The organism is uncultured Veillonella sp. (assembly GCF_963543145.1).
Lineage (GTDB): Bacteria > Bacillota > Negativicutes > Veillonellales > Veillonellaceae > Veillonella.
In genome coordinates this window covers 1-41597 of record NZ_CAUTZP010000016.1, presented here as the reverse complement: position 1 = coordinate 41597, position 41597 = coordinate 1, and the positions used below count along the sequence as shown (strand labels likewise).

General features: G+C 40.2%; 37 protein-coding genes and 1 tRNA gene. 30 read left to right on the top strand and 8 right to left on the bottom strand.

All coding sequences use genetic code 11. The features are described from left to right. The first annotated feature begins 10 nt into the window (after positions 1-10). The 5 genes from scpA (at position 11) to RWZ05_RS07495 (ending at position 5588) form a co-directional block, all read left to right on the top strand. The gene (gene scpA / locus RWZ05_RS07515; RefSeq protein ID WP_314643359.1) at positions 11-2200 is read left to right on the top strand and encodes a methylmalonyl-CoA mutase; all 2190 of its coding nucleotides are present in this window, start codon (positions 11-13) and stop codon (positions 2198-2200) included. Further along, positions 2193-3446: a methylmalonyl Co-A mutase-associated GTPase MeaB gene (meaB, locus tag RWZ05_RS07510; protein WP_314643357.1), complete on the top strand. Its 1254-nt coding sequence runs from the start codon at positions 2193-2195 to the stop codon at positions 3444-3446. Before scpA ends, meaB begins: the two co-directional genes overlap by 8 nt. Positions 3447-3731: 285 nt before the next feature. Further along, entirely contained in the window at positions 3732-4337 is a 606-nt protein-coding gene (locus RWZ05_RS07505) for a MotA/TolQ/ExbB proton channel family protein (protein ID WP_314643355.1), read from the top strand. Further along, the gene (locus RWZ05_RS07500; protein ID WP_009352440.1) at positions 4334-4738 is read left to right on the top strand and encodes a biopolymer transporter ExbD; all 405 of its coding nucleotides are present in this window, start codon (positions 4334-4336) and stop codon (positions 4736-4738) included. The genes RWZ05_RS07505 and RWZ05_RS07500 overlap by 4 nt, the downstream gene beginning before the upstream one ends. Before the next feature lie 4 nt (positions 4739-4742). Then, positions 4743-5588 (top strand): hypothetical protein, encoded by an 846-nt coding sequence (locus RWZ05_RS07495; protein ID WP_314643353.1) that lies wholly within the window; start codon positions 4743-4745, stop codon positions 5586-5588. A gap of 108 nt (positions 5589-5696) precedes the next feature. On the opposite strand, the gene RWZ05_RS07490 is transcribed toward RWZ05_RS07495, so the two are convergent. After that, complete coding sequence (locus RWZ05_RS07490; RefSeq protein ID WP_314643350.1) at positions 5697-6107, bottom strand: CAAX protease; 411 nt, start codon at positions 6105-6107, stop codon at positions 5697-5699. Positions 6108-6439: 332 nt separating this feature from the next. Here RWZ05_RS07490 and purB point away from each other — a divergent pair, with 332 nt between their 5' ends. The 11 genes from purB to RWZ05_RS07435 all read left to right on the top strand — a co-directional run bounded on the left by purB (position 6440) and on the right by RWZ05_RS07435 (position 19735). Further along, positions 6440-7735: an adenylosuccinate lyase gene (gene purB, locus RWZ05_RS07485; protein WP_314643348.1), complete on the top strand. Its 1296-nt coding sequence runs from the start codon at positions 6440-6442 to the stop codon at positions 7733-7735. 210 nt (positions 7736-7945) lie between these two features. Further along, a complete protein-coding gene (locus tag RWZ05_RS07480) occupies positions 7946-9094 on the top strand; it encodes an MFS transporter (protein WP_314643346.1) in 1149 nt (382 codons plus the stop codon). Positions 9095-9320: 226 nt separating this feature from the next. Beyond that, on the top strand, positions 9321-9593 hold the full coding sequence (locus tag RWZ05_RS07475) for a helix-turn-helix domain-containing protein (protein WP_004698285.1): 273 nt from the start codon (positions 9321-9323) through the stop codon (positions 9591-9593). A gap of 74 nt (positions 9594-9667) precedes the next feature. Beyond that, on the top strand, positions 9668-10951 hold the full coding sequence (locus RWZ05_RS07470) for an adenylosuccinate synthase (RefSeq protein ID WP_314643345.1): 1284 nt from the start codon (positions 9668-9670) through the stop codon (positions 10949-10951). 540 nt (positions 10952-11491) lie between these two features. Continuing rightward, complete coding sequence (locus tag RWZ05_RS07465; protein ID WP_314643342.1) at positions 11492-11836, top strand: metalloregulator ArsR/SmtB family transcription factor; 345 nt, start codon at positions 11492-11494, stop codon at positions 11834-11836. A 2-nt stretch (positions 11837-11838) separates the two neighbouring features. Further along, a complete protein-coding gene (gene dinB / locus RWZ05_RS07460; protein WP_314643339.1) occupies positions 11839-13281 on the top strand; it encodes a DNA polymerase IV in 1443 nt (480 codons plus the stop codon). 122 nt (positions 13282-13403) lie between these two features. Next, complete coding sequence (locus tag RWZ05_RS07455) at positions 13404-13688, top strand: hypothetical protein (protein ID WP_314643337.1); 285 nt, start codon at positions 13404-13406, stop codon at positions 13686-13688. A gap of 285 nt (positions 13689-13973) precedes the next feature. Next, entirely contained in the window at positions 13974-15437 is a 1464-nt protein-coding gene (locus tag RWZ05_RS07450; RefSeq protein WP_314643334.1) for a catalase, read from the top strand. A 207-nt stretch (positions 15438-15644) separates the two neighbouring features. Further along, positions 15645-16550 carry a 5'-nucleotidase, lipoprotein e(P4) family gene (locus RWZ05_RS07445; protein ID WP_314643331.1) on the top strand — a complete coding sequence of 302 codons (906 nt, stop codon included), beginning with the start codon at positions 15645-15647 and terminating at the stop codon, positions 16548-16550. Positions 16551-16677: 127 nt separating this feature from the next. Then, positions 16678-16754, top strand: a tRNA-Arg gene (locus RWZ05_RS07440). A gap of 314 nt (positions 16755-17068) precedes the next feature. Further along, a complete protein-coding gene (locus tag RWZ05_RS07435; RefSeq protein WP_314643330.1) occupies positions 17069-19735 on the top strand; it encodes a YadA-like family protein in 2667 nt (888 codons plus the stop codon). 924 nt (positions 19736-20659) lie between these two features. Here RWZ05_RS07435 and RWZ05_RS07430 read toward each other — a convergent pair. After that, positions 20660-20968, bottom strand: coding sequence for a carboxymuconolactone decarboxylase family protein (locus RWZ05_RS07430; protein ID WP_314643328.1), 309 nt, complete (start codon positions 20966-20968; stop codon positions 20660-20662). 134 nt (positions 20969-21102) lie between these two features. On the opposite strand from RWZ05_RS07430, the gene RWZ05_RS07425 reads away from it, so the two are divergent. From RWZ05_RS07425 to RWZ05_RS07395, 7 genes are all read left to right on the top strand, one after another. Next, positions 21103-21465 (top strand): MerR family transcriptional regulator, encoded by a 363-nt coding sequence (locus tag RWZ05_RS07425; RefSeq protein ID WP_314643326.1) that lies wholly within the window; start codon positions 21103-21105, stop codon positions 21463-21465. A gap of 125 nt (positions 21466-21590) precedes the next feature. Further along, complete coding sequence (locus RWZ05_RS07420; RefSeq protein ID WP_314643324.1) at positions 21591-21935, top strand: zinc ribbon domain-containing protein YjdM; 345 nt, start codon at positions 21591-21593, stop codon at positions 21933-21935. Between the two features lie 98 nt (positions 21936-22033). Further along, positions 22034-22429 carry a hypothetical protein gene (locus RWZ05_RS07415; protein ID WP_314643322.1) on the top strand — a complete coding sequence of 132 codons (396 nt, stop codon included), beginning with the start codon at positions 22034-22036 and terminating at the stop codon, positions 22427-22429. Between the two features lie 10 nt (positions 22430-22439). Further along, on the top strand, positions 22440-22958 hold the full coding sequence (locus RWZ05_RS07410; RefSeq protein ID WP_314643321.1) for a phosphatidylglycerophosphatase A: 519 nt from the start codon (positions 22440-22442) through the stop codon (positions 22956-22958). A 94-nt stretch (positions 22959-23052) separates the two neighbouring features. Further along, a complete protein-coding gene (locus tag RWZ05_RS07405; RefSeq protein ID WP_314643320.1) occupies positions 23053-23592 on the top strand; it encodes an isochorismatase family cysteine hydrolase in 540 nt (179 codons plus the stop codon). A 328-nt stretch (positions 23593-23920) separates the two neighbouring features. Next, positions 23921-24550 carry a superoxide dismutase gene (locus tag RWZ05_RS07400; protein WP_314643318.1) on the top strand — a complete coding sequence of 210 codons (630 nt, stop codon included), beginning with the start codon at positions 23921-23923 and terminating at the stop codon, positions 24548-24550. A 455-nt stretch (positions 24551-25005) separates the two neighbouring features. Next, complete coding sequence (locus RWZ05_RS07395; protein ID WP_314643316.1) at positions 25006-26562, top strand: DUF438 domain-containing protein; 1557 nt, start codon at positions 25006-25008, stop codon at positions 26560-26562. Positions 26563-26718: 156 nt separating this feature from the next. Here the strand turns inward: RWZ05_RS07395 and RWZ05_RS07390 are convergent, their stop codons facing one another. Continuing rightward, complete coding sequence (locus RWZ05_RS07390) at positions 26719-27912, bottom strand: aminotransferase class I/II-fold pyridoxal phosphate-dependent enzyme (RefSeq protein WP_314643314.1); 1194 nt, start codon at positions 27910-27912, stop codon at positions 26719-26721. A gap of 386 nt (positions 27913-28298) precedes the next feature. Between RWZ05_RS07390 and RWZ05_RS07385 the strand changes: the two genes are divergently transcribed. Next, positions 28299-29651, top strand: a complete 1353-nt coding sequence (locus RWZ05_RS07385) for an NAD(P)-dependent oxidoreductase (RefSeq protein ID WP_314643312.1) — start codon at positions 28299-28301, stop codon at positions 29649-29651. 489 nt (positions 29652-30140) lie between these two features. Next, positions 30141-30416, top strand: coding sequence for a helix-turn-helix domain-containing protein (locus tag RWZ05_RS07380; protein ID WP_314643309.1), 276 nt, complete (start codon positions 30141-30143; stop codon positions 30414-30416). Here RWZ05_RS07380 and RWZ05_RS07375 read toward each other — a convergent pair. Next, complete coding sequence (locus tag RWZ05_RS07375) at positions 30394-31071, bottom strand: lactate utilization protein (RefSeq protein ID WP_314643307.1); 678 nt, start codon at positions 31069-31071, stop codon at positions 30394-30396. The two genes, RWZ05_RS07380 and RWZ05_RS07375, sit on opposite strands and share 23 nt — an antisense overlap. A 358-nt stretch (positions 31072-31429) precedes the next feature. Here RWZ05_RS07375 and pta point away from each other — a divergent pair, with 358 nt between their 5' ends. Then, positions 31430-32428: a phosphate acetyltransferase gene (pta, locus tag RWZ05_RS07370; protein ID WP_314643304.1), complete on the top strand. Its 999-nt coding sequence runs from the start codon at positions 31430-31432 to the stop codon at positions 32426-32428. Between the two features lie 309 nt (positions 32429-32737). Here the strand turns inward: pta and ygiD are convergent, their stop codons facing one another. Then, positions 32738-33520: a 4,5-DOPA dioxygenase extradiol gene (gene ygiD, locus RWZ05_RS07365; RefSeq protein WP_314643301.1), complete on the bottom strand. Its 783-nt coding sequence runs from the start codon at positions 33518-33520 to the stop codon at positions 32738-32740. 17 nt (positions 33521-33537) lie between these two features. Next, the gene (locus tag RWZ05_RS07360) at positions 33538-34167 is read right to left on the bottom strand and encodes an NAD(P)H-binding protein (protein WP_314643298.1); all 630 of its coding nucleotides are present in this window, start codon (positions 34165-34167) and stop codon (positions 33538-33540) included. A gap of 388 nt (positions 34168-34555) precedes the next feature. Between RWZ05_RS07360 and RWZ05_RS07355 the strand changes: the two genes are divergently transcribed. The 4 genes from RWZ05_RS07355 to RWZ05_RS07340 all read left to right on the top strand — a co-directional run bounded on the left by RWZ05_RS07355 (position 34556) and on the right by RWZ05_RS07340 (position 38450). Continuing rightward, on the top strand, positions 34556-34912 hold the full coding sequence (locus RWZ05_RS07355; RefSeq protein WP_314643296.1) for a helix-turn-helix domain-containing protein: 357 nt from the start codon (positions 34556-34558) through the stop codon (positions 34910-34912). Between the two features lie 186 nt (positions 34913-35098). Continuing rightward, positions 35099-35800 (top strand): MBL fold metallo-hydrolase, encoded by a 702-nt coding sequence (locus tag RWZ05_RS07350; RefSeq protein ID WP_314643293.1) that lies wholly within the window; start codon positions 35099-35101, stop codon positions 35798-35800. A 104-nt stretch (positions 35801-35904) separates the two neighbouring features. Beyond that, positions 35905-37140 carry a DUF445 family protein gene (locus RWZ05_RS07345; RefSeq protein ID WP_314643290.1) on the top strand — a complete coding sequence of 412 codons (1236 nt, stop codon included), beginning with the start codon at positions 35905-35907 and terminating at the stop codon, positions 37138-37140. Further along, a complete protein-coding gene (locus RWZ05_RS07340) occupies positions 37137-38450 on the top strand; it encodes a DUF445 domain-containing protein (protein ID WP_314643289.1) in 1314 nt (437 codons plus the stop codon). The genes RWZ05_RS07345 and RWZ05_RS07340 overlap by 4 nt, the downstream gene beginning before the upstream one ends. Before the next feature lie 166 nt (positions 38451-38616). Here the strand turns inward: RWZ05_RS07340 and RWZ05_RS07335 are convergent, their stop codons facing one another. After that, positions 38617-40032: an ATP-binding protein gene (locus RWZ05_RS07335; RefSeq protein WP_314643287.1), complete on the bottom strand. Its 1416-nt coding sequence runs from the start codon at positions 40030-40032 to the stop codon at positions 38617-38619. Further along, positions 40010-40684, bottom strand: a complete 675-nt coding sequence (locus RWZ05_RS07330) for a response regulator transcription factor (RefSeq protein ID WP_004698139.1) — start codon at positions 40682-40684, stop codon at positions 40010-40012. The genes RWZ05_RS07335 and RWZ05_RS07330 overlap by 23 nt, the downstream gene beginning before the upstream one ends. Positions 40685-41597 lie beyond the last annotated feature (913 nt).

Sequence of the window (41597 nt, the reverse complement as noted above, 5' to 3'; positions counted from 1 at the left end):
ATGTGAGCTCATGTTTAAAAATCCAGACTTCTCCTCTCTTGGCTTGGGATCTCAGTCACCGACATCTCGCGATGCATGGCTTGCGGAACTTCAAAAAGAAACAGGAAAAAGCTTTGAAGATTTGTATAATACAACAATGGAGCAAATCCAAGTAAAACCTCTCTATACAGAGATGGATTATGAAGGGATGACACACCTTGACTATATGGCTGGTGTACCTCCATTCTTGCGTGGACCTTATTCCACAATGTACGTTACTCGTCCTTGGACAGTACGTCAGTACGCTGGTTTCTCCACTGCAGAAGAATCCAATGCGTTCTATCGTCGTAACTTGGCAGCGGGCCAAAAAGGTTTGTCTATCGCCTTTGACCTTGCTACTCACCGTGGTTATGACTCTGACCATGCTCGCGTAGTGGGCGACGTTGGTAAAGCAGGCGTTGCGGTAGACTCCATCCTGGACATGGAAATTCTATTCTCTGGTATTCCTCTTGACCAAATGTCCGTATCTATGACAATGAACGGCGCCGTATTGCCTGTTATGGCGTTCTACATCCTAGCAGGTGAAGAACAAGGCGTTGATAAAAAGGTTATGGCTGGTACAATCCAAAATGATATCTTGAAAGAATTCATGGTACGTAATACCTATATTTACCCTCCAGCTACGTCCATGCGTATCATCGGGGATATCTTTGCCTATACATCCCAGTACATGCCTAAGTTCAACAGTATCTCCATTTCTGGCTACCATATGCAAGAAGCGGGCGCTACTGCGGACATCGAATTAGGTTACACATTGGCTGACGGTCTCGAATACATCCGTACCGGTGTAAATGCAGGTCTTCACGTTGACCAATTCGCACCACGCTTATCTTTCTTCTGGGCTATCGGTAAAAACTACTTTATGGAAGTGGCAAAAATGCGTGCAGCTCGTATGTTGTGGGCTAAGATTATTAAGAGCTTCGGCTCTGAAAATCCTAAATCTATGGCACTTCGTACACATAGCCAAACATCTGGTTGGTCTTTGACTGAACAAGATCCATTTAATAACGTGGCTCGTACATGTATGGAAGCGATGGGCGCTGCGTTAGGTCATACTCAATCTCTACATACAAATGCGCTCGATGAAGCCATTGCATTGCCTACGGACTTCTCTGCTCGTATTGCTCGTAATACTCAACTTTACATTCAAGATGAAACTAAAGTATGTAAGGTTATCGACCCATGGGGCGGTTCCTACTATGTAGAAGCATTGACTGATGAATTGATTCGCCGCGCTTGGGGCCATATTCAAGAAATCGAATCCCTTGGTGGTATGGCGAAAGCGATTGACACAGGTCTTCCTAAGATGCGTATCGAAGAAGCTGCGGCTCGTCGCCAAGCTCGTATCGACTCTGGTCGTGAAGCAATCATCGGTATCAACAAATACCGTCTAGATAAAGAGGATCCATTGGATATCCTCGACGTAGATAATACGGCTGTACGGGAAGCGCAAATTCGTCGTCTCGAACAATTGCGTGCTAACCGTGACGAAGATAAGGTTCAATCCTGTCTCGAAGCGATTACAAATGCTACAGAGTCTGGGGAAGGCAACTTGCTTGCCCTTGCTCTTGAAGCCGCTCGTGCTCGTGCATCTTTAGGTGAAATTTCCTTTGCCGTTGAAAAAGTTTGTGGCCGTCATAAAGCGGTTATCCGCTCTATTTCTGGTGTATACTCTAGCGAATATGAAGATGACGATGTAATCAAGGAAGTTCGCCAAATGGCGGATGATTTCGAAGAACTTGAAGGTCGTCGCCCTCGTATCATGATTGCGAAGATGGGTCAAGACGGTCATGACCGCGGTGCCAAAGTTATCGCTACATCCTTCGCGGATATGGGCTTTGACGTAGATATCGGACCATTGTTCCAAACTCCAGAAGAAACAGCACAAGATGCGGTGGATAATGATGTTCACATCGTCGGCTTCAGTTCTCTTGCGGCAGGTCACAAAACATTGTTACCTCAACTTGTAGAAGAACTCAACAAGCGAGGTCGTGGAGATATTTTAGTTGCCATCGGCGGCGTAATCCCTGCTCAGGACTATGAGTTCCTACGCGAACATGGTGCAGTGGCTATCTTTGGGCCTGGTACAGTTTTGCCAGTAGCGGCGAAAAAATTACTAGAAACCTTGACTAGCCACGTTCAAGACGAAGACAATGACTGATAATAAACGGGCTACTCCGAATGAATTGCGCAATACACAGGATGCTACTTTTACCACTGGTGAAGGTAAGGCGCCAGAATTAGGTGTAAAAAACGCAAACGCCGAGGGTAGTACGTATCGTCCGGACTGGGTGCCAGAAGATGCTAAGAAAGATGATACCTTTGCGTGTCACGTGATGAAAGGCGTCAAGGAAATGCACGATGGCCTCTTGTCTAGTTCCGCTCATTTGGCTCCGGCGGTACGTCCCGTACAGCGGCGCAAGAAGTTAACTGTCGCTGATTATGTACGCGGTATCGAGCAGGGAGACCGCGTTATACTTTCACGGGCTATCACATTAGTAGAAAGTAATAATAAGGAACACTTTAAATTAGCTCAACAAGTATTACAAGCTATATTGCCTCGTACGGGCAAGGCTTTGCGCATCGGTATTACTGGTGTGCCTGGGGCCGGTAAAAGTACATTTATTGAAGCCTTTGGTAACATGCTCATTGAAGCTGGTTACAAGGTGGCCGTACTCGCTGTAGACCCTACAAGCCAAGTCACAAAAGGCAGTATTTTGGGCGATAAAACGCGGATGGAAACGTTGACGAAACATCCTGAAGCCTATATCCGTCCATCGCCGGCTGGTGGTACACTAGGCGGTGTGGCTCGTAAAAGTAGAGAAACGATGCTACTTTGTGAGGCTGCTGGGTATGATATTATCCTCGTCGAAACCGTTGGTGTAGGGCAAAGTGAAGTTACTGTGCGCTCCATGGTAGACTTCTTTATGCTCATCGTCTTAACTGGTGCAGGCGATGAATTGCAAGGCATCAAAAAAGGGGTTATGGAACTTGCTGATGCTATTGTGGTCAATAAGGCTGATGGGGACAATCTCAAACGTGCCCTCATTGCTCGTAGCGACTATGATCGAATGCTACATTACATTCGTCCCGCTACGGAAAAATGGAAGACCCAAGCTTACACATGTTCAGCCGTTACGAAGGATGGTCTCGACGAATTGTGGGATGTTATCCAAGAATTCGGTGAACAAGGCAAAGAAAATGGCGTATTCTTAAAACGCCGTCAAGAACAATCCCTCCGTTGGGTGCGCGATATGATTGACGAACACTTGCACAACCTATTCTTTAATAATGTAGTCATTCAAGGTCGCATGGGCGAGGTCGAGGCTGCAGTCTTAGACGGTGAAATGAGTGAATCGCAAGCCGTAGAAGAATTAATTGGCGTTTTCGACAAGTCCATTAAATAAGTAGATAGCTACATACCTATTTGATAAGCGGGCATAACGTATCTATTAAGACACTCCGATTAGCTATCATACTGATTTAGATATATACGTTATATCTATAAAAGGCATAGTATCAAATGTGCTATTGGCCAAGTGCCGTAGTACATGGATACTATGCTTTTTTATATAATTTTAATCCTTAGTTTATGTGGATTTTACGCCGCATATCTTGTTTTTTGATACGGTAAAACGTGGTATAATTAACCCTAATGGAGCCTAAAGGGTAGAAGGCTTTTGGAGGTTAGTATGAGTAGTATAGCGCATTTATTTGTAGCTGGTGGGTTTGTTATGTATCCACTAGTGATTTTTTTGCTTTTCGCTTTGATGATTGGTATTGAGCGTATCGTGTTATATCGCAAGTTTACTAAGGATTTGCGTCGTTTTAATAAGGTGTTAGAGAAGAATCAATCTTGGGTTATGTTACCAAGTGTTCTGGAACGCGACACAGAGGAACTTGGTTCTTTATTTGCTCGCGCTATGCGCAGTGCAAAGAACTATAATGGTCTAGAAAATCGATTGCAAGACGTAGTATCTTACGCGGATGAGCGTTTAAAACGCGGTCTTAGTTGGCTCAGCATGATTGTAACGATGGCGCCCCTATTAGGGCTATTGGGTACAGTGCTCGGTATGATTCGCGCTTTCGCTGTAGTAGGCGGCGATATTGGGGCACCTACAATCATTACAGGCGGTGTATCTGAAGCCTTAGTGGCAACGGCTACAGGCTTGACGGTAGCCATTATTGCTCTTGGCTTTCACAGTTACTGTGCGGCAAAGGTAAACGATTCTATTACTACATTAGAGTATGCGTGCGGCAATATCCTCGATGCGTACAACGAGGAACATGATATATGAGACGGCGCACATTAGGGGTTAAAAAAGAACCGACTATTATGATTATCCCCATGATCGATATCGTATTCTTCTTATTGGTATTTTTCATGGTTGGCACGTTGTACATGAATACAGAGCAACAAATACCACTAAATTTGCCATCTGCATCGACATCTACAGCAAAATCTATTGAGCCTATTACGATTACGCTCACCACAACGCATACGCTATATATTGACAATCAGGAAATTTCTTCCGACCGCTTGGCCGAAGAGGTACAATCCATCGTGAAACAAGCACCTCGACAAGCTTTTGTAATCCGCGCCTCTAAAGACGTGTATTACAGCGAGGTAATCGCCCTATTGGACATGCTCAAGGTGAACGGCGCTAAATATATTAGTGTCGCAACGGAACGGAAGTGATTCTATGTTTGAATCGCATTATTTGAAACCCTTTATTGTGTCCTTGGGAATCACAATTGTCCTCATCTCTGGGATGGGGCTTTCCTTGCGAGGCATGGCCGGAACTGGAGCTGCTCATGACCCGGCTGAAATTAGCTTTAATTTGCCTGACGATGGTGAAAGCGATACAGGGATTGAAACTGTTGAAACTGAACCGAAACCAGTGGAACAGCCTATGGAAACACCTCAAGATGTAACTCCACAAGGGGCAGCGCCTAAGGTGAATCCCTCGGTGGATGAGCGCAAGCAAGAGAATGAACGCACTAAAGAGTTAAGTGAAAGTACAACAGCATCTAATGTGCGCCGAGAATGGGTCGTTCCAAAGGCCATTGAATCGGAAACAAATAGCAGTGAACAAGCGGTAGTTACGCACGGTGCAGATTCTAAGGATGAAAAATCCTCTAAGAATAGTAAAGCGCCTATCGGTAAAGAGGTAACATCGGATCCGAATGCAACTGGAAATGGATTGCCTGAATCTAGTGACTTATCCTTCTTGTCTGATTTAGCATTGAGTCTATTGACCCCAGGGCAACAAGCGCTTTTACAAAAACCAGATATTAATCCTCATGAGTATTTGCGAACCGTACAAGAACAGGGGAGAGCATCTGTCGTAACAGGCAAGGTGGTAGTACGAGTTAACTTTGATGTTAACGGTAATGTTATCGTTGGCGAACATACACCACTGATTGTGGACGATGTACCAGACGCTGTACGAAACGAAGCACTGCGCATTATTAAAAGCAGTGGCTCCATCGTTAACCGACGAGGTGAACCTGTGTACTTAGCGGTTCCCGTTATTCTAGGACAATAAAGAGGCATATCTCATACAAATGTATGTAAGATATGCCTCTTTTAATGTTGTATTATTAGTTATTTGTAGCGTGTTATATATTGCTTCTAGCTTATTAGTTGTATAGTATTAGTCTTGATTTGTGAGCATTCCTTTTGTAGAGTTAAAGACTGCTAAGTATACGATAGCTCCGCCAATGAATAAGGTAACCTGCATAGGTGTACTGAATTGACCGGCGCGCCACAAAGCAAAGGCGTAGAAGAACATGGTGATGAGCATGATGAGGTACGCAATAATGACGCGTACGTTCGTGTGGACTGCCAATGATGTGGTGATGCGGGCCCGGTTCATCATGACATAAATCAAAGATACTAGGATATTTGCCGCAAATATGGAGAAGATAAAGTTATAATCAAGCTCCCCAAAGAGTACTACGGCCAAGCCAATAAAGCTAAGTCCAAAGAATAAGCGTAATATAGTACCTGCTGTATTAGATTCGTTGCGCTGTGCGCGGCGCTCTTTTCTATTTAAATTTGCCATGAAAGCCTCCCAGTAATGATATACAAGACCATGTATATTTCAGATAGTTCTAGTATATCATTTTATGCGGGTAAATACATAGAGACAGCATTAATATAAGTAAATTCTGATAGTTACTGTATCTGTTATAAATAATTGATTACCAATAAATAGGAAATCACCAACAAATACGAAATTACCAATAAATAGGAAATCACCGATAAACACGAACGATTAGTAAATTTAATATAATTATCATTCGGAAATTTATCGGTCTTTCGTTGAATGGAGCTTTCACATATGGTACAATTATTATATCAAAAATCTAGCTTTTATCATGCAAAGGAGACATCATGATACCACGTTATACACGAGAAGAAATGGGCCATATTTGGAGTGAGCGCAACGAGTTCGACACAATGTTATTGGTGGAGATCCTCGCATCTGAGGCGCAAGCTGAGTTAGGTGTTATCCCTAAAGAAGCGGCAAAAACAATTCGCGAAAAAGCCGATTTCGACGTTGAGCGCATTCATGAAATCGAAAAAGAAACAAATCACGATATCATTTCCTTCGTTACAGCCGTAGGCGAATACGTAGGTCCTGAAGCGGCTAAATATATCCATCTTGGCCTTACATCTACAGACGTTAAAGATACAGCACTTGGTTACATGATGAAACAAGCGTGTGACATCTTGATTGAAGACTTGAAACGCTTGCACGAAGTATTGCGTCGCCGCGCAGCTGAATTCAAGTACACACCTATGATTGGTCGTACCCACGGCATCCACGGCGAACCAACTACATTTGGCTTGAAATTGGCTTTATGGATGGCTGAAGTAGAACGCGATATCGAACGCATGGAGCATGCTCGTAAAAGCGTAGCTGTTGGTAAATTATCTGGCGCAGTTGGTACATACTCAAACATCGATCCATTTGTAGAACAATATGTATGTGAAAAATTAGATCTTGAACCTGTAAAAATCGCGACACAAGTCGTACAACGTGACCGTCACGCTGAATTGTTGTCCACTATCGCTGTTGTAGGCGGTACATTGGATAAAATTGCGTTGGAAATCCGTCATTTACAACGTACTGAAGTGCGCGAAGCAGAAGAATATTTCAGTCCTAAACAAAAGGGGTCCTCTGCAATGCCACATAAACGCAATCCTATTACATGTGAAAGAATCTGTGGTATGGCACGCTTGCTTCGTGGCTATGCTCAATCTGCTTACGAAGACCAAGCTTTGTGGCATGAACGCGATATTTCCCACAGCTCTGTGGAACGCGTCATCTTGCCAGATGCAACAATCGCGTTGAACTATATGCTTCATTTAACAATCCGTACTATTGATAAATTGTTAGTATATCCTGAAACAATGCTTAAAAACCTTAACCTAACAGGGGGCCTTGTATTTAGCCAAACAATTTTGACTCACCTTGTAGACAAAGGTGCAGTGCGTGACGAAGCATACCGTTGGGTTCAAAAATATGCTATGGAACGCTGGCTTGAAGGCAAAGATTTCGCTACAGGTCTTAAATCTGATGAAAATATCAAGAAATACATGACTGCTGAAGAAATCGATGCATGCTTCGATCCACATAAATTATTAAAACATGTAGATACAATCATGGCTCGCTTTGGCCTATAATTGTAGGGTGCTTCCCATATAACATATGAAAGACTAGGGTAGGTATAGACCAACAAGCCTATGGCATATGCATTAGGTGTTGGCTAGACCTACTCTTTTTATTTTGAAAGTAACTTGTTCTTTACATTGTTTTACAGACTATCAGGTGCTAGTCTCCTAGGGTGCATCTCTATATCTTAGGGAAAATTAGTTATCTTATTAGGAGGTTATATGAAACGTATGATACGAAAGTACGGACCGCCTATTTTTCATTGCATTAATGATTTCGGTCAAGGTTCGTTGGCCGCATTGATTCCATTCTTCATTGCTAATTTTGGCCTTAATTACTATCAATCGGCGACCATTATATTCTGTAACACCGTTGTTGCCTCTATTGCGCAGCCTGCGTTGGGCTATGTGGCCGACCGGTGGCGTGTACCTTGGTTCATTCCCGTAGGTTTTACGGTGACTCTCGTGTCTATTAGTGCTATGGCACTAGCTACGAGCTATGAAACGATTCTAGCTTTGTCTCTTTTGGCGGGCGTAGGGGCAGCACTATTCCATCCTGAGGCGGCGCTCCTTGTGAATCGTACACAATCTCATGAAATCGGCAACGCCATGGGCCGCTTTGCCGTGGGCGGTAGTGCGGGCTTTGCATTGGGTCCTCTCATCGCAGGTGGTGTCTACGTCTTTGGCGCTCATTTCCTTTGGGTGTTCACCGCTATTGCTTTGCTCGGTATATTGCTATATCTCTATGCCTTTACGGGCGAGGTTGATACGGCTAATGCTGGTGAAAGTAAAAGCTCTGCTGCATCTACTAATACGGGGACCAATGATTGGGCGAGCTTTGGTAAGCTATTCTTTGTCATCGCTTCACGATCTATATTGTTCTCCGTGTTATCGATCTTTATTCCTATCCTGTACATTACCGTTATTAACGGTGAAGCCAGCGCCTCTAGCTTGGCTCTAACCATGTACTTTGCAATGGGCGCAGTCCTAACCTATATGGGTGGGGCTTTGTCTGATAAATTAGGCTTCCTTAAAACGGTGCGGTTAGGTAATCTTATCTTCTTGCCATCCCTTTTAGTTTTTATCTTTGTACCAAATATATGGGGCTTTTTCGGTGCTATGATACCAATGGCCTTTGGCGTGTTTTCCCAATATGGACCAATCACCGTATTAGGTCAAAAATACCTCGCTAAAAACGCTGGCTTTGCATCCGGTGTAACATTAGGACTTGGTATTACCTTAGGCGGCCTTGTAGCGCCTTATATCGGACACTTGGCAGATATTTACGACGTACAAACCGCTTTGATGACGTTGATACCTGTAGGACTTATGGGGCTCCTAATGAGCCTATGGCTTAAGGAACCAAAATAGAATATTTTGATTAGATAAAATGTCAATATATGGGAGGTGACCATTGGTCACCTCCTATTTGTTTACTTTAATCAACCAGTTATCTATATTTATTATAGTAAGGTTTTGACTTTGTAGACCTCAAAATCTTTACTTAATTATATGTTTTAACATATAATTAAGTAAAGATTTCTTCTAATATTAACTGTTAAATATAAAAATGATTATATTGAGAGGTATACATAATATGGAAACGTTAGATCAATATTTAGAGAAACAATTAAAGAATCCGAAGTTTAAAAAAGAGTGGGATGCGTTAGATGATGAGTATCAAATTATACAGAATATTGTTGAGGCGCGATTAGCAGCACATATGACTCAAATGCAATTATCTGAGTTAACCGGTATTACACAATCCGATATTAGTAAAATTGAAAATGGAAATGGAAATCCATCTTTGAAAACATTGCAGAAAATAGCTCGTGCTTTTGGAAAGAAACTAAAGATTGAATTTGTATAAATACTTTCACAGAGTCCGAACATTGTTGTATAATGTTAGTGAATTATTTAGACTTTCACATGGAGGATATAGATATGGCAACAAGTATGGTTATCGGCACTCAATGGGGTGACGAAGGTAAAGGTAAGATCGTTGACTGGATCGCAGAACGTGCAGACGTTGTAGTGCGCAGTCAAGGTGGTAATAACGCAGGTCATACTGTTGTAGTAGATGACAAAGCATTTGCCCTTCGCTTATTACCAAGTGGTATCTTGTACGATAACAAGCAAAATATCGTTGGTACTGGTGTTGTAATCGACCCTAAAGTATTGTTGCAAGAAATTGAAGGCCTTGAAAAACAAGGTAAATCTGCAAAAACCCTTCACATTTCTGATCGTGCGCATGTTATTATGCCATATCATATCGCTCTTGATATGGCCGAAGAAGCATCCAAAGGGGACGCTAAAATCGGTACAACTAAAAATGGTATCGGTCCTTGCTATGCTGATAAAATTAATCGCATTGGCATCCGTATCTGCGATTTATATGATTTGGAAACATTCAAACAAAAATTAGCATACAATGTAGAATTCAAAAACAAAATGCTTACTAAGGTATACGATGCTGAACCTGTTAACTATGATGAAATCTTAGCGGATTACATCAAATATGCTGAAGCATTGAAACCATATGTAACAGATACTAATATTGCTGTTCTTAAAGCAGTTCAAGAGGATAAGAAGGTATTGTTCGAAGGTGCGCAAGCTACTATGCTTGACCTTGATCATGGTACATATCCATTCGTAACCTCCTCTCATCCAATTGCTGGTGGTGCTTCCACAGGAGCTGGCATTGGGCCTAACTACTTGAAAAATATCTTCGGCGTAGTAAAAGCGTATGCAACACGCGTTGGTGCAGGCCCATTCCCTACAGAGCTTCTTGATGAAACAGGGGATAACCTTCGCAAACTTGGTCATGAGTTCGGTACTGTAACTGGTCGCCCTCGCCGTTGCGGTTGGTTAGACCTTATGGTTGTAAAATACGCTGCAGGTCTTAACAGCTTGGATTACCTCGCTATCACACGTTTAGATATTCTTGATACCTTCAAAGAATTGAAAATCTGCGTAGGTTATAAATTGAATGGCAAAGACGTAGAAGGCTTCCCAGCTAATTTGAAAGATCTTGAAGCATGCGAAGCAGTATACGAAACATTGCCAGGTTGGGAAACTGATATCTCTGGTATCCGTAAATACGAAGATCTTCCTGAAAATGCTCGCAAATATGTAGAACGCATTGCAGAAGTAACAGGTGTACCTTTGGGTATCGTATCTGTTGGCCCTAACCGTAGCCAAACTATCGACTTAGTAAACGTATTCTAAGTTATTCTAATTTGATATAATACAAATGATTGCGTTCGATAGTGTCGATATAGCAGTATAATTTTTAAAATGGTACTGCTATGCAATCGATTTATAGAATTATACAGATAAGGCTCCTCTAAGAGGAGCCTTTTGTAATGAAAATCTTTAGGCTACAAAAAAAGTATAATACATCTAATCCTTTCGGTTGCTAATGTGGTGCGGTATATCGAAGTATGCTATAAGGTTATCGAAAATGTGTATATCGAAAATTCTATAGAAAAATATTGCATAAAATCTTTATATATACAATTTGATGTATAACCAAATAAATCTATGTTATAAAAATTTATTTAAAATATTCACAATATACAAACTGTGACTTGCTTAAATAAGTTTATAATGTGGTAAAAATTACTCATCTATATAAATTTTGTATTCATAATAAATTATTAAGATACAAATATAAAGAAAAAAATAGATTTACATTAAGAAATAGTATATAATAGAGTCAAGGAATTAGATTGACATTTTTTGATACAGATTTGAGGAGTTAAAGATATGGTTGAAGTTTCTTATGAACGTTTAGCTACGATTTTCAAGGCATTAAGCGATGAAACAAGATTACGCATCATCGATATGTTGTCTTGTAATGAATTATGTGCAGCTGATATTTTAGCTAGCTTCAATTTGTCCCAATCTACGTTGAGCTACCATATGAAAATCTTAATTGATGCAGGTGTAGTTAACTCTCAACGTAATGGCTTATGGACTCGTTATTCCATTAATGAAGCTACATTTGGCGATATTTTAGATATCATCCCTCAATTATATAAATCTAAGGATGAGTGTATTTGCGCGCAAATTAAATACTGCCGTATTTCTGAGCACGAAAAAGAAGCGTAACAATGAGACGATGGATTATGCATGTTGATATGGATGCATTTTTCGCGTCCATCGAACAACTGGATCATCCAGAATATAAAGGCCACCCCGTCATCGTGGGTGGTCTTTCTTCGCGTGGCGTTGTTGCTACCTGTTCCTATGAGGCGCGCAAATTTGGCGTTCATTCCGCTATGCCTATCTCGAGGGCTAAGAAACTCTGCCCAGATGGTATCTATGTGTATCCGCGGATGGACCGTTATAAAGAGGTATCCCATCAGATCTTTTCTATCATGAAGGAATTTACTCCTTATATTGAGCCTTTATCTATCGATGAAGCATTCCTTGAGGTGAGCGGTATGTCTACCATGTACAGTGGCCCTAAAGCCCTTGGCCACGCTATTAAAGACCGTGTATTTGAGGAAACGGGACTCATCATCTCTGCAGGTTTAGCGCCGAACAAATTCCTTGCCAAATTGGCGTCCGATTTAGATAAGCCAGATGGCCTTGTGGTCATACCTTATGGCCGTGAAAAAGAAATCTTAGCTCCATTGCCGATTAAACGCATTTGGGGTGTAGGGCCTCGTACGGAGAAAATCTTGAAAACAGGGGGCTTTCACTTGATACGTCATATTCAAGCCTTGCCTGATGAAAGCAGTTTAATTCCACTCGTGGGTAATCAGGCGCGCCGTATATGGGAACTGGCGAATGGCATTGACGATAGACCGGTGGAAACGGATCGCAAAATACAATCTATCGGAGCGGAGGAAACCTACGAAGAAGATTTAACAGATGGCAGTGCCATTGAACTAGAGTTTAGATACTTTGCGAACCGTCTGTCTAAACGGCTCCGAAAGCGCAATCTCTTAGGATACACTGTATCCATCAAGGTGCGCTATGATGATTTCACCACCATATCTCGTCAAAAGCGGTTAGATACGCCATCAGACCATGAGCATGTGTTCTTTGAAACTGCATTGCTCTTATGGAACAAGCTTATGCAGGACAAGACGAGTAATCAGCCTAAAGGTACAAAGAAAGATGTGGAAGCACTAGGGGCAACTACAAGGGTAAAGTCTACTAATTTTAAATATAGTAGTTTTAACAATAGTAGTTTTAATAGTAGCAGTTTCAACAATAGCAGTTCTAAGGTGACTACATTTATGGATCCCCCAGGGCCTATACGACTCTTAGGGCTTACCGTGAGTGGCCTCGACGAAGAGGTACCGATGCAGGATAGCCTTTTTGAATCTCCTCATAATGAAACGGAAAATAAGCTAGCTGGTGTATTGGATTCCTTAGAGTCTAAGTTCGGTGAGACTGCTGTTATGAGTGGGGCGCTGTGGCAACGCTTTCACGGAGACAATGGAAGGCGTCGAAAACGATCAGAACTCAAGTCTGCAGTCGATGCTAGTGGAGATGCACCGTCTAATACGGCAGATGATAAATCCCCCGATGAGGACGCATAAACTACTGAAAGAAGGAACCTAAAAAATTGTGATGAACTCATATTGAATACTTTCGCTAATATAATTATTCATGTTACAATATGGGTGTAGTGTTAATAAATTACCGCAAGAGAGGTATAGATATGAGTTTATTTCGTGTAGCCATCCATTATGGCATCAACAGCAACGGTTTCTTGTCCTATGACACAGAAACAAGAACAGTGTCCGTAGAATTACCTGAACAAGAGTGGGCTGACAAGGTTATGGCTTACTTGAATGAGGAACATGCCATCGAGCATGCTACAGGTCTTGATACATATGAACGATTAAATGTAAAACCATTAGAATCTTTGGACAACTTAAAATTAGCTTTAACACGCATGTGGGAAGCTATCGACGTACAAGTCGACTGGAGCCGTCCAGCATAAATTGAATGAAAACACCTTGTGACCTACAAATAGTAGGGAGAAGGTGTTTTTTTGTTTGCCTTCTCATTTGATCTGTGTAAATGATACAGTGTATACAATATTTAGTTAGTTTTAAGATTGTTAAAGTTATAAATGTGTGTTATACTAAATAAGATATAATGGATAATGATTAGTTATTGATAATTATCTTCCAATAATCGTTATTTTCATTAAGGTAAGATGAAGTATTGAATTATGTAAAGGCAATCATTATTAATTTTATTTTTCTAAGTAGGAGTATATAACATGAGTGATGAAAAAAAACTAACAACAGCCTTTGGTGCTCCTGTACCGGATAATCGCAATTCTGAAACAGCAGGCAAACGCGGTCCTGTATTGATGCAAGATGTTTGGTTGATGGAGAAATTAGGCCATTTTGCCCGTGAAGTAATTCCTGAACGCCGCATGCATGCTAAAGGCTCTGGTGCGTTTGGTACTTTCACAGTAACGAATGATATTACTAAATATACGAAAGCAAAAATTTTCTCTGAAGTAGGCAAGCAAACACCATTATTTGTACGTTTCTCCACAGTTGCTGGCGAACGTGGTGCGGCTGATGCAGAGCGCGATATTCGTGGTTTTGCTGTAAAATTCTATACAGAAGAAGGTAACTGGGACCTCGTAGGTAATAACACACCTGTATTCTTTATCCGCGATCCATTGCAATTCCCTGATTTGAATCGCGCTGTAAAACGCAATCCGAAAACAAACCTTCGCGATGCGACAGCAAACTGGGACTTCTGGTCTAGCTTGCCAGAGGCGATTCACCAAGTAACAATCGTTATGAGTGACCGTGGTATTCCTAAATCCTACCGCACAATGCATGGTTTCGGCAGTCATACATACAGTCTCATCAACGAAAACGATGAACGCGTATGGGTTAAATTCCACTGGGTTTGCCAACAACCGATAGAAAACCTCTCCAATGCTGAGGCTGCTGAGCTTGTAGCTAATGACCGTGAAAGCCATCAACGTGATCTCTTTGATGCTATCGAACGCGGTGATTTCCCTAAATGGAAATTATGCATCCAAGTGATGACAGAAGAACAAGCTAATAATATGCCATACAATCCATTTGACTTAACAAAAGTATGGTACCACGATGAATTCCCATTGATTGAAGTAGGTGTAATGGAGCTTAATCGCAATCCAGAAAACTACTTCCAAGATGTAGAACAAGCTGCATTCGCACCTTCTACAATCATTCCTGGCATATCTTTCTCTCCTGACAGAATGTTGCAAGGTCGTTTGTTCTCCTATGCCGATGCACAACGTTATCGTCTAGGTGCTAACTACCATCAAATTCCTGTTAATGCCCCTAAATGCCCTGTAAACAGCTATCATCGTGATGGCCAAGGCCGTGTAGATGGTAACCATGGCTCCACTATTGGCTATGCACCTAATAGCTTTGGTGAATGGGCTGAACAACCTCAATTCAAAAATCCTGGCCTAGACATATCTGGTGCAGCATACCAATACGACTTCTATGAAGACGATTCTGACTTCTACACACAACCAGGTAAGTTGTTCCGCCTCATGAGCCCTGAACAACAACAAATCCTGTTCGAAAACACAGCAGCAGCTATGGATGGCGTACCTGATTTCATTAAAGAACGCCATGCAAAACATTGCTACCAATGCGATCCAGCTTATGGAGAAGGCCTTGCTAAAGCTTTGGGTATGAATATCGACTTTAGCGATGTAAAATAAGTAAAATATCCTATAAACTAACATAACTAAACCTCTCTAAAGGGCCTTTGCTCATCACATCTAGATTGAGAAGTATCAAAGATGTGTGGCAAGGGTCCTTTTGTTGTGTTACTAATATACAAATTAAAAAAGGTTTTTTGTATAACTATGTAGAATTACATTGTGTATTGTATTTTTACAGAGAGCAAATGTGGTTAGGAGGCAATTATGAAACGTAGTAGTTTGGCATGGTATGTAGCGGTGGCCTGCCTTAGTGGTAGCCTTTGCGTGGGTCCTGTAGTACAGGCGGATTCTCCGATGACGGCAAAAGTAAGTAACGTAGTTCCTACTACTGTTACAACTCAGGTGCAACCGGCTCAGGCTGAGCAGACAGCACTTAAGGAAAAACAGCAGTACCAAGCTGACACAGAGACGATGGGGCTGTTATGGATGCGAACCTCTGCTGAGTACAGAGCACTGGCCTATCAGGGCTATAATGTGGCGCTGAATATTGTTAAAATGGCGGTTATAGATCCATCTCATCAGAGAAAGCCATTAGCTATCGTTCTTGATGCAGATGAAACAGTAGTAGACAATACAAAACTGATGGGTGAAAGCATCGCTAATGGCAATGGTCGATTCGATGCTCCTTGGTGGCGAGCAGCAGTCCATACAGGCGAATCTCGTGCTATGCCAGGTGCCGTTGAGTTCTTAAATGAAGTACATAAACAAGGGGTAGAAATTTTCTACGTATCAAACCGTTACGCCCCAGTAAACCTTGACGTAACGATACAGAACTTTAAAGAATTAGGCTTCCCATCCGTTGATAAAGACCATGTACTACTGTTCGAAAAAGACTCTGATAAACAACCTCGATTTGATATGATTGCTAAAAAATATGCTGTCGTTCTATATATGGGCGATAACGCTGGTGATTTCCCAATCGGCACAAAAGGCAAGACACTAGCTGAAAGAAATAGCATCATTGATGCTCATAAAGAAGACTTTGGTACTACCTTTGTGGTATTCCCAAACCCTGCTTATGGATCCTGGGTAAGTGTATTAGCTAAAGGCTACCAAAACCTAAGCCCAGAAGAACAAAAACAAGTAAATAACCAATACCTACAACAATAAGTTCGTAGGGGATGACTATCATAATGAGTCAATAAATAATGATGACTGCGCGGGTTAATAACGAAACTCTAAGCCATAAAGACGTCTTGCGTATACTTTATTAAAAACGATATAATAAAGTATACATGCGTCTATAGCTCAGTAGGATAGAGCAGCAGTTTCCTAAACTGCGTGTCACTGGTTCGATTCCGGTTAGGCGCACCAGTATAAATGCAATAGGCATAAGGCTTTTGAGGGCCTTATGCCTTTTTTGTGGTTATAAAAACATTGGTATTATGCCTGTAAAAAGCAGGTTGTTAGCATTATGTTTAGTGTTTTGTATGTCTATAAAGGACGCTAATACTTAATAGGGAATTCTTGCAATTTGTAAGTGGTCGAATTATAATATAAAGGTAATATTCATATTTTATTCATGTTGAAGCATGAATGGAGAGGTACAATACGATTCAGGTTAGATTAGATAACTCTGAATTTTTTTTGAGTGTATTATTTGTGTTGTCTTAAAAGGGGTAAAACACATGAAAAAAGAATTACTGTTAACAGCTATGATCATTGGGAGCGTAACCACCACAGGGTTTGCAGCATCCAATTTAGATATTAGCGCTACAACTGCTGCACCGCTAAGCATGCAGAATTCTATTGCTTATGGCGGGAATAATAAAATTGAGAACGGTGTTGGATCTCCTGTAGAAAACATATTGCTAGGTGGCGATAAGAATACCATTCGATCTTCTGCTTCTAATAGTATCACTTCTGGTATTAATAATACTGTATCTGGGCCTGGTAGTATCGTAGCAGGCTGGTATAATCAATCCTCTGCTACTCACAGCTTGGTAGTAGGTACTAGCAATACTGTTGGTGGTACTAATAATGTCGTAGGCGGCTTTGGCCATACTAATAATGACAATGCGATTAATTCCTTATTAGTTGGTACGCGCAACAGTATTGATGGACAGAACTCTGTAGCTTTGGGCATGAATAATACCATTAAAGGCAATAATGCTTTAGTAGGCGGTACTGGTGCAAAGGTTCAAGGTAATAATGCTATCGCTTTTGGTGACAGTGCTAAAGCAACATACGATGATGCGTATGCGATTGGTCGTAAAGCAGAAGCAACTGCTCAAAATACAGTTGCTATTGGTAATAATGCAAAGGCTAATAACGCAATGGGAACTGCGATTGGCTATAATGCAAAGGCAAAAAATGACTATGCTACCGCAGTAGGTTATATGAATACTGCATCTGGTAATCAAAGTTCTGCTTTGGGATATGAAAATGAAGCAGCTGGTCATAACGCATCTGCATTAGGTTCTAACAATACTACTAGTGCTGATTATAGTAATGCTATTGGTTATAAAAATACGGCTTCAAATTCACAAGCTACAGCAGTTGGTGTTCAAAATACAGCTTCTGGTGATTCAGCTTTTGCAGCTGGCACCTTATCTAGTGCAACTAAAAAAGACTCCGTAGCTATTGGTCATACTGCTAATGCAACTGGTGAATACACTGTGGCTATTGGTTCTAATGCAAGTGCAGCTAATTATGACTCTATCGCAATTGGTAAAAATGCAAATGCATCCAAGGCTGGTACAGTTGTGATTGGCAGAAATGCTACTAGTAACTCTGAACTATCCCTTGCAGTAGGCACTGATACAGAATCTGTTTGGGGTGGTACAGCCGTTGGTGTATTAGCTAAAGCGACTGGCACTCAATCCACTGCTTTAGGTAATGGAGCTAACGCAACAAGCGTGTATGCTACTGCCGTAGGTGTAGGTGCTAAAGCGACTGGTATTTCCGCTACAGCTGTTGGTATTTCTAAAGCAACAGGAAACCATTCTATTGCGGTAGGTTATGCAGCAGAATCTGCTGGAAAACAATCTATTGCTGTTGGGGCTAATGCAACAGCTACCCTTGATAATTCTGTAGCTCTTGGTAACAATGCAAAAACAAATGATGTAGTTGGTACAACTTCTATTGCAATTAATGGCGAAACACATACTTTTGCTGGCGATACTCCAGTGGGTACTGTATCTGTTGGTGATACTGGTAAAGAAAGAACTATTACCAACGTAGCAGCTGGTCGCATCGATGCAACTTCTACCGATGCTATTAATGGTTCCCAATTAAATGCGGTTATTAATTCTTTGAACTTCCCTACCGTAGTTGATGGTGATAACACAACAGTGTCTGAATCTGTTAATATTAATGGCGGCAAAGAATTTAAAGTTGATGTTAATAAAAATTTAACAAATATGAACTCTGCTGTATTTAAAGATGATTCTACCAATAGTAGTCACTTTAACCCAATAGTATATACCCCTACAACATCAGTTTTGGATAAAAGAGGCGAAACCAAAATTGATGGCTCTGTAATTCAATTACATGGGTTAAAAGAAAAGACCGGCGGCTATGACCAATTAACAACCTTAACTGGTTCTAATTTAACCTTTGTTAGAGAAGGTGATTATCAAGCAAAATTTAATATTGATGGTATGGATATTGTACAAAAAGATAGAGGTGCCCTTTTAACATATGGTAGATTAATGGTCAACGGTTATGAAGATGACGATGATACTAAAACATATCGTGAATTAGAGTTCTCTACAACAAAAGTAGATGTTGGTGGTCAACAAATTCATGGTGTTACTGCTGGTACAGAAGACACTGATGCTATCAATGTATCTCAATTGAAAGAAGTTAAACAGCTTACTGTCGATAATAAAAAAGCTATCGAAAATCATGAGGGTCGTATCGGTGATTTAGAAAATAAAGTTATTGACGTTGGTCATGATACTTTGAATCAAGCTAATAACTACACTGACTCTCAAGTAGCTAAGGTGGGTGCAGCTTCTGCAGCACTAGCTGGCTTGCATCCATTAGATTTCGATAAACATGACAAATGGTCTTATTCAGTTGGCTTTGGTAACTATAAAAATGCTAGTGCCGCGGCCTTAGGCGCGTTCTATCGTCCTAATAAAAACACAATGTTTAATGCTGCCACTACTGTTGGTAACGGCCGTAATACAATCAGCTTAGGTGCTAATTTCAAATTTGGTAAAAGCTCTGAAGAGGTAACTACTGAAGAGGCTACACAACTTAAGAAAGATATGAAAGACTTATCTGAAAAATATAATGAATTAGCCCAAAAATATAATGAATTGGCAGCTAAATTAGAATCTAAATAATACAATCGGGGCTGTAACAAAACAGCCCCTTAAATTTAAAAGCTCTGAGTTGATTATAGAAATCAACTCGGAGCTTTTGTATTTCTAAGCAAAAAGGACCCCGAAGGGCCCTTTTCATTGGTATAATTAAATTATGAAGAAAAACCATACCAATGAACCTAATTATACCAAACTAGTCATGCCCCGCCAACTAGTTTTACCATTGGATTATGGCATTCTGATAAAAGAGACAGCCCCTTTCTAATATTAAATATGAGTATAGTACTTTTATGATAGGTGTTCTTTTTTGATATGAAAGTACCGGGCTTTTATTATAAGTTATTCTTAATAATGATATAATTAAGATACATATTAAGACACATATTAAAGCATATATTGAGACACATATTAAAGCATATATTAAGATGCATATTAAGTCATATATTAAGATACGTATTGCATACAAGTAGCAGTATATAGTGGAGAGTATATATGAGTTTTTCCAATTGGATTCAAGAAAAATTATTCGACAATTACGAAGAATGGCGTATGAAGAGCCCCGATTATAATCGGAATGGTTAAGCCGTTATGAGCGTTATTATTAGCATGATTCTTTATGCTATCTTGCGTAAACGACTTGGATCGTAAATTGACAGTCTCTAGAATTCAGACTATACTATAAGTACAAAAGAGCCAGTTGACGTGTTCTAGGCGTTAGGCTCATCAAAGAATGTTGGATTTGATAAACCTAACGTGTCTAAGTATTGCAGTACTTAGTTTCAAACGTTAGGTTTATCTTATTATATAATCAAATAATTGATTATTTCTTAAGAATTAACACTACGAGGGTAGCGAATAAAAGGGAGACTCCATCAAGAGTCTCCCTTTGTTAGTTATAAATAGACTAATATTTATTAATAGATTTTTATTGCTGTCGTTCCTTAATTACAGTATGTTTCGTTCTTCAAAGACCGCTTTCACTGTAAACAGTGCATTCAGTACGCGTGGAAATCCCGCATAGGGGATGCAGTGCGTACAGACCTCTACGATTTGCTCGGGCGCGATACCGACGTTGAGTGCCGCATTGGTGTGTACTTTCAGCTGTGCCTCGCAACCGCCTAGCGTTAAAAGGGATGCGAGCGTAATCAGTTCCCGTTCCTTGAAATCCAGGTTGGGGCGCGTGTAGATGTCGCCGAACAGCTCGACCAATAAATCGGCTATGGCCGGTGAAATCTTTTGAATTGTGTTATACACCTCCTCGCCGTGCAGCCATCAATTTGTTTCAATGTGTTCATACCGATGTTAAAACGTGTTTCTTTCATAATTATTACCTCCGTCTAGACGTATGATATATGCTCGAGTATACTTGAGGTCAAGGTGGTGAAAGCATGAAAATCGGTGAATTTTCAAAATTGGTAGGGCTGTCTATTTCTACATTGCGATATTATGAGGATCAAGGGTTCCTTCACATCGAGCGACAGAACGGCATTCGCAATTACCATGCGGAAGATGTGGGTTTTGTGCAGTTTATTAAACGCTTGAAAGACATGGGAATGCCGCTTGCGAATATCAAGCGATATGCGGATTTAAGGTATGCCGGATCTCATACGGCCCGTGAAAGAATGACACTGTTGCAAGAACACTATCGATTTATTGAGGCCGAAATTAAACGATTGGAAGGCTATAAGAATAATCTAGAAGATAAGTTAGAGTTGTATGAAACTTTGATAAAGAAAAATGAGATTGATTAGTTTTTTTGTAGATATTATATAGTCCTTCTATCAATATGGATCTAATGGTTATCATATCAATATAGAGCTTGGTTTCTAAGGTGTGGTATAATACTTTCATTATGTAGTGAGAAAAGGAGATTTAAATGGCAAATTTACCTAACTGCCCTAAATGCGGCGACGAGTATACATACGAAGATGGTCATAATTTTGTGTGCCCTATGTGTGGCCATGAATGGACAGAGGCTGACGCACAAGCTGCAGCTGAAGCAGGTATTATCCGCGATGCGAATGGCAACGAACTAGCTGATGGCGATACAGTTGTTGTAGTAAAAGACCTCAAAGTAAAAGGTGCGGGCATCTTGAAACAAGGTACGCGCGTAAAAAATATTCGTCTCATTAGTGATGCTAGTGATGGACACGATATCGATTGTAAAATCGATAGCTTTGGTGCGATGGCATTGAAATCTGAAATGGTTAAGAAAATCTAATCCAAGGAATCCCTACTGGTCAATAACAGTAGGGATTTTTTCGTGGTATAATCAACGTATACTACGTTAGTGTAAGAGTATTTAGGCGAGAGGAAACTATGTTAAAGCGTGTTGTGTTAATAGCCTTATTGGCGTCTGCGATGGGAACTGTTAGCTCTTTAGCGGCTGATTTAAAGCCTACAGATAAGCGTATGTATGAATTACAGCAACAAATCTCTTATAATGTTATCATCCCTAGTGAAGCTTTCAAAACGAGTGCAGACGGCACATTGATTGTGCCAGTGGAGATTAAAACCGACGATAAAGGGAATATTGTGGCTGTTGAAGCAGGGCCAAATAATTGGAAATTAGATCGTGAAGCATATCCAATTTTTGAAGAGGCTGCAAAAGAGGCGGCTTGGAATACAAAGAGTGTTGATACTGATGAAGAACTAGTTGTAACGATTCCCGTTAGTATTGTTATGCTATCTGGTGATAAGTCTAAGAAAAAATAAAGGAGCACTTATGGAATCCACAAAAGATTTAGAGAAATATACGTACGACCTGTTGGCGGAACGTGGCGTGACGCTGGAGGATATTGCGGAGCTCGTATTGTATGTGCAAAAACCATATATTCCAAATCTGAGTATAGAAGAATGCCGTGAGCATGTAGCGTCGGTGCTTTCAAAACGAGAGGTACACAATGCGATTATTACGGGCATCGAGCTCGACAAGTTGACGGAGCAGAATAAACTGTCTCAGCCGTTACAACGCATTGTGGCTAATGATGAAAGCCTCTATGGCATCGATGAAATTTTAGCCTTCTCCATTGTTAACCTGTACGGCTCCATTGGCTTTACGAACTATGGCTATTTAGATAAGGTGAAGCCAGGTATTATTAAGAAGCTAGATAGTAAAGAGGACGGTCACTGTAATACATTCCTCGATGATTTAGTGGGTGCCGTGGCGGCCGCAGCAGCAGGCAAACTAGCTCATAATGAACCAGATCGAGTGCGCCATGCGTTGGCTGAGGGAAAAGAATAAATGACGGCTATTGATGTTATCTAGAATTAAGAGTATAACTAGTAGTGTAGTGCATAATTAATGTATTCTTTGTAGATTATATACAGGAGGAACTATGCAAAAGGTTCTGGTTGTTATCGATATGCAAAATGATTTTGTTGATGGTGCCCTTGGTTCAACCCAAGCGCAGTTGATTGTAGATAATGTGCGCAAGAAAATTGAAAGCTTTGATGGGCCCATTATTTTCACTCGCGACACGCATGGTATAGATTATCTTGAGTGCCAAGAGGGGAAAATGTTACCGGTGCCGCACTGTGTGAAAAACACAGAGGGCTGGCATATTGTGAACGGTTTGATCGAGGCCGCAGAAGGTCGCCCTATTATGAGTCCTGTATCATTTATCGACAAACCTAACTTTGGGTCCTTTGAACTACTATCTCGTTTAGAAGGTATGAACTCGGTAAATCCAATTGAGTCTATTACACTTGTTGGCTTATGTACAGATATTTGCGTTGTTTCTAATGCGATTATATTGAAAGCCGGCTTACCAGAAATTCCTGTTTACATAGATTCCAGCTGCTGTGCAGGCGTTACAGAAGAATCTCATCAAGCGGCGTTAACAACGATGAAAATGTGTCAGTGTATCATTGACTGATCAAGCTTGTTGTAGCTCTATTAGTTTGAAAGACAAGTGTGTATAACGAGCATTTAGTATGGACGCACATTTTGTATGGATGTACATTTGGTATGGATGCATTCAAATTGTATAATGATTAAGGAATTTAAAGGCTATAGGTAATCCTATGGCCTTTTCTGTTGTTCTTTTATATTGACGATTTTCTATATAGAGTGTACAATAAATAAAGAATGATAATTTCTATCAATAAAATATAAATAACGATGCAGGTGCATCGAAACGCTTTCACAAGAACGATACGTACTGATACACATCGTTCCATGCCCTAAATTTAAGGAGGACTATTATGAAACCTTTCGAACTCGCACCATTACCATACGCTTACGATTATCTTGAGCCTGTTATCGACGCAGAAACAATGAAATTGCATCATGACAAGCATCATCAAGCATATGTTAATAATTTAAACGCGGCTATCGCGAAATATCCTGATCTTGCTTATGGTTGTGTAGATTGCATCCTCGGCGATATCGCTAACGTACCAGAGGACATCCGTCAGGCGGTTATCAACAATGGTGGCGGTCACAAGAACCACACTATGTTCTGGGAAATCATGACAAAACCAGATACTTCCAAATTGCAAGGCCCTTTGAAAGAGGCTATCGACGCTGAACTTGGCGGTTATGATGCTTTTGTTGAAAGCTTCTCTGCTGCGGCAGCAACACGCTTTGGCTCTGGTTGGGCTTGGCTTGTAGTAAACCAAGACGGTAATCTTGAAGTCACATCCTCTGCGAACCAAGATAATCCTCTATTAGAAGGTAAAAAAGCAATTCTTTGTTTAGACGTTTGGGAACATGCATATTACTTGCACTACCAAAACCGTCGCCCAGACTATATTAAGGAATTCTTCCGAGTTATTAACTGGGACAAAGTTTCTGAAAACTACGAAAAAGCATTGAAACCCCATCATGATTAAGTGATATACTTGGCAGAAACAGAAACAGAAACAGAGGCAGAAACAGAAACAGAAACAGAAACAGAAAACTGATTTATATATAACGGATAGTTGGTTAATCTCCTCACATTGAGGGGGATGTATCATCTATCCGTTATTTTTATGTCTAGTTACGTAGTTGCTGTATTGAACAAACTCTATTATCTATCTGTTATTTTTATGTTCAGTCACTCAGTCGCTTTATAAAACTAAACAACCTTCATCATCTTGAGATGTCCCTATGTGTTTTATAGAAATTTTAGGAATTACTTTCAAAAGTATAGCCATGGATACAGATTTAATAATCGATATTGTTTATTATAGAGTCATAGGTTATGAATATAGACCTATTAAATGATATTAGAACAGCCTTATATACGCATCGTATAGGCTTATAATTAGTATATGATAGAAATTTTTGACACGAGGGGATCAAAATGGAAAAGAAATTAGATTTGTCCAAATCCGTATATGATTTGGTAACAGAATATCCTGAAGTAACTGAGATTATGAAAAGTTTAGGGTTCAGTGAAATCACTAATAAAGTGATGTTGAATTCTGTTGGTAAAATCATGACTATCCCGAAAGGGGCTAAGATGAAAGGCGTATCTATGATAGATATTGTAGGTGCTTTTATGAAAGCTGGTTTTACCTTGGAAGGTGAAATGCCAAACCTACACGGTGATGAAGCAGCATCTGCTGAGAATACTCCTGTAGAAGCGGCTGCGACTCAAGTAGAGGCATCTAACACTACCGAAAACGCAGAAGCTACCGTAGAGGATACTGTACCAGATAGTGAACGGATAGAGCAATTAAAAGGTTTCTTGAAACGGTTAGGCACAGGTGAAGACCTTGGTGCAGTTCGTGAAGATTTTGCCAGTCAATTCAAACATGTTGAGGCTAGTGAAATCATGAAAGCCGAACAAGGCCTCATGCGCGAAGGCACACCATTAGAAGAGGTACAACAATTATGTGACCTTCACTCTGCATTGTTCCATGGCTCTACCATCCATGAACAGATGGAGGCAGAACATGCTAAGGTTGAGGCTGTATTAGAAGTTCAAGAAAAGAGCAAGAGCGTTGTGACTTTGGTAGAAACGGTAGGTCATCCGTTAAACCAATTAACAGAAGAAAATAAGGCGCTTAATGATCTTATTGAAGAGATTCGCCCTAAGGTAGCAGATAAAACGGCAACTATTGATGATGTAAACCGTGTGCGTCAAGTATCTGTTCACTACGCAAAAAAAGGCGATTTATTATATCCGAAATTAAAGGTAGATTATGCTATCGGTGGTCCATCTATGGTTATGTGGACTGTTGATGGCGATATTCGTGACCAATTAGGAGACTTAGCAAAATCTAGTCAAAGTGTAGATGATTGGTATAGACGTTTTGATGAGCTTCTTACACGTGCTCAAGAAATGATTTATAAAGAACAAAATATTTTGTTCCCAATCTGTGCAGAGAATTTCAGCAAGGAAGATTGGTACCAAATCTACAAAGATACAGCACAATATGAAGAAATCTTTGGTGTTGAACGTATTGCTTGGCCTGAGGCTGATGCGGTATTAGCTACGCAGACTACAAAACCAAGCGGTGATGACAATGCTATCGGTTTAATTGGCGGTACTTTAACTGTGGAACAACTAGATGCTATGCTCAACACAATGCCAATGGAAGTAACCTTCGTTGATCATGAAGATATTAACCGCTATTTCAATGATGGTGAAAAGGTGTTCAAACGCCCTACTACAGCTATCGGCCGCGATGTGTACTCCTGTCATCCACCTAAGGTAGAACCAATTGTGCGCGGTATTATCGATTCCTTCCGAAAAGGCGATCGGGACAATGTGGCTGTATGGCTTGAAAAGCAAGGCCGTCCATTCTATGTAAACTACATGGCAGTTCGTGACCAACATAATAACTATATTGGTACATTAGAACTCGTACAGGATATGCAATTTGCAAAAGATCATTTTGATAGAATTAAATAAGAATCTATAAATGTGATTACCCAAATAGGTAACACAGCTATATATCTAAAAATAGGTAATACGTTTATATATCTAGAAATAGGTAACACGCCTATATAGTTATATGATTCATAAAAAAGAGACTGCTCTAACTCCAAATGCTAGGGCAGTCTATTTTCATGAGCATATATTTTTGATAATTGTATGGGTAGCTATTTTGATATTCTCTAAGCTTGTTGCCAAGTTAAGGCGTACAAAGGTGGCATAGTTTTCGCCTCCAAACCATTCGCCAAAGCTAGGTGCGATGCGGCATTGGTTTTCGAATAGGTCATGCATATCTTCGGCTGTTACATAAGCGCCAAAGTCAATCCATGCTAAATAGGTGCCATCCATAGGGCTGATGCGAATTTGTGGTAATGCCGTACCAAGCTCTCGGCATAGATATTCATAGTTTTCACGAATGACAGCTAGTACATCTGTTAGCCATGTTTCCGCCTTGGGATGAGTATAGGCCGCTGTGATAGCCGTTTCGGCAATAACATCGGAGTCCGTGTGGTACACATGGGCTTTATATGTGTTGAATTGGTTTCGTAGTTTTTCGTTAGGAATGATAATCTCTGCGTGGTGTAAGCTAGCCATATTGAATGACTTGGACAGGGAGGACATAGCAATAATGTTATCCGCATGGTTTCCTTTAGCTACTGTTAGGGCGGATGTAAAGGGTGTTTGCCCTGTAATAAGGTCTTGATGGATTTCGTCACTTATAATAAGCACATCGTGCTGTTTACAAATGCTGAATAATTGGTCCATTTCTGCTTCAGTCCATACGTGGCCTACAGGGTTGTGTGGATTGCAGTGAATGAATAATTTGATATCGTGTTTAATGATAGCCGCTTCAAAGGCCGCGTAATCAACAGCATAGCGGTTATCTTCGGTGCGCTTCATAGGGACTGCAATGATAGAGCGCTTCGCATCGCTGGCACTCGCATCAAAGGCGCCGTATACGGGCGTGAGGACCGCGATGGCATCATTTGTTTTTGTGAAAGCCCCTATGCACCACATAATGCCTGTAATGACATTCGGAGCGCTAGTGAGCCAGTCTTTAGAAAGTATACAGTTATGGCGCCGCTTATACCAATCTATGACTGCTTCAAGATACTTGGGATTTGTCATGGTATATCCTAAAGGGTTAGCTTTCACATAGTTACAAATGGCATCTTGGATGCACTGAGGGGGCATAAAATCCATATCGGCTACCCATAAAGGCAATAAGTCGGTGCGATTAAATTTTAAGTGCTCTCCGTCCCATTTGCGGGAATGGGAACCGCGACGATCGATATAGTATTTTTTTGTAAAGTCTATTGTGTTCATAGTGAACCTCTATAAATGTATATTAATGTGGTGAGAATCAATCACTCTATCTATTATCAGTATACATACTTAGATGTATATGTAAATATACACTTAGAAAATGGTGTTACAGCATCTTTCTTTTCTATGCAATCCTTGCATGAATAGGGGTTATATCCGTATACAAAAGGTGGTATATTTGCTTGACTGTTGGGACTTTCACAATTTAGAATATACTATAGAATAGTGTGTGTCTGACCAGTGACCACACGTCTATCGAATGGTTACAAAAGATAAATCTTAGCAGCATGTGGCGGCATCCTTATGTGAGAGGGTTCATCGGAATGCTTAGGTGCATGCAACGCTGTATAAGTATAGTACTGGATCCTTGTTAGGAGGCATGTGCCATGAGTAACGAATTAAAACCACTACATTTTGATGCGGATTATACGATGGAGGAAGCGCTCGCCGAGGCGAAACGTTGTCTCAACTGTCCGAAACCATTGTGCCGTATGGGTTGCCCTATTGAAAACGAAATTCCTCGTTTCATCCAAGCCATCGCACACGGTAACTTTGGTTTAGCCAACGATATTTTGGCGGAACGCACAAATTTACCATCCATCTGTGGTCGCGTTTGCCCACGTGAAAATCAATGTGAAGGCAACTGTATTATGAATAAGGCGAAAAAACCGCCTATTAACATCGGTAAATTGGAACGCTTTGCTGCTGATTTTGAAAGCATCAATGAACTTCGTAAACCTAAGAAGATTAAACAAGATCTTGGTAAGGTTGCCGTTGTAGGTTCTGGTCCTGCAGGCTTGTCCGTAGCCGGTGATATCGCTAAACTTGGTTACGATGTAACTGTATTTGAAGGTCAATCTGAACCAGGTGGCGTACTATTATTCGGTATTCCTGAATTCCGTTTGTCTAAATCTGTTGTACGTCGTGAAATCGCTCGTCTTGAAGGTTTAGGCGTTAAATTCGTATGTAATACATTTATCGGTCAAGATAAAACATTGGACGAACTCTTCGCAGAAGGGTTTGATTCTATCTTTATTGGTACTGGTACACATATTCCTCAAGAAGTGCGCATGGAAAATGATGAAGTGCCTGGTGTATTCCAAGCAATGTACTTGTTAACAAATGTACAATTGGTAGAAAATGGCGAGCTTGATGAAGCTCAAATCCCTGTTAAAAAAGGAGATCGCGTAATTATCATTGGCGGTGGTAACGTAGCGATGGATGCGGCTCGTACATGTGTGCGTTTAGGCTGTGAATCTGTTACTGTAGCATATCGTCGTAGCCAAGAACAAATGCCAGCATTATTGTCTGAATATGAAGAAGCTCGCGCTGAAGGCGTTCAATTCCAATGGTTCGCTTCTCCTGTAGGTGTAGAAGGTAAAGATAAAGTAGAGGGCTTCAAATATGAAGTAATGGCTCTTAACGAAGATGGCGCAGGCATCCACGGTACTGGTAAATTCCAAGTTATGCCTGTAGACAAGATCATCATCGCTGCTGGGCACAAACCAAATGCTCGTCTCATCGGTGAAGGTAATAACCTAAAAGTAGATGAAAAAGGCTACATCATTACATCTGAAGATCCATATGGCATGACTAACCGTAAAGGCGTATTTGCAGGTGGTGACGTAGTGCATAAACCAGCGACTGTAGTACTCGCTATGCGAGAAGCTAAGAAAGCTGTTGATGGCATGGTTAAGTACATGGAAATCAAAAAAGCACAAGAAAGCATTAATCAATAATCTTATAGAGATAATTAAGGGGACTATACCTGGTATAGCCCTCTTTTTACTATAAGGATTAGATTGTTATATTATTTTAGTAGTGTTTTATTATTGTTTTCCATTTAAGGTCGAAGTGGATGAGAAATTTATATATACCCATTACGATATAGGCTAATACAGGATGATATTAGAATTCAAATTTGTGTTTCCTGTATGGATAATGTATAGAAATCACAATAAATCCTTATAAGACCTGAGTTTATTGAGTACGAGACCTGTATTTTTAGCCTTTATTCTTACTATATATGCTAATATTCCACGAATTGATGAAATCGGACATAATTTAATAAACATAGAAAAAAAGCCTTAACAGAACTAATAAGAGCATTGGTTTCTGTTAAGGCTTTTGTGTTATTGCTTTTCAACTGCTACTAGTCAGGGCCCGCAGTTAATCGTTATAGTTAGGTCATAAGTATGTGTTGAGTGTGAAAGTAGATAGAGGTTGCTATGAATCCTATCGTTTGCTGTCGAGATTTACAAGTTCGACAAGAAGTTCACAAACTCGGTGTGTTGATTTTGCTTTGGCGTAGACAATTGGGCATGACACAGTATCAATTAGCAGATAAATCAGGGCTAGCTCAATCTTATATAAGTGATCTTGAAAGTGGTGCTATAGACCCTAGATGGTCTACGATTTATAGAGTCGTCAATGGCCTAGGGCAGTTAAGTGTGCAAGACTTTCTCAATGGCCCACAAGCTATTAGAAGCCTAAAGCTTCATTGATAATGATGACCTCCATAGTTTGCATGTTGCGCATCTTTTTATAGTAAATCGTTAAGGCATTACAGATGCGGTCTGAAGAACCACAATCATAACATTGTTGCTCTAATGTAGCGCAAGGGTTGAGCGTGCTCTTCTTGTTGAGTTTGCTATTGAGCGGCGCCGCTACGTTTCGGGCACGATAAATAGCGGAAGCTAAATCTGGGGTAATCTTGTTAATACCCAATACAAAGAATACCTCTTGGGAGCCAAATAAGGAGGCTGCTACACGATTGCCTGTGCCGTCGATATTCACCATCTCTCCCGTTTGTGAAAGGGCGTTTACAGAGGTGAGAAATACATCGCGTCCCATGGTGCGTAATGCCGTATCGCGGAAGCTTTCACCGGGAAGGGGGCGCTGAATATCTGTTATGTACTCGTTGACCTCAGATAAAGCATCGTGAACGTTGAGTTCCGATAAGGTGTGGGAATCACCAATGGCGACAGATTTGTTTTGGATGCGATTTTTTAGATACGTAACGGCTTCGGTACCTGTTTCAAAATAATGAACTACAAATTTATTTCGCTCTAAGGCTTTAATTGTTTTCTCTATGTCTATAGGCGTTACGTTATTTTCTGGATGTATAACGGCGTTGATCGTTGTTTCTGTATTCGCCATGATTCCTCCTAAATGGGGATGAAAGTAGTATCCTCTTGATAATTAGTGTAGCAATGTCTTGGTATTATTGTAGCCTTTTAATATAGCTAAGCCAATACTTTATCATAGTATCATTCACATGATGCTCTTTTAAAAGTTGGAATAGAATCCAAATTAGTCATAAAAAAGTGTCAAAGTTGGAATAGCTTCCAAGTTGATAGGTAAAAATTGGAGAAGTGGGAATGAATTCCAACTTTCACTAAAAGGAGTAAACTTGGAATGATAGGCTAAGAAATAAATTTTACTTTAACCAATAGGTTGAATTTGCTATAATAATAGTATTGATATGGCATAAGCCAATGTTAAGGAGGCAAAAATCGTGGATTTAATTCAAAAATTAAAAGATCAAGTAAAACCATTAGGTAAAAAAATCGTGTTGCCAGAATACAAAGATGAACGTGTATTGATAGCAACTGAAATCATTTTGAAAGAAGGTTTCGTAACACCTGTTCTTGTTGGTAACCCTACTGAAATCGCTGCGGCTGCTAAAGCTGCTGGTGTATCTGTAGAAGGTGCTGAAATCATCAATCCAGCTAACTACGATCGTTACCAAGAAATGGTTGATACATTCGTAGAATTGCGCGCTAAAAAAGGTATGACTCCTGAAAAAGCTGACGCAACTTTGAAAGGTGACTGCTTATTCTTCGGCGCTATGCTTGTTCGTCTTGGCATAGTAGACGGCATGGTTGCTGGTTCTGCAACCCCAACTGCATCTGTATTACGCGCTGCATTACAAGTTGTAGGTACTAAACCAGGCCTTAAAACTGTATCTTCTACTATGGTTATGTTCACTAATAAAAAAGAATATGGTGATGATGGCATGCTTATCTTCTCCGACTGCGGCGTATTACCTAACCCAACTAGTGAACAATTGGCTGATATCGCAGAATCCACTGTAGAAAAAGCTCGTAAAGTTATTGGCATGGCTGACCCTCGCGTAGCTATGTTGTCCTTCTCCACTAAAGGTTCCGCTTCCACTCCAGAAGTAGACAAAGTAGTAGAAGCAGTTAACATTTTGAAAGAACGCAATGTAGACTTCAAATTCGACGGCGAATTACAATTGGACGCTTCCCTCGTTCCTTCCGTAGCAGAAAAGAAAGCTCCTGGCTCTCCTGTAGCCGGTAAAGCTAATATCTTGATTTTCCCTGATCTTCAATCTGCTAACATTGGTTACAAATTGGTTCAACGCTTCACTGGCGCTGACGCTATTGGTCCATTGATTCAAGGTTTGGCTAAACCAGTTCATGACCTTTCTCGTGGTTGCTCCGCTCAAGACGTTGTAGACGTTGCGGCTATTGCTGCTGTTGAAAGCATCTAATTTCAACAATAATTTCATTTGAACGATTCAATGAAATATAAAAAGCTGATTCTTCGGAATCAGCTTTTTTGTTTTATACAAATATTGTTTGGAGTGATTTGCATAATTATGATCGTCTATTTACTAATCTTTGGGACTGAAATAGCAACACTTTCTGTCCTATAACCCTTTAATTATGAGTTAAAACAACTTGTTGAAGTATAAACTGAATATATCAACAAAGAGCCTCTAAGGATACCTTTTTATTCAAAAGGTATCTTATAGAGGCTCTTTTATGGTTGTTTTAGTCTATACTCTTTTTTTCTTGTGTTAGTTATTGTCCTCAAAGATAAAGCCCGTCATAGATAGGGATCCAGTATTATAGCTTTGGTTAAATACTGTTGGTTGTAAGCCTTCGCTAGCCCCCATAATATAAATCAATGGTAGGTAGTGATCTGGTGTAGGTACCGCATAGTTTGCTTGAGGATGATGGGCGTAATTAATGACCGTATTTACATCGTTTTCTAATACAGCATTGGTAATATATTGGTCAAACTCAATTGTAGCAGGGGAGCCAGATGGATTTTCCCATTCCAAGCGTCTTAAATTGTGAACGATATTACCACTGCCCATGATGAGATAACCTTCATCCCGCAATGATTGAAGTTTTGTGCCTAGTTCATATATTTCTTTAGGGCTTAAGTATTTATTGATCGATAGTTGGACAACTGGAATCGATGCGTCAGGGAACATGTGAACTAATACGGTCCACATGCCGTGATCGATGCCCCATGTATCGTTGATAGAAACGGCATCGCCCAGTAATTGTTGTACTTCATTCGTTAACACTTGGTCGCCTTTGGCAGGATATATCACCTCGTAAAGCTCTTGAGGGAATCCATACATATCGTAAATTTGTTTTGGGTTCTCTGCGCTTTGAATATAGGTACCATCTGCATACCAGTGAGCAGAAATCGCTAGGATAGCTTTTGGTTTACCGTAATTATTGATTATGTTTTTGCCTATAGCTTGGAATGTGCTAGTTGTTTCTGTATGTTCTAAGGCCATCATAGGGCTACCATGTCCTACAAATAATGTTGGCATGCGTTTCATAGTATTACCTCGTTAGACTAGTTTTGTACTGCTGTAAAGCGTTGGCGGCCAAATTTGTGGTTGTTAATTTCATCAACCAAGATTTGTGCGTATGTTTCGTAGGATATGTATGAGTTGCCATCCTTATTGAGGATAAAGTTTTCATTACCTAATACATAGTCTTTAGATTCTACACCGTTTTCATCAAAATCAGCAGCAGGGCTAAAGAATGTCCAGTCTACATTGCTGAATTTGCGCAAGATATCGATAGCTTTACCTTGCGCTTTTGCAAGACCTAAATATTCTTCAGGGAAGTCTGGAGTATCGTATAGTTGCACTGTGTGATCTTCGTCTACATAGAGGCTACCTGCACCACCGACAACGATAAGGCGCGTATTTGTGTTAGCCAATGCTTTTACCAATAACAATGTTAAATCTGTTTGCAAATGATATGTATCTGGTGTGAAAGCGCTTGTAGCATTGATTACTACATCAAATTGAGTTAGTTCTTGTTTTGTTAATTGTAACGCGTCTTTTACGATGGTTGGGATACCTTCAATAGCACCTTCGCGGCGAACAACGCCTGTTACTTGATGACCTGCTTTGATGGCTTTTTCTACAATACGACGACCTGCGTTACCATTTGCACCGATTACTAAAATATTCATGATAATTCTCCTTTTTGTGAAAGTCTCTTTTGTGAGATATAAGATATAACTAATATGATTAGCTTTTATTTAGTTCTGTGAATCATAGCACTTTACTCTGTGTTGCTAGTGTTGTTCACCTGATGACCTCATTATATAGTAGTGCAAACATTTTGAATAGTAGAATTATTTTGGATAGGTACTATCAAAAGTGATAGAATTGTGATGATTACTGATTAAAATTTTTTCAAAAAGTTTTGTACCATAAAAAAAGATACTATAAAATGCTTGCAATACTAAAATTTTGTGATATGATTTGAACTACATTAGGAAGAAATATTTCTAATGTTAATTTCGCTTTAATAATCTACTTAAGATAGATATACATACATATAAAAGGAGAATTACCATGGCAGAGCAACTCGTAAATGTTCATGACTTAGTGGGCAGATGTCCCTTTGCAACGAGTCAAAAGTTATTAGCTGGCAAATGGTCTTTATTGATCATGCACGAATTAACCGAAGGTCCTGTACGTTTCCGTGAATTAGAACGACGCTTGCATCCTATTACTCAAGCTACACTAACAAGAGCATTGCGCCAGATGGAGGATGATGGTCTAGTACATCGTGAAGTATATGGCACAATTCCACCAAAGGTTGAGTACAGCCTTACCGAAGTGGGGGCAGGTTTTAAAACAGTTCTAGCGTCCCTTGAAACTTGGGGTAACCAATATATTGACTATATGAAAGCCGCTGGTCGCATTTAAGAAATGCCAGCGGCATTTCTGCCCTTATTATGAGTATACATGTGGGGCACTATATATTTGATAAGGTTAAAAAACCAATATATATGTTAGGAATAGCCATTTGTTCATGCCCTGTCTTTATAAAATATGGTATAATAAACAATACGAATGATATAAATTCTCAATAAAATAGAGGTATTGATAATAATGTTAAATGTTACTTTTTTAGCTCATAGTGGCTTCCTCGTAGATGATGGTAAGCGTTGCTATGTGTTTGATTATTATAAAGATCCGAATAATATAGTTTGGCAATTAGCAAAACGAGGTCGTGAGCTTTGGTTCTTTGTGAGCCATGTTCATGCTGATCACTTTAATCCGTCTATTACGGAGTTTGATGGTCCTCAAACTCGTTATATTTGCCATCAAGATGTACCGTTAGAGGGCAAGGTGAAGAAATATATTACCATGCGCCCTGGCCAAGATGCTACACTTGATGATGTAGGCATCCATATGTATGGTAGCACCGATGAAGGTGGTTCTTTCTACGTAAAGACAAATACGGCTAACAGCGATTCTGATTCTATCTTCCATGCAGGCGACCTCAACTGGTGGCATTGGCTTGGTGATACACCAGAAAATAATGCAGACGCGAAGCGTATGGCTTGGCGTGAGTTTAAGGAGCTAGAAGGCTTATCTGTAGATGTGGCGATGTTCCCTGTCGATAATCGCCTCGAAGACGCTATGGAGTGGGGCAGTATTGAATTCTTACGCCGCGTACAAGTGAATAAGGCCTTTATTCCCATGCATCTAAATGGTCCATTATGGACTCCATCCGTGTATTTTGAAGCCCTCTTTGGAGATGTGCCGATTTGGGCCCCTCAAAAAGAAGGCGATGAATGCACATTCTAAATCTACTTTCACAGTTTGTAGTTTGTGAAAGTCCGTGACTCTAAAGGTCACTACGTTATATGGGGAGAGTCTATATACGTAATTCAGTAAGTTAGGATCAAGTGATGATGAAAACTAAACCAGTGGCAACCACCCTATTGGTTGTCATGGCTATTATATTTTTAATTGCATATCCACAAAAACAGGATACGTTCTGGGCGTTTATCATGCACGTATCTGGAGCGGCCATGATTGGTGGCTTAGCAGACTGGTATGCGGTAACGGCGCTCTTTACGAAGCCTTTGGGTATTCCTTTTAAGACAGCTATCTTGCCGCGCAGCAAGGAGCGTCTCATTCAAATAGGGCGTACCATGCTCAGTGAAGAGTTGTTACGCGTGCCGCAGATGTATTATGCTATCAAAAAAGAACGCGTTATGGTCCGTATTATTGAATACGGCATGAGTGATGTAGGACAAGGTCAGATTAAAGAAATCTTGTACGGTGTAGGTAATCAAGTGTTATCCCATATGGATATTGAGCCTATGCGTCAAGAAATCAACAAGGCAGTTTATAAAGGTGTTACGAACTGGAAGGCGACGCCTCTCGTTATCTTGTTTGGCCGCTGCATGTTAGAGCGCCAAACAGCAAGCGTTTTCTGGCTCTACTTTAACCGTACCTGCCAGCGCGTCATTGCATCGAATCAGGTATATCCGTACTTATACCGCGTTATGCTGGACATTATGAAAACCTATACGAAGGACTCCTTCTTCCGTGAATTGGCCATCGCCTTTGGTGGTGATGGGCTTTCACCAGAACGATTGGTGGAAACGGTGCAGAAAAAGGCCGTTCAATTCCTCAAGGATAATGAGTCTATCGATTCTGCGCTAGGTCGTTATGTATGGGGCCAAGCGATTCGATTCTTCAATAATTTAGAAACCAATAAAGAGTGGCAAGCTTTCATCGAGGAACATAAAGACCAATGGATTCGTATGGTTCTCGAAGAATGGGAAGGAAAACTCATCGACGGTGATACAGTAGATTGGAATCGTCTCATGGACATTGTTATGGACCGTTTTAATGTACTCGGTACAGAGATTTTGCTGAACCCAGACAAGCAAGCGCCATTTGAACGGTTCTTCTTGCTTCGCAGTATTCCGTGGTTACAAAAATTGAACCCTCTCATCGACAAGGTGGTAGGACAGGAATTGTCACGGTATTCACCAGCTGAAATCACCCAAATCGTGCGGGGGAAAATGTATTACGACCTCCAAATGGTTCGTATTAATGGTTCCCTTGTAGGGGCTGTCCTAGGCGGTATCTTCTACGGCTTGACCATTTTGGTAGAGGGGGTGCTCAAATGATTAGATATTTGAAATCCCTCACCTTGCGGCAGCGCGCAAACGGTATTCTTGGTTTGACCGCTGTATTGTACTGTTTTGTTTTCATAGGCCAATTTTTCTATGGCCGTGAAAGCTGGTATCAGCCTCTTTATTGGGCCGTGCAGTCCGCACTTATCGGTAGTGTGGCAGACTGGTTTGCCGTAACAGCTTTATTCCGTAAGCCCCTAGGATTCCCGTATCATACAGCGTTAATACCTCGTAATAAGGAGCGTCTCATCAACGGTGTTATCAAGCTTGTTGAGACAAAGATGCTCACGAAGGAACGTTGCAAGGTATTGTTGAGTAATGTGCAATTTGTTCCATTATTTGAAAAATTCTTGCTATCACCTGAAGGGCAACGGGCAGCGCGTCTCGTTATCCATCAAGGGTTGCATTTATTATGGAAATCTCAAACGAGCGAGGAATGGGCACAGTGGGGGGCAAAACGCATTCGTGGATTACTCCAAAAACATTCCCTCGTACCTGTATTAAAGCACGTTTTGCTCGACTTATGTGAACATAATCGCTACGAAGGTATGGTTGTACAGGTGCTAAATGTAGTGCAAGAACGTATCAACCATCCGGCTATGGTGACATGGCTTACAGCGGTTGTAGCAGAAGAGGCTCATAAGAAAAAGAGAAAAGGCTTCTGGTCTGATTTTCTTATTTCTATGTCTGAAGCGACCGATGTGGTGAACTATCAGGAGTTGGCACAGGCTATCGTTCAAGAGGCCTATGCTATGCTTGAGAACTGGAAGCGACCAAATAGTCCTGAACGGACTGCATGGCTTCGTCAATGGGTAGATCCGATTCGCAATATTGAAGATAATCGCGAAGTTTGTAATGCCCTCGATGAAGCGTGGGAACGTTGGATTCGCGAACAGGACTGGGAATCTGTTATTGAAAATCATTTATGCCCCTATGTAGAAGAACTATTACTCGTAGGGGATGAAAATGGGGAGACACCAGCTCAAGTATTAGTCAATATTGCCCTTGAATTGTGGACCGTATACGGTCAATCTGAAGACCTTAGAAACCGTATTGAAGTTACATTACACAATATAGGCATCTATGTCCTTGAACAAGGCTACGACCTCATTGAAACGATTATCCGCCAAGTGCTCGGCGGCCTTAGCACAGAGAAGTTTATTTACTTCATCGAATCTAAGGTAGAGGATGACCTCAGCTGGATTCGTATCAACGGCGCCATCGTTGGTGCTGTTGCAGGGCTGCTCGTGTGGACATTCCTAGAATACGTATATATGCCATTGTGGCAACAATTTATAGGATAGATAAATAAAATAAAACGCTAGCAAGGAGAACATATTCTCTGTGCTAGCGTTTTTGTTATATTTGATTAATTTGTACAATAATTTATACTGTAGTATGATCATATTAATTTATAGTGCATAGTGCATATATATAAAAAAGGGACTGACTTTTGTCAGTCCCTTTAGTTTATTCTTCGGTTTTGTTGTATGGTAATCGTACTGTAAATGTAGTTTTAACTTGTGGTTCACTGGTGGCAGTAACTGTGCCGTGGTGCAAGTTAATAACTTTGTTTACAAAGTACAGGCCAAGGCCAATACCATGGTTTGATTTTTTGTTTCGAGATTGTTCCGTTTGATACATACGATCCCAAATGTGCTCGAGATTTTCTGGCTCGATACCGATACCGTTATCTGTTACCGTAATAACAAGTTCGCCACCTATGATTTTAGCTGAAATATCAATGGTGGAGTTTGTGAACTTGATAGCATTATCTACCAAGTTTGTAATGGCACGACGTAAGGATACTTCGTGAGCCGTCATGCGTAGATTTGGCTCAATTTGAGATGTTATGGTGATTTGCTTTTCTGTGTTTTCTGCACAAAGTCGAGTATAGTCATGAACCATATTCGTAAGCATCCCCGATACATCTACAGGGGCTAAGGTAAGATCTTGGGCATTCTCCAGGCGAGCCACATCAAGTAATTGGCTTACGAGATTTGTCATAAACTTAGCTTGTTCTAAGATATGTGTCAAACCTTCCCGCAAATCGGCCTCGGTGCGCCCGTATTTTAAAGCAAATTCACTTTCTGCTTTAATAACCGCAATAGGTGTCCGCAACTCGTGAGAAACGTCAGAACTAAACTGTCTTTCACGGTTCGAAGAATCTTCAAGTCCTGAAATCATGCGATTAAATGTGGTCGTTAGTTCATAGATTTCATCCTTCGCAGTGCGCGGTGGAATGTCGATACGGCGACTCAAGTCGTTGTTCTTACCGATAACTTTAGCTGTTTTTGTCAAGGTTCGGACTGGTTTAAGGCCTTTCTTGATAAATAGATAACCACCTAGTGAGGAAATCAGCAAGAATATGATATTTCCTAATAGTAAGCTGTATAAAAGGTTTTCAGTCTTTTTGGAAGCTGTTTTTACCTTTGTAACGGCACGCAAAATACCACGATAATTCGGTTCGTTAACCGGTGTATCGTAGTAGTAGAAGGTGTCATCACCAACAGCAACTTCTCCTACTTGTCCCAAGGAAAGGACTGTTTGATTAGGGAAACCATCTGGTAAGGCGCCTTTAATAATATAGCCGTCTTGGGTGGAGACGAAGAAGAATGTATTATCTTGATACGGTTTAAACTTGCGAATATCCGTCGCCATAATCATCGCTTGCTGTTGCAAACGTTCTCGTACTTCCTTGTTATCGGAATCATGTGTATATGCATAAATCCATGCGGAAGCAACCATCAAAATGATAAGCAAAAAGATGGTGTACCAAGACATGATTTTAAAAGTTAGGGGCAGCCGATTGAATAAATCGGTAGCTGCCCCAGACATGGTGTCTAGATCCCGGTGAGGATCATTAGTTTTCTGTTTTGAGGACATACCCTACTCCACGAACCGTTTGAATGAGTTTAACATTCTCATCGGTATCGATTTTTTTGCGCAAATCTTTAATGTATACGTCGATGAGGTTAGAGTAGCTTTCATAATCGTATTCCCAAACGTGGTCAAGGATTTGTTGACGAGACAATACGATATTTTCGTTACTTGCTAAATAGAATAAGAGGTCGAATTCTTTGGCTGTCAATGTAATTGTTTCACCGTCACGTTTAACTGTACGTTGAGGCACATTGATAGTAAGAGGACCAACATGAATATCGTTCTGTGCATGACGTGCGTTACGGCGCGCCAATGCATAAATACGAGCTGTCAATTCTTCAAGATCGAACGGTTTTACCAGATAGTCGTCAGCGCCAGTATTAAGGCCTGTTACTTTATCTTGTAAGGAATCTTTTGCTGTTAAAAGCAATACAGGTGTTGTATTGCCATCGTTGCGCATTTGTGCAAGAGCACTAATACCGTCAAGGATTGGCATCATGATGTCCATTACGATAACGTCATAGCTAGATGTGTTAACATAATCAATCGCTTGTTGACCGTTGAAGCATGTATCAACAGTCATATTCTCTGCACGCAAATATTTGGCCGTAATGCCATTCAGCATTTCTTCGTCTTCTACAAGTAAAATTTTCATTCTCTGTTCTCCTTATGTATGAGTTAAATATATAGCTCTCCAACTACTATAATATAGTCATTATATATATAAGCTTTCTTTTGTTGTGAAAGCTACAACACCATAGAAGGTGACCATATATATAATATTATATAACTTATTTATCTATTATCATACCTTATACAATAGGAATGAGCAAAAGATGAATGTCTATGCGAGTTTATAAGCCTTTTCTTCATGTTTAAAAGGTCTAAAAATAGTAAAATGCTGAAATTTAATGAATTCTGCTAATGAATGAAGATGAACTATATCGAAGATTGCCGTATGCGCATAGCTAACCATGATTTTATCGATTTTGGGTGATGTGAAAGAAATCACTAAAAAAAGTTATGATAATAATTATCACAGAAATAATTGCCTATTATGCCTAGAGAAAAACGATGACTTTCGTTGGTTAAAATCGAGGTGAATTTAGTAGGAATTTAACAGATATTAATTATTATGAACAGTTGAAAGAGAATAGAAAGCTAGTATTTAAGGGGATCGTGTTGCTCTTAAGAGAAATAAAAATATACAAAAATTTCGGAACCGAACTACTTTCGTAATATCCTTAACTTATTGTAAAAATTATTCATATAGGTATTTTAATTGCTCATAATTTTACGCTAAAAATATTAACTGAAATAAATTATCAATTAGATTAATCAAAATTAATTATGCATAATAGGGTTTAGACATGACCTGAAATGCTCTCTATAATTATATGTAAAGCTATAAGAAAAATCGCATAAGTATGGGGTTTTTCTTGAAAGAAAAATGATTAGGTTATCAAAAATTTTTATAAGTTTTTGAAATGAGATAGTCTAACAAATTTTCTTATTATAGGTAGTTATGAGGAGGTCATTATGGAACAGTTTGATGTTCTAGTAGTAGG

Bases quoted from the DNA above. Each gene is read 5' to 3' on its own strand.
- scpA (WP_314643359.1), top strand. From the start codon at position 11: ATGTTTAAAAATCCAGACTTCTCCTCTCTTGGCTTGGGATCTCAGTCA.
- meaB (WP_314643357.1), top strand. From the start codon at position 2,193: ATGACTGATAATAAACGGGCTACTCCGAATGAATTGCGCAATACACAG.
- RWZ05_RS07505 (WP_314643355.1), top strand. From the start codon at position 3,732: ATGAGTAGTATAGCGCATTTATTTGTAGCTGGTGGGTTTGTTATGTAT.
- RWZ05_RS07500 (WP_009352440.1), top strand. From the start codon at position 4,334: ATGAGACGGCGCACATTAGGGGTTAAAAAAGAACCGACTATTATGATT.
- RWZ05_RS07495 (WP_314643353.1), top strand. From the start codon at position 4,743: ATGTTTGAATCGCATTATTTGAAACCCTTTATTGTGTCCTTGGGAATC.
- RWZ05_RS07490 (WP_314643350.1), bottom strand. From the start codon at position 6,107: ATGGCAAATTTAAATAGAAAAGAGCGCCGCGCACAGCGCAACGAATCT.
- purB (WP_314643348.1), top strand. From the start codon at position 6,440: ATGATACCACGTTATACACGAGAAGAAATGGGCCATATTTGGAGTGAG.
- RWZ05_RS07480 (WP_314643346.1), top strand. From the start codon at position 7,946: ATGAAACGTATGATACGAAAGTACGGACCGCCTATTTTTCATTGCATT.
- RWZ05_RS07475 (WP_004698285.1), top strand. From the start codon at position 9,321: ATGGAAACGTTAGATCAATATTTAGAGAAACAATTAAAGAATCCGAAG.
- RWZ05_RS07470 (WP_314643345.1), top strand. From the start codon at position 9,668: ATGGCAACAAGTATGGTTATCGGCACTCAATGGGGTGACGAAGGTAAA.
- RWZ05_RS07465 (WP_314643342.1), top strand. From the start codon at position 11,492: ATGGTTGAAGTTTCTTATGAACGTTTAGCTACGATTTTCAAGGCATTA.
- dinB (WP_314643339.1), top strand. From the start codon at position 11,839: ATGAGACGATGGATTATGCATGTTGATATGGATGCATTTTTCGCGTCC.
- RWZ05_RS07455 (WP_314643337.1), top strand. From the start codon at position 13,404: ATGAGTTTATTTCGTGTAGCCATCCATTATGGCATCAACAGCAACGGT.
- RWZ05_RS07450 (WP_314643334.1), top strand. From the start codon at position 13,974: ATGAGTGATGAAAAAAAACTAACAACAGCCTTTGGTGCTCCTGTACCG.
- RWZ05_RS07445 (WP_314643331.1), top strand. From the start codon at position 15,645: ATGAAACGTAGTAGTTTGGCATGGTATGTAGCGGTGGCCTGCCTTAGT.
- RWZ05_RS07435 (WP_314643330.1), top strand. From the start codon at position 17,069: ATGAAAAAAGAATTACTGTTAACAGCTATGATCATTGGGAGCGTAACC.
- RWZ05_RS07425 (WP_314643326.1), top strand. From the start codon at position 21,103: ATGAAAATCGGTGAATTTTCAAAATTGGTAGGGCTGTCTATTTCTACA.
- RWZ05_RS07420 (WP_314643324.1), top strand. From the start codon at position 21,591: ATGGCAAATTTACCTAACTGCCCTAAATGCGGCGACGAGTATACATAC.
- RWZ05_RS07415 (WP_314643322.1), top strand. From the start codon at position 22,034: ATGTTAAAGCGTGTTGTGTTAATAGCCTTATTGGCGTCTGCGATGGGA.
- RWZ05_RS07410 (WP_314643321.1), top strand. From the start codon at position 22,440: ATGGAATCCACAAAAGATTTAGAGAAATATACGTACGACCTGTTGGCG.
- RWZ05_RS07405 (WP_314643320.1), top strand. From the start codon at position 23,053: ATGCAAAAGGTTCTGGTTGTTATCGATATGCAAAATGATTTTGTTGAT.
- RWZ05_RS07400 (WP_314643318.1), top strand. From the start codon at position 23,921: ATGAAACCTTTCGAACTCGCACCATTACCATACGCTTACGATTATCTT.
- RWZ05_RS07395 (WP_314643316.1), top strand. From the start codon at position 25,006: ATGGAAAAGAAATTAGATTTGTCCAAATCCGTATATGATTTGGTAACA.
- RWZ05_RS07390 (WP_314643314.1), bottom strand. From the start codon at position 27,912: ATGAACACAATAGACTTTACAAAAAAATACTATATCGATCGTCGCGGT.
- RWZ05_RS07385 (WP_314643312.1), top strand. From the start codon at position 28,299: ATGAGTAACGAATTAAAACCACTACATTTTGATGCGGATTATACGATG.
- RWZ05_RS07380 (WP_314643309.1), top strand. From the start codon at position 30,141: ATGAATCCTATCGTTTGCTGTCGAGATTTACAAGTTCGACAAGAAGTT.
- RWZ05_RS07375 (WP_314643307.1), bottom strand. From the start codon at position 31,071: ATGGCGAATACAGAAACAACGATCAACGCCGTTATACATCCAGAAAAT.
- ygiD (WP_314643301.1), bottom strand. From the start codon at position 33,520: ATGAAACGCATGCCAACATTATTTGTAGGACATGGTAGCCCTATGATG.
- RWZ05_RS07360 (WP_314643298.1), bottom strand. From the start codon at position 34,167: ATGAATATTTTAGTAATCGGTGCAAATGGTAACGCAGGTCGTCGTATT.
- RWZ05_RS07355 (WP_314643296.1), top strand. From the start codon at position 34,556: ATGGCAGAGCAACTCGTAAATGTTCATGACTTAGTGGGCAGATGTCCC.
- RWZ05_RS07350 (WP_314643293.1), top strand. From the start codon at position 35,099: ATGTTAAATGTTACTTTTTTAGCTCATAGTGGCTTCCTCGTAGATGAT.
- RWZ05_RS07345 (WP_314643290.1), top strand. From the start codon at position 35,905: ATGATGAAAACTAAACCAGTGGCAACCACCCTATTGGTTGTCATGGCT.
- RWZ05_RS07340 (WP_314643289.1), top strand. From the start codon at position 37,137: ATGATTAGATATTTGAAATCCCTCACCTTGCGGCAGCGCGCAAACGGT.
- RWZ05_RS07335 (WP_314643287.1), bottom strand. From the start codon at position 40,032: ATGTCCTCAAAACAGAAAACTAATGATCCTCACCGGGATCTAGACACC.
- RWZ05_RS07330 (WP_004698139.1), bottom strand. From the start codon at position 40,684: ATGAAAATTTTACTTGTAGAAGACGAAGAAATGCTGAATGGCATTACG.